The sequence below is a fragment of the Paracoccus denitrificans genome (assembly GCF_900100045.1).
Taxonomy (GTDB): Bacteria; Pseudomonadota; Alphaproteobacteria; order Rhodobacterales; family Rhodobacteraceae; genus Paracoccus; species Paracoccus denitrificans.
Genome location: NZ_FNEA01000013.1, coordinates 114,045 through 157,529, shown reverse-complemented (window position 1 = coordinate 157,529; position 43,485 = coordinate 114,045). Strand labels below are relative to the sequence as shown.

Sequence of the window (43,485 nt, the reverse complement as noted above, 5' to 3'; positions counted from 1 at the left end):
GGATCGCTATCCCGCTGGTGCTGTATTTCGCCATCCAGTTCGTCGTCAGCTTCGCCATGGGCCGCCTGATCGCCCGGGACTATCCGCGCAGCACCGCCATCGCCTTCACCGCCGCCGGCAACAACTTCGAGCTGGCCATCGCCGTCGCCATCGCCGCCTATGGGCTGGCTTCGCCCGTGGCCTTCGCCGCGGTCATCGGCCCGCTGGTCGAGGTGCCGGTTCTGATCCTTCTGGTCAACGCCGCCCTGTGGCTGGGCCGCCGCTGGTTCCCCGCAGCAACCCCGCAAGAGGCCCGCGCATGATCCCCGACTTGCCGAACCTGTCGCCCGGTGCGGTCCACCAGCCGGACCTGCCCCCGGTTCCGCGCGCAACCCATCCGCCGCGCATCCTGCTGCTCTATGGCTCGCTGCGGGAACGCTCCTACAGCCGCTTCGCCACGCTGGAGGCCGAGCGCCTGCTGCGGCATTTCGGCTGCGAGACGCGGGTGTTCCACGCCAATGGCCTGCCGCTGCCCGAGGATGCCGACCCGTCGCATCCCAAGGTGCAGGAGCTGCGCGATCTGTGCCTGTGGTCCGAGGGCCAGGTCTGGACCAGCCCGGAACGCCACGGCGCGATGACCGGGGTGATGAAATCACAGATCGACTGGATCCCCTTGTCGATGGGGGCGATCCGTCCGACGCAGGGCCGCACGCTGGCGGTGATGCAGGTCTCGGGCGGCTCGCAGAGCTTCAATGCGGTGAACCAGATGCGGGTGCTGGGCCGCTGGATGCGGATGCTGACGATCCCCAACCAGTCCTCGGTCGCCAGGGCGTATCAGGAGTTCGACGAGGCCGGCCGCATGCGGCCGTCGAGCTATTACGACCGCATCGTCGACGTGATGGAGGAACTGGTGAAGTTCACCCTGGCGACCCGCGACCTGTCGGCCTTCCTGACCGACCGATACAGCGAGCGCAAGGAAGCCGCGGCAAAGCTCGAGGAACGGGTAAACCTCAAGGCTGCGACATGAGGCTGGAGAGGCGCGATATCGGGCGGGGAGCGATCGCGAGACGCACCCGGATCGCACCGTAAAGGGCGACCGAACCGGGTCTGAACCGGGCAACCGTCTTGACATTCCATCGTCGTCGTCGGAATTTTCCGGCATGGGGTCTTGCGACGCCCCACGAGGCGCCAGCCGAAGTTCGCGTTCCATTCCGACAACTGACTCAATGGAGGGAACGCAGATGCCTGCGCCTGATGCCATAACCTGCGACAAGCTCGCCAAGCTGATCGGCACCGCACGATGCCCCGTCGTCCTCGACCTGCGCCGGGCGGATGCGAGAGACACCGAACCCCGTCTCATCCCCTCCGCCCGATGGCTGGCTGAGGATGAAATCGCTCCTGCGGCGCTTTCGGAGCTGGCCCGCAGCCTGGATCGTCCGGTGGTGGTCCTATGCGCCGAGGGACACGGGCGCAGCCAGGGCGTCGCCGCCTGGCTGCGCCATGAAGGGGTCGCAGCCGAGTATCTGGAGGGAGGCATGGCGGCATGGCTTGCCGCCGGCCTGCCACTCGTCACGACCACAAGGATCACCGGCCATGATCCGCAGGGTCGCAGCCTGTGGGTGACACGGGCGCGGCCCAAGATCGATCGCATCGCCTGCCCCTGGCTGATCCGGCGCTTCATCGATCCACGGGCGGTGTTTCTGTTCGTCGCCCCGGCCGAGGTCCCCGCAGTGGCCGAGCGGTTCGGCGCCATGCCCTTCGATGTCGAAGGCGTGTTCTGGAGCCATCGCGGCGAGGACTGCACCTTCGACACGCTGCTGAAGGAAACCCGGTTGAGCATCCCGGCGCTCGACCGGCTGGCGTTGATCGTGCGCGGGGCGGATACCGCCCGCCTGGACCTCGCCCCCGAAGCGGCGGGCCTGCTTGCGGCGTCCCTGGGCCTGTCGCGGATGTATTCCGACGATCTGGAACAACTCGATGCCGGATTGCAGCTCTATGACGCCTTCTACCGTTGGGCGCGCGATGCCACGGACGAGATCCACAACTGGCCCACCAACGCCAGGGGTACGGGCCGGAGCGCCACATGAAACGGCGTGATGGATTTCCAACGCTGGGCCAGGCCACCGGGGTCTGGGCCAGGATCGCCGCGCTGAGTTTCGGCGGGCCGGCCGGCCAGATCGCGGTGATGCACCGGATACTGGTCGAGGAGCGGAAGTGGCTCGGGGATGCGCGATTCCTCCATGCCCTGAACTTCTGCATGTTGCTGCCCGGCCCCGAGGCGCAGCAGATGGCGACCTATATCGGCTGGCTGATGCACGGCGTGCGCGGCGCGCTGATCGCGGGGATGCTGTTCATCCTGCCGGGTTTCATCGCCATGATGGTGCTGAGCTGGGTCTACGCGCTCTATGGCGATGTGCCGGTTGTGACCGCGCTGTTCTTCGGGCTCAAGGCCGCGGTGCTGGCGATCGTGCTGCAAGCGGTGTTCCGCATCGGCAAACGTGCCCTGAAGAACAAGGTCATGCTCGGCCTGGCCGCCGCGTCCTTCCTGGCCATCTTCCTGTTCGATGCACCCTTCCCGGTGATCGTGGCGCTGGCGGCGGCCATCGGCTGGATCGGGGCAAAGGCCGGGATTGCGGCCTTCCGGGGCGGCGGCGGACATGGCTCGTCAGGTGGCGCACATGTCAGCGACGCCGACACGATCCTTGGCGAAGACCTTGACCTTCCGCCCTCGGCGCGCAGAAACGCCTTTCGCGCGGGATGGGCGGCGGTCGCGCTCTGGCTGTTGCCGGTGCTGCTGCTGCTCGCCCTGGTGCCGGGCAGCGTCTTCACCGACATCGCGCTCTATTTCTCGAAACTCGCGGTGCTGACCTTCGGCGGGGCCTATGCCGTGCTGGCCTGGGTCGCGCAGGAGGCGGTCGGCAGCTATGGCTGGCTGCAGCCGGGTGAGATGCTCGACGGTCTCGGCATGGCCGAAACCATGCCGGGGCCGCTGATCAAGGTGTTGCAGTTCGTCGGCTTCATGGGGGCAATGCGCGAGGCCGGATGGGCCATGCCGCTGCTGGCGGCAACGCTCGGGGGCGTCCTGACGACATGGGTGACCTTCGCGCCCTGCTTCGCCTGGATTCTGCTCGGGGCACCGTTCATGGAAGGGCTGCGGGAAAACCGGGCGCTCGCGGCGGCGCTGGCTTCGGTCACGGCGGCGGTCGTGGGGGTGATCCTCAATCTCGCGATATGGTTCGCGATCCATGTGGTCTGGCGCGAGGTCGAGCCTTTCGACTGGGGCCCGGTCTCGACCAGCGTTCCGGTGCTGGAAACACTGGATGGCTGGGCGATGGCCCTTTCGGCGCTGGCGATCCTCGCGGTGTTCCGTCTGAAGCTCGGCATCGGCCTCGTGCTTGGTGGTGCGGCACTGGCTGGCCTCGGACTGCATATGGCCGGGGCGATCTGACGGCGGATGGCGAGGCCGCTGCCCGAACCCCGAAGAAACCCGGATATCCGCGATGCCAGGGCGGATGCGGGTCGCCCGCGGTCAGTTGATGGTGGTGCCTGCCCTGATTCGCATCACATGGGGATGGTCGGCATGGTAACAAGGCCGACCGGGACGCTCACCTTGCAGCTCGGTGGCGAGTACAGCCGGTTGACCACACCTGGAAACAGTGGACGGAACATCCAGAGCTGATCATTTGCGCCGGATCAGTCTCCAACGGCAGCAATGGACTCGCGAGCAACTCGCTGCGGGACAGCAAGTGGCAGGTTTGGCCGAGCCGGGCGATCTGCCCCCGGACAGGCAAGGTCGGCCCAGAGCAGTCGTTCACCTCGTCCGGATGCTCACACCTGCGTACTCCAAAGCAGCCGGTCGACAGGCGCCGCAGTAAGAAACCACCTGCTGGCGCAGCCGCACGATGGCCGCTACGTCCTGCGAAATTGGCACCCGGTGGGTCTTGCGCTGCTTGGTCGTCGAAGCGAATTTCGACCAGATGGCAAAGTCGAGGTTGAACTGTTCGAACCGCGCGGTCCGGACCTCGCCCACCCGGGCGCCGGTCAGCATGCCCATGCGGATGATCGCCACGGCGCGTTGGTCTTCGGCGGCATCCAGCACGGCCGCAAGCCGGGTCAGTTCTTCGGGTGACAGGAACCGTTCGCGGGCATGTTCGATGCGCCCATGGAACCCCTGCGCGGAGTTGGGCGCGCATGTCATCGGGAAGCGCCTTCACGATCAATATCTAGGAACATCGGCGGCCCCAGTTGAGCCGTGTTGCCGATGCAGCGCTACGAGTGTTAAGTGTATTGCCAGAACAGAAAAATCCTCCGACATACCGGCTTGCATACTTGGAACAAGAGATCATCAGTTTCCTAGCGCTTAGCTCCATCAAGGGGGTGGGATTCGAGACTCTACGGAAGATCTCGGAAAGAGGGATCGCCTACGCGGAAGTTATTGATTTACAAAACAAAAATGACGTTTCGACGATCTTACGCTCTGCCGGGGCTAGGTTGTCAGATGAGACCGCCGCACCGTGGGGTAGCACACGGGAACGTGCCCTAAGCCGAGGTTATGAGCTGCTCGATCGTCTCACAAAGATCGATGGAAAGGTCATTTTTCATTCAGACAAGGAATACCCAAGCCAACTACTCGACCTTCCGGATGCGCCGCGGTGGCTGTTCGTCCAAGGCAATTCAGAGGTGCTGCGTGGTCCATCGATTGCTGTTGTGGGCTCGCGGGAGCCATCCGACGATGGGATCTGGTTGTCACGCTATGTGGGCTTCAATTTATCTGAGTGGTCTTGTCCAACTGTTAGCGGTCTCGCAGTCGGGATCGACCAAGAAATTCATAGTGCGAGCCTTCGCGCGGGTGTCCCAACCATATCATTTCTCGGAACCGGAATCTTCTCGGACTATCCGAGAAACTCAGAAAAGCTTCGTGATGCGATCGCGAAGAGTGGCGGTGCAATTGTCACGGAGTATCTACCTGCTGACACCTACAGCTCAAAGAATTTCGTGAAGCGAAATCGGCTGCAGGCGGCACTTGCGGCCGCTCTGATTCCCGTAGAGTGGGCGGCGAAGAGTGGAACGGCTCATACAGTTCGCTATGCTGCATCTCTTTCAAGGCCAATCGCTTGCCTTCGCCTGCCATTCGGAAAAGTCCCTGACTGGGTTAACACAGAAATCGCCAAGAAAGCATCTGTGTTTACTGTTCCTCAGCAACAGCTCGAGTTCGTGCAGTTTGTCTTAGCAAGCGTTCGCTCGCGCCCTGAGCGCCAGCGCCAGCAGCTATCACTTTTTTAGGTGCCTGATGAAAACACTTAAAGTTGCACTCATTTCTCTCCGCGATGTCCTAGTGAGGAAGAAGCTGGAAAAAGAGCCGTTGGTGGAAGCAATCAAGCTATTGCAGTTCCTGGCAAAGTCTGGTGTTCAGATAGCGATGGTAAGCAACTCTAATTGGGTGATGACCGATACCCAAAAGCCATTCACCGATTTCCTTCAAGAGGCGGCAGGCTTAAAAATACCTCTGCACATCAAAGGTGTCGATTTTCGGGCCAAGCAAGATTCAGGTGCCATGGCTGATGTGCTCAAAAAGTATGGAGCTACGCCTCAAGAGGCAGTTTACATTGGTTCAACCGATGAGGACATGCAGGCCACACGAAATAGCGGTGTGCTTTTCCTGAATGCAAAGTGGTATGCTGACAACTCGCCCTATGGTTTTGAGTTCGCTTCTGCGCTCGATATTGCAAGGTTTATAGATTGTTGCTGTCTGCGACCAAAGGACTGGTTCTGGAAACACGAGTTTGACGGGTTCAGAGTTCTATCCATTGCACCTCTTGCTGAGGTCTCCAAGCGCTATCCTGAGGGCGCAAAGTACTCAACCGATGCCAAAGCCGCTGCAAAGTTCAGTAGAGGGGACCTTCGCTACTGGGGCCTCCTAATGGCCTCGCGGATCCATTTTTCAGGCATTGGGGCGGAGGTTGATTATGTCTGCCCATATCCAGGACATAGGACGGACTCGCCCAAGGGACTTCTTACAAATGCTCTTAAGATCGTCGCAGGCTCGCTGAAGGCTCAGTATCTGGATGACCTGTTGGTGCGACACGCATCAGCGGAAAAATCACAGGCAATCCGAAATAGCGGTCGGCAGCCAACACCAGAGAATCAGTTGAAGACCACCAGGCTTCGGAAGGACCCTGTTAGAACCGGAAAACTAGCGTTACGCTACAAGAGCCCTCCACTACGTGCGGGAAAGAAGGTCCTAATCGTTGACGATATTTGCACTCAAGGTCATTCTTTTGAGGCGGCTCGACTTTTCGTTCAATCCACTGGGGCTGATGCAATCGGGATTTCTTGGCTCAAGACCCCTGGTAACGATTACTCGCGTGTTTCATTCGTTGACCCGGCGATCAAGAGCCCATACCTTCCATATTCCCCGGTGAAGGTCCGTACGATCCCGCATTCCTTTAACGCTGGAATCGTGAACAACCTGGCAGCACAAGAGATTGGTGACGCATTTCAGGCCTATGGGACTTGGGTTTGGCCAACTTGAATGCGCATACGTCTGACACTCGTTCGCGCATCAAGGATATTGGTCTTTGACTGTGCTTATGCTCGGAGGTGCATATGGAAGAAAGCGACGTCCAACGCATCGTCAGGCTCACCAGTCTAGCTTGCGCTTTCATCACCGTCGAGACGCCAGAGGGCGACCAAGGTATCGGCACAGCGTTTCACATCGGCGAAGGCGTTTACCTGACCGCTCGGCATGTCATTGAAGGCAATCGCGTGCTTAGTGTCGTGCCGCATACTCGCGGCATCTTGTTCAAAAAGGACTTAAGGAAGTTCGTCCCAACGAATTCGATGATGAATGGGGAAATTCCGACCTGGAGCTTAAACCACAGCAGTCCCAAGATCGCCGACGGTCCCTACTACCATGAAAATGCCAATATCGATGTGGCGGCTTTCCGGCTAAGAGGGATTGATATCAACACGCCTCATCTTGTTCTGGGTGGGCACTACGATGATTGGATAAACGACGAATACTGGATGTTATCCAAGGCAACGGCCTTCGGCTATCCGCCGATTCCCCTTACAAACGGTCCGGTTCTCGTAGCTGCATCAGTCGAGATCAATGCGGTTATCGATACTCGTCTTGACCGATATGTTCGCTTTGTTGTTTCGGGAGCACCTCGCGGTGGCTTCAGCGGTGGCCCTGTATTTCATGAGTGGGGCTTCGTGCTCGGGATGACTATCGAAAGTCTCGAACGGCAGGGAGCAAAACATGAGGGCGGGTTTTTTACCGTCCTTAGTATTGAGTCTTTGCGTGAATGCCTCGAGAATCACGGACTACTTCCAGAGTATCAGCGTATCGATTCTTAACCTGCCGCATGGCGCCATTTTGGGCAGGCTCTTCGACGGCATGGGAGATCGGGGGCGACGGTGACCGTTCTCTGGGATGTCCGATGCGCTGTGTCTGTTGTGCCAGCGCGCATCGGAGGTGGCGGTCAAACGCCGGGAGAAAGGCCTGATTCAAGGCGCCCCGGTCGTCTTCTCCTTTGGTCGCTTGGTCATTGAGCCCCGCTGCCACGATGCCTTGGGCCATCACGATCGATTATGTTTGAAGTGGAGGCGTGAAGGGAGTGCGCAAGGTCAACAATATGTCTTCGCAAGCCTCGCCGCGAATGCGGGGTCCCACCTTTGGTGTCGCGACCGGGTCTGTGGCATCGTCGATGGTCTTTCGTTGTTATCAGTGACCCTTGTCAACGTCTGGTCAACCCACGAATGCGTCCCTCTGCGTACGCTGATCCGTCCAAATCCGGTGAGAAGCGTTGAGAGTTCCCTGCATAGGCGCCATTTCAAAGGGTTGCCTGTTATCTTGTTGAAATCAAATGGGTCTAAAGGATCAGTGGACTCGGCTCATAACCTGAAGTCCGCAGGTCCATATCTGGTCTGACCGGCTGGTCACGTCTGCCTACTGTCGCCGTGTCGCCAAAATGTCGGCTTAAGCGGTTTGGCACAGATACGACACCGCACTGGCGAAAGTCCGCTTTCCGCCCTGTGTGGCGATCCACCTTCACAACAGCGCAGCACTTACCTTCCTTCGCCTGGGTCCGTATCCTGCACGGGGACGATGAGCCTGGATGGACGACAATGGATGATCACGGATATCGCCCCGGCCTCGCGGGCACTGCGCCCCGCACAGCTGCATCCTGACCTTTGTCCGGAAGCATTCCGATGACTTGGCTTTCCCCTGTCGACGCCTATTGCGAACGGACCGGCCCGGATTACTGGTCCGAGCCGATCAATGCGCTGACCAACATGGCCTTCCTGATCGCCGCCCTGGTCCTGTGGCCGCGGCTGCGCGGGCCGGAAATGGCGATGGGCCGGGCACTGGCGGCGGTCCTGTTCGTGATCGGCCTCGGCTCCTGGCTGTTCCACACCCATGCCAACCGGCTGACCGGGCTGATGGACGTGCTGCCGATCGTCGGCTTCATCCTGCTCTACGTCTTCGCCGCCACACGGGACTATTTCGGGGCGCGTCCCTGGATCGCCGCCCTGGTAACGGCGGGCTTCATTCCCTACGCTGCCGCGACGGTGCCGGTCTTCGCGATGATCCCCGGCCTCGGCTCGTCTGCCAGCTATGCGCCGGTGCCGCTGCTGATTCTGATCTATGCGCTGCTGCTGCGCAGACGCCTGCCGGAAACGGCGCGCGGCCTCGCCGTCGGCGCCGGGATCCTGATCGTCTCGCTGACCTTCCGCACGCTGGATCAGCCCCTCTGCGGCGCCCTGCCCTTCGGCACGCATTTCCTGTGGCATGTCCTCAATGCGGTGATGCTGGGCTGGATGATCGAGGTCTGGCGCCGGCATCGGTCGCGCTGATCCCGGATTCCGGCAAGTCATTGCACGACGCCGGAGCGCGCTGCTCTACGCCACCCTGCCTTGCCGCACCCCGGCCCATGCCATTCACCGCCGATTATTCCACAGCGATTTCCATTGCTTAAGCGGATCTCTGTGCCGATGCTGGCGATTATGACCTTGCCAGCTTCCCGAACCCAGGCCACGATGACGCGGAGCGAACGCGAGGCGCTGCTCGACGCCCTGCTGCTCGGCGAGCCGGAACTCGGCTTCACGCCCCGCGGCAATCCCGACCCGCGCCTCGTCAGGCTGGTGCGCCTGCTGGGTAGGCAGGCCGCCAGAGGCAATTTCGAGGCGCAGGGCAAGACCAGGGAACCCGGCGCCTCCTGATCCGACAGGGAGTGCCGCCATGAAGGTCGCAATCTACGCCCGCTACTCCTCCGACCAGCAGCGCGATGCGTCCATCACCGACCAGTTCCGCATGTGCCGGCTGCGGGCCGAGAAGGAAGGCTGGCGGGTGGTCGAGGAATATTCCGACCATTCCATCTCCGGCGCCAGCATGATCCAGCGTCCCGGCATCCAGGCACTGGTCATGGATTCGACGCGCGGCCGCTTCGACCTAGTGCTGGCCGAGGCGCTGGACCGGATCAGCCGCGACCAGGAGGACATCGCCGGGATCTACAAGCGCATGCGCTATGCCGACGTGAAGATGTTCACGCTCTCCGAGGGCGAGATCAGCGAATTGCATGTCGGGCTGAAGGGCACGATGAACGCGCTGTTCCTGAAGGATCTGGCCGACAAGACCCGGCGCGGCCAGCGCGGCCGGGTCGAGGCCGGCAAGTCCGGCGGCGGCAATTCCTACGGCTACGACGTGGTCAAGAAGTTCGACGGCGATGGCGAGCCGAGCCGCGGCGACCGCACGATCAACGCAGCGCAGGCCGAGGTGGTGCGCCGGATCTTCCGCGACTATGCCGCCGGCAAATCGGCCAAGGCCATCGCCATGGCATTGAACAAGGACGGCATCCCCGCCCCTTCGGGCGGAGATTGGGGCTTCAGCACGATCAACGGCAACCCGAAGCGCGGCAACGGCATCCTCAACAACGAGATGTATGTCGGCAGGATCGTCTGGAACCGGCAGCGCTTCATCAAGGATCCCGATACCGGCAAGCGCCAGGCGCGTCCCAACCCGGAAGAGGACTGGGTGATCCAGGAGGTGCCGGAACTGCGCATCCTCGACGACGATCTCTGGAACGCCGTGAAGGCGCGGCAGAAGACCAATACCGTTGCACGGGACGCGCGCGGCATCGCCGACGTCCGCAAGGTGAACCACCGCCGGCGGCCCAAATACCTGTTTTCGGGGCTGACCAAGTGCGCCTGCTGCGGCGGCGGCTATTCGGCGATCTCGAAGGAGCTGATCGGCTGCTCGACGGCGCGCAACAAGGGCACCTGCGACAACCGGATGAACATCCGCCGCGACGAGCTGGAATCTCGGGTGCTGAACGCCCTGCGCACCCGCCTGGTCGACCCCGACCTCTTCGCCGAGTTCTGCGACGCCTATACGAGGGAGACCAACCGGCTGCGCATGGAAAGCGGCGCCGGCATCGACAAGGCCGAGGCGGAACTGAAGCGGATCGCCCGCGAGGAGGAGAAGCTGATGGATCTCTACATGCGGGACGCCATCTCGATCGAGGCGGTGAAGGAGCGCGGCGACAAGCTGCGCGCCCGCAAGGCGGAGCTGCAGGATTTCCTGGCCAGTACCGACGAGCCCCCGCCCCTGCTGCATCCCTCGATGGCGCTGCAATACCGGGCGCGGGTGCAGCAGCTCTACGAGACGCTGCAGAGCGACGACGAGACGCAGCGCATCGAGGCGGCGGAGATCATCCGCTCGCTGATCGACCGGATCGTGCTGACGCCGGGGGAGGATCGGATCGAGATCGACGTTCAGGGCGATCTTGCCGGAATCCTTACGCTTTCGGCGCAACGCAAAAACCCCGCGGCGGATGCAGCGGGGGCGCAAGTAAAGATGGTTGCGGGGGTAGGATTTGAACCTACGACCTTCAGGTTATGAGTTTTGATCTGGGCGTCTTCGCCACCTTTCGCCATGGTGCGAAGAAAGCGCCAATACTCGCACAACCATCTGTTAATATTGATTTACAGCGCAGACACCCCTACCCTTCTCTTCGCCACAGCAGCACAGTGATTTGCTTCCTGTTGCTTCCGATTTGCTTCCGGAAATTCCGGAACTGGAGGGGTGAAGATGACAAAGATCACGAAACGATCCGTCGACGCGGCGGCGCCGGCCGAGCAGGAGTTCTTCCTCTGGGACGAAGAGTTGAAGGGCTTCGGATTGCGCGTCTATCCATCGGGGCGAAAGATGTATCTGGCCCAGTACCGTGCCGGCGGCCGGTCGCGCCGTGTCAACATCGGGCTGCATGGTGCGATGACACCGGAAATGGCCCGCACCGAGGCGATGAAGTATCTGTCGGATGTGCGGCTCGGGGCCGATCCCGCCGGTGAGCGCGACCGCCGGAAGGCATCCCCGACCATCAAAGAGTTCAGCAAACGCTTCCTTTCGGATCACGTCGCGCTGCATTGTAAAGCCTCGACCTATGGCGAGTACGAGCGATCCATAGATCTGTTCATCAATCCGAGGTTCGGCAGTCATCGCATCATCGACATCACCCGGGCCGACGTCGTCGGACTGCACCAGTCGATGCGACATATCCCCTATCAGGCGAACCGGACCCTCGGCGTCCTCTCGGTGATGTTCACCGTGGCCCATGCCTGGGGCGTGCGCACCGACGGAGTGAACCCCTGCTGGAAGGTGAAGCGATACCGGGAGGAAAAGCGCGAGCGCTATCTCACCCCGGACGAGTTGGCACGGCTTGGCAAGGTGCTGGACTGTGCAACGGAGGAGCCCGAAGCGGCCAATTGTATCCGCTTGCTTCTTCTGACCGGATGCCGCCTCAGCGAGATTCAGACCCTGAAATGGCGCTATGTCGATTACCGCAACGGTCTTCTCCGCCTGCCGGATTCCAAGACCGGCGCCAAGCTGGTCCCGATCGGCAAGGCGGCCATCAAGGTCCTGAAAACCATCCCGAAGATCGACGGAAACCCCTATGTCATCACCGGCCGGATGGAGGGTCAGCACCTGACCGACATGCAGAAGCCGTGGCGGCGGTTGCGCAAGCGCGCCGGGCTGGACGATCTTCGTATCCATGATCTACGCCATTCCTTCGCCTCGGATGCGCTGCAGCTCGGGCAGGACCTGACGATGATCGGACGGCTCCTCGGCCATACGCAGGTTCAGACCACGGCGCGTTATGCGCATCTCAAGACCGATCCGGTCCGCTCGGCGGCGGACGCCGTCTCCGACGCTGTGGCGCAGGCACTGGCGCAACCGGTCACCGAGGACGGTGATGAAATTGCCGCAGCATGATCTGGCACTGTCACGCCCGGGCGATCCAGCCCTTGAAGGTGAGAGCGGCATAGAACAGCTGGACCTCGCGGAAGCCCGCCGCTGCCAGAAGCGCGGCATCCTCCTCGGGCGTCAGCACCGGCAGGCGTTCCTTCATCGTGGCCATGCCGGCCATGGCCTGCGCCTCGGGAACGCCGCCCGAGACCAGCCAGGCCGCATTGCGCCGCAGCCACAGATCCTGCTGGCCGTCCGCCTGCGGAAAGCTGTGATGGGCCATGGCGAAGGGCGCGCCGGGGCGCAGGCGGCGATGCAGCTGGCGCAGGGTGCGCAGGCGTTCCTCGCGCGGCAGGAAATGCAGGGTCAGCAGGCAGGTCGCGCCGTCGAAGGGGCCTTCGGGGGCATCATCGATATAGCCCTGATGGAAGGTGACGCGGCCGCCCTCCGGGCCCAGGATGTCCAGCGCCTGGGCGGTCATCTGAGGCGAAGGATCGACGCCGTCGAAGCGCCAGCCGGGATGGGCCGCGGCGAAGCCGCGCAGCTCCAGCCCGCCGCCGGCGCCGAGGACCAGGACGCGGCCCGTCTCGGGCACGCGCTCGGCCAGCAGCAGCCCGGCCATGCGGTGCAGGTCCTTGAGGCCCGGCACATGGCGCGCGACGCGGCCGGCATAGCTGGCACCGTCGCCCGGATGGGCCGCGCCGCTCATTCCGGCCAGACCAGCGAGCGGTGCAGTTGCGCCCCGGCCCATGCCCCGTCCCCCACCGCCAGTGACACCGAATGCGGTGCCCGCGCGACGTCGCCGCAGGCAAAGATGCCGGGAAGGCTGGTTTCCTTCGTCTCATCCGTCACGATCTGGCGGCCCATCGGCGTCTCGATCAACTCGCAGCCGGCGGCCTCGGCCAGCGGGCTGGCCGGCTCGGTCCCGGTCGCGGTGAACAGACCGGCGAAGGGCAGCACCCGGCCGTCGCGCAGTTCCACCTCGGCCTCGCCCGCGATCCGGGCGACGGGGGTTTCCTCAATGGCAACGCCGCGGCTGCGCAAGTCGTCGCGCTGCTCCGGCTCCAGTGTCAGGGCGCCGTTGGTCAGGAAGGTGACCTCGCCCCATTCCGGCAGCAGCTGCGCCTGATGAAGCGACATCGCGCCGGTGGCGATGACCCCGATCCGGCCCTGGTCCAGCTCGTAACCGTGGCAATAGGGGCAGTGGAACACCGTCCGGCCCCAGCGGTCGGCGAGACCCGGAATGTCGGGAAGCCGGTCGGCGACGCCTGTGGCCAGCAGGATGCGGCGGCCCGCGAATGTGTCGCCGGCTGCCGTGGAAACACGGAATTCGTCCTTGCCGCCGGCGATGGTGCTGGCCGAGCCCTCAACCCAGGTCACCGTCGGATAGGCCAGCAGCTGCCGGCACGCCTCGGCCCAGATGCGGGCCGGGTCCACCCCGTCCTGGCCAAGGAAGCCGTGTGAATAGCTGGCGAAACGGTTGCGCCGCTGCCCGGCATCAATCACCAGCACCTTGCGGCGCGCACGCGCCAGCTGCAGGGCGGCGGCCATCCCGGCATAGCTGCCCCCGATCACGATCACGTCCTGCATGTCCTACTCCTTCGCCGCCCGCCTCTGCGCATGGCGGCGGGCAAAATCCTCGGCCAGATCGGCCAGCGTCACCTCGGCGAAACGTTCCAGCAGCAGCGCCTCGGCCTCGGCAAAGGCACCCTCCAGCGCGGCATTGACCGATTGCTCGACCAGGCATTCCGGCGTCTCGTTGCGGTTGCCGATCGCGAAGATCGCCGGTTCCCCCAAGGCCTCGTGCAGCCGGCGCAGGCTGACCGCCGCCAGGTCGGCCGAGATGCGCCAGCCCCCGGCGTGCCCTCGCTCGGCCGTGACAAGCCCGGCCTCGCGCAAGAGGCCCATGGTGCGGCGCACCACGACCGGATTGGTGCCGAGGCACCGGCCAAGCGCCTCGGAGGTCACAGGTCCGTCCTGTTCCGCCATGTGCAGCAGGGCATGAAGGACCGAGGAAAGGCGACTGTCACGTTTCATGTAACTATATATGTTACGATTCGGAGCGGCGGTCAAGACAGTGATGCGGGACATCGCCACGCATCACCGCTATGATGTCGGTTACAGCATCAGATCAAAGCGGGCACAGGCGATGACGATCACCAATCAGGACGAACTCGACGGGTTGAAGGAGATCGGCCGGATCGTCGCCAACACCATGCAGGCCATGGCGAAGGCGATGGAACCCGGCATGACCACGCGCGAACTGGACGAAATCGGCCGCGCGCTGCTGGAGCGCGAGGGCGCCCTTTCGGCGCCGCAATCCACCTATGATTTCCCCGGCGCGACCTGCATCAGCGTCAACGAGGAAATCGCCCATGGCATCCCCGGCGACAGGGTGATCGCGGCGGACGATCTGGTGAATATCGACGTGTCGGCCTCGAAGAACGGCTATTTCGCCGATACCGGCGCCACATATCGCGTCGCGCCCGTGCGCCCCTCGCTGGATCGGCTGTGCCGCGATGGCAGGCAGGCGATGCAGATCGGTATTGCCCAGGTCGGCAGCGGCCGCCCGCTTGCGGGCATCGGTCGCGCCATCGGCAAGTTTGCAGAGCGGCGCGGCTATACGCTGATCCGCAACCTTGCCAGCCATGGCATCGGCCGGGCGCTGCACGAGGAGCCCGCGGAAATCCCGACCTGGCCCGCGCGCGGCGAAAAACGCCGTATCCACAGGGGGCTTGTACTGACGGTCGAACCGTTCTTGTCCAGAGGCGGCCTCTGGGCGACGGAGGCGGACGACGGCTGGACGCTTTACAGCGAACCGCGCGCCCCGGTGGTGCAATACGAGCATACGGTCGTCGCGACGGATCGCGGTGCCATGGTGGTCACGCTGCCGGGCTGAACCTGGCGGTCCTTCCCCCCGCCGACAATGGGTCAGGCCGCCAGCGCCACCGCATCGGGTCCGGCCGGATAGCGCAGCCGGTCGGAAGTGTCATTCGCCGCCAGGAACACCGCCTCGGCCACGTCGGTTTCCCTGGTGGTCAGGGCCGGGCTGGCGAAGGCGGCAAAGATCGGCGCAGCGAAATCGGCATAGGCTTCGGGGATCATGTCCTCAATGGCAAAGTCGATGTTCTGTGAAAACCGCGTGGTCGGGGCATAGCCCGGTTCGACCAGCTTTGCCCGCACACCGAAGGCCGCAAGCTCATGCGCCAGCGATCCGGTAAAGCCCTCTATCGCCTGCTTGCTGGCGGTATAGGCGGCGGCCAGCGGCATCGGCGCCAGCGTCACGCTGGAGGTCACGTTGACGATCACGCCCGACCGCCGCGCCCGCATCTGCGGGATCACCGCCTGCACCATGGCCATGGTGCCGAAGGTGTTGGTGTCGAACAGCTTGCGGACGTAATCCATCGGCGCGGCCTCGAAGGCGCCGACAAGGCCGATGCCGGCGTTGTTCACCAGCACGTCGATGGGGCCGGCGGCTTCGATGGTGGCGGCGATGCTGGCCGGGTCGGTGACGTCCAGCGGCAGGATGCGCAGGCCTTCGGGCAACAGCCCGTCGCGTGGGGTGCGCATGGTGGCGATGGCCTGCCAGCCCTGCGCGTGGAAATAGCGGGCGGTTTCCAGCCCATAGCCCGACGAGGTGCCGGTGATGAGGACGGTGTTCATGATGATCTCCTGAGTTGACAGCAGGAATGTAGCGTGCATGGTCAGGAGTATCACCAATCAGAAGTCCTGATTGAATTTGCGGAAGTCCTGAATGTCGGATCCACTTGCTCAGGTCATCGAACTTTTGCGCCCGCAGGCGGTGTTCTCGAAGGGGATCACCGCCGCAGGCCACTGGGCGGTTGAATATACCGAATTCGGCCGCCCGGCCTTTGCGGCGATGACGATGGGCCGTTGCCGGTTGTCCGTCGAGGGCGAAGAGCCGGTCACCGTCGAGGCCGGCGATTTTGTGCTGCTGCCCGCCACGCCGCGTTTCGGCATGTCCAGCCTGAACCCCGGCCCGCTGCGCCGGATCGACGCCCGGACCGACCCGGCGAAGCACGAGGTTCGCCACGGCCGGCAGGACGGCCCGCCCGAAATGCGGCAGTTCGGCGGCTGGTTCACCTTTGCGGCGCCGGACGCGGCGCTGCTGGTGACCCTGCTACCCCGGATGATCCATCTGCGCGGCGTGCCCCGCCTGACGCAGTTGGTTCATATGCTGGGCGAGGAGGCTGCGCGCGACGATGCGGGCCGCGACCTGATTCTGGCGCGTCTGGTCGAGATCCTGCTGATCGAGGCGCTGCGCGCCGCGCCGGAAGGAGCCGCGGCACCCGGCCTGCTGCGCGGCCTTTCCGATCCGCGCATCGCCAGCGCCCTGCGCAGCCTGCATGGCGACATCACCCGCACGTGGACGGTTCCCGACCTGGCCGAAACGGCCGGCATGTCGCGCTCGGCCTTCTTCGAGCGGTTCACCCGCCTGGTCGGCCGCCGGCCGATGGAATACCTGACCATCTGGCGCATGGCGGTGGCGCGCGATCTCTTGCGGCGCGGCAGCCTTGCGCTGGAGGAGGTCGCGGCGAGGGTGGGCTATGGTTCCGCCAGCACCTTCAGCACCGCTTTCAGCCGCCACACCGGCCAACCGCCGGGGCGGTATGCAAAAGCCGTGCTGGCGGAGGGATGAAAAGACGGCCTTTTGCGGCCGATCGACCTCCATGGTGGTGCACCGTCGCCTACGCCAAATCAGCCGTTCGACACGGGCTGTCACGATGCCGCGAATCTTGGTGGAAGGCGGGGCGGACTAACTCTGTAACACCATCCCCTGACCAATGATGATCTGCATAGCTCGGGGCAAGATTTGACGCGAGGCAAAGTCGTCACCGGCGCTCGGTGTAGCTTGGGTCGAGGTGTTATGGTCATTTGGAGCGCTGATGTGGCCAGCCCCGGCAATTGGTGGATCGAATTTCGCTACCCATGGGGTGATCGCATGCGCCACTGGAAAAATCAGGATCCAGACGATAAGGTGTAGGTGCGTGGCGAGGCCGCGTCATTGCCGAACGCGGATAATGGAAACCTGTCGGAGGGAGTTCTGGTGATCCACGCATCAGACCACTGCGCCTAATGCCTGAGCCAAGCCGAAGTCCCGCGGGGGACGAAGAGCCTCCTAGTCCAGCGCCTCGATCCTCCGCATCAGAACAGATACCATCGATATCTACGCCCCTGCGCGGATGGCCCGTTCTGCCGGATTGTCGGCAGTGCAGGCGACCGCTGCCCTGCGTTCCTCATGGTTCGCTGCCACGGTGTTTCCCGCCTATCCTCCGATCACCCCGAGGCTTTCCGGGCTCTTGGCGGGATGCCCGCTCGCACGCAACCATGCTCCCCCGACATCTCGTTCACTTGCACTGCACGGGAACCACAGGTCCCTGCGTAGTGCCCCCGACCATGAGACCCCATTCCGCCCATGCTTGAACCGCTCTTACTTCTGCTTGCTGGCCTGCTCGTAATCCTCGTTATCATCGCAGCCGGCGCCTACTTCGTTGCCCAGGAATTTGCCTATATGGCGGTTGACCGCACCCGTCTCGCCGCGCAGGCCGCAAGTGGCGATTTGGCTGCAAAGCGCGCCCTTGCCGTCACGAAGCGCACCAGCTTCATGCTCTCGGGCGCTCAGCTCGGCATCACGGTGACGGGGCTGATGGTCGGCTATGTCGCCGAGCCCTTGGTCGGCAAATCCCTGGGCATGCTGCTGGGCGGTGTTGGCATTCCCGAATCGATAGGGATCAGCGTTGGGACGATCCTTGCGTTGCTCTTCGCCACCATCGTCCAGATGATCTTTGGCGAACTTTACCCCAAGAACCTGGCCATTGCGAATTCAGAACCTATGGCCAAGGCACTGGCGGCCTCGACGACGACCTATCTGTCGCTCTTCGGCTGGCTGATCACCTTCTTCGACAAGGCGGCAAACCTGTTCCTGCGGCTTTTACGGATCGAGCCAGTGCATGACCTCGACGTCAGCGCCTCGGCCAAGGACCTGCCCCATATCATCGCGGACTCCCGCGAAAGCGGCGATCTTCCGGTCGAGCTGTCGCTCATGATGGACCGGATCCTAGACTTCCCCCACCGGGATGCCGAACATGCGATGGTCCCGCGAGCGCAGGCGGACTGGGTCGACCCCGATACCACCATCGCGGAACTGCGCGAGATGATGGCGCATGGCCACACGCGCTATCCGGTCATTGACGATGATGACGTGCCGGTTGGCGTCGTGCATCTGGCCGATATTCTTCCAAAGGTGAATGCCGAGCAACTGGAAGCCACGGCGGCCACGGTGATGCGGCCGGTCGCTATTGTGCCGACGCTGATGCCGCTGCCGGCGGCGCTTGAGACACTGGTCAAATCCGGCAACAAGATGGTTTGCGTCATCGACGAATACGGTGGATTTTCCGGCGTCCTCACCATCGAGGACATCGCCATGGAGGTCGTGGGCGAGATCACCGACGAATTCGACAAAAACGCCATCCAGCCGCTACGCGAAGAGGACGAGGGCGTCTGGGTGATGGAAGGCGATGTTCACCTCGACGAGGTGGAGCGCGCGGTGAACCACGATCTGCCCCGCGGCGATTTCGAGACGATCTCGGGCCTGCTCATCGCGCAGTTGGGGCGCCTGCCCACCAAGGCCGACACGATCCTCGTTGATCTGCCGGCCGACGGTGCCGATGTGGTATCGGATGCCCCCCTGCGTCGCCGCCTTGAGGTGAATGTTCTGCGCATCGCGCGCCATGTGCCAACCCTTGTGCGCGTCAAACTCGTGGATGAGCAGGAGCAAGACCAATGATGACCAATCCGCTTTTCGTCACCTTGGCCACGATTGCCCTGATCATACTCAGCGCCTTTTTCGTGATCATTGAATTTGCCCTGCTTGGTGCGCGCCGCCACCGGCTGGAAGAACGCGCCCCCACCAGCCCTTCGGCCCGTGCTGCGCTACGCGGCATGAATGATCTGACCCTGATGCTGGCGGGCGCTCAACTTGGCATCACGATCACCACCTTTGTCCTTGGCGCGATCACCAAGCCTGCAGTCCACTACGCTCTCGGGCCGCTGCTCCTCGAATGGGGGGCGCCGGGCTGGATCGCCGAGAGCGCCTCGTTCTTTCTGTCGCTCTTGCTGGTCACCTTCCTCCATCTGGTCGTGGGCGAGATGGCACCCAAGTCCTGGGCTATCGCCAATCCCGAAAGGTCGGCGATGGCGGTCGGCGTTCTTGCTCGCGCCTATATCTGGCCACTGCGTCCTGTGCTGCACTGGATCAATGTCATCGCCAACAGGTTGGTGCGGGCGAGCGGCGTAGAGCCGGTCGAGAGCGCAGCGGTGGGCGGTCAGGACGCTGCCACGATCCGGCAGCTTGTCGAGCATTCAGCCGATGTCGGCACGCTGGAGCCGGGCTTGCGACGCCAGCTTTCCGGCTTGATCGATCTGGGCACGATGCCGGTCGAAAGCATCATCTCGGCGGGGCAGACCGTCACCAGGGTCAAACCGGAGGCGACGGTGGCGAAGGTGCGTGACATCGCCTCCCGGACGGCCCACATGCGCCTTCTGACCAATGGCGGTGGCGCGCCGCGGGTGATCCATGTGCGCGATTTGCTGCTCAAACCCGATACGGCCCCGGCTGCAAGCGTGGCACGGCCCGCCTTTACCCTGAAGGCCGGCACACCGATCTACGAGGCACTGGCGAGCATGCGTTCCGCAAGCGTGCAGCTGGCAGTGGTGATGAACGGGGATCAGATCACCGGTGTCGTCACCCTTGCCGACATCCTCCGGCGCGTCCTGCCCGCGTCACCGGCACCCTCCGCGACCACGCGCAGCCCCGCATGATCTGCGGTTGGCGGATGCGCCTCGCCATGGACCGAGGGCGGCAAACCAGTGCGCTCTCGGCAGCATCGTGCCGCAACGTTGTATCCGACGCACCGACCCGGCCCAAAACGGTCATTGGTCACGTTATCGATCGCTGCAATGCAGCTTCCCCAAACCGGCACGGCGGAGGCCGATGTCACGGGGGCATTGAGGAGGAAGCGCGCGGAAATCCATCGGGGCTCGCGGCGACGAAGGATCGGGCCGTTCACAGAAGCCGGATATACGTCCGCAATGGCGAGTTCTGAACCAGAGCCAACCAGACCGTTGCAATCAGGCGAGGTCCATATACATCCATACACGCCCCGACCACCCTCGGCCACTGCAATGACGTGGTTATTCTTCGAAACATTCAATCCGATGGAATGTTCGCTATTCCCCTGCATGGTTAATCCTCCTGGCTTGAGGCGGAGCCTATCGAGTAGCTCTCTTTGAAAGCAGCCAATGCAGGGCGACCACCCGCCACAGTTCAGCCGAAAAAGGACATACGGTTTTACGCCTATGTTGGTGCAGGGTTTTCTCCTCGGTGCAAAAGCGGCCAAATATGACGAAACAGGCTCGCTGCACCCCGTCCGGGCTGCCGAGGTCGCGCAAAGCCGGCAAGGGTCCGTTTCAGCAGATCCGCGGCAGTTGTTCGCCCACGAGGCGGTCGACGATGCGGCGCCCGCCAAAGGAGGTCACCATCTGCACACGGGCCGTATGGGCGCCCCCCTCGGATGCGGCGACGGCGCGGCCGATGATTGCGGCGCCCTGCCCTTCGGGGCGGGAACGCATCGCGCACAGCGCAGCCTCAGCCTCGGCCTCGGGCACGAACAGGACCAAGGTTCCCTCATTGGCAAGATAGAGCGGATCAAGGCCAAGAATTTCGCAGACCCCGCGCACCTCGGGGCGCAGGGGCAGCGCATCTTCCCTGATTTCGATGCCGCATCCTGCCGCCAGCGCCATTTCATTCAGCGCCGCGGCAAGCCCTCCGCGGGTCGCATCGCGGGCGGCTCGGGTGCCGGGGGCGGCGGCCAGCACCGCCTCCATCAGATGCCCAAGCCCCTGACAGTCCGAGACCAGATCCGTCGACAGCGCCAGATCGCCGCGCGCCGCCAGAATGGCCGCGCCATGATCGCCCAGCACGCCATTGACCAGCACGACATCGCCCGGCCTGATCCGCGCCGCAACCAGATCGCGCCCCGCCGGGATCACGCCGACGCCCGAGGTGGTGACGAACACCCCGTCCGCCGATCCGCGCCCGACGACCTTGGTGTCGCCGGTCACGATCCGCACCCCGGCCAGCGCCGCCTCACGCGCCATCGAGGCGACCACGCGCTGCAACAGCGCAATCTCGCAGCCTTCCTCGATAATGAACGCCGCCGACAGCCACAGCGGTCGTGCCCCGCCGACGGCCAGATCGTTCACCGTGCCGCAGACCGCCAGCTTGCCGATATCGCCGCCGGGAAATTCCAGCGGCGTGACCACGAAACTGTCGGTGGTCAAGGCCAGCCGCGCGCCGGGTTCACACAGCGCATCCGCCGTCAGCCGCGCCTGATCCTCGCCCGATCCGGGGCCGAAGGCGGGAAAAAAGACGGTCTCGATCAGATCGGCCATCGCCTTGCCGCCACCGCCATGCGACAGGGTCACATGGCTGTCGCGCAGGGTTCCAAAAGCCATTGCGTTCATGTTCTGCCCGCCCTATTCCGCTGCAACCCGCGCACCGCCATATTGCCAATAGGCCGCACAGGCCCCTTCCGAACTGACCATCAGCGCCCCCAGCGGCATCTCTGGCGTGCAGCCCTTGCCGAAATGCGGGCAGGCCGTAGGTTTGACCCGCCCCGTCATGACGGCGCCACAGGCACAGCCCTCGGGTTCGGGTGCGGGATTGCGCGCCACCGCATAGCCGATGCCGAATTTTTCCTCGGCGTCGAAGGCTGCGTATTTCGGGCGGATGCGCAATCCGCTGGCGTCGATCTCGCCCAGACCGCGCCATTCAAAGCTGGGGCGCCGTTCATAGACATCGGCAATGGCGGCCAGACTAACCGGATTGCCCTCCTCGGGGACCACGCGGGCATATTGGTTTTCGACCTCGGCGCGCCCCTCGGCGATCTGGTCCAGCACAATCAGCACCGATTGCAGAAGATCGGTCGGCTCGAAACCTGCGACGACAAGCGGTTTCTGGAAGTCCCGGGCAATGAAATCATAGGGATGCACGCCGATGACCATCGAGACATGACCCGGCCCGATGAACCCGTCCAGCACCATATGCGGATCCTTCAGCAGGGCGTGGATGGGTTCGGGCACGGTGATATGGTTGCAGAAGACGCTGAAATTGCCCAACCCTTCCCGCGCGGCCTGCTGGATGGCCAGCGCGGTCGAAGGGGTCGTCGTCTCGAAGCCCAGACCAAAGAACACCACGTCGCGTTCGGGGTATTTCCGGGCCAGAGCCAGGGCATCCAGCGGCGAATAGACCATGCGGATATCCGCCCCCGCCGCCCGCGCCTGCAACAGCGATTGCGACCGGCCCGGCACCCTCATCGCATCGCCAAAGGTGGTGAAGATGACGCCCGGACGCCTGGCAATCTGGATGGATTCATCGATCCGCGCACGCGGCAGAACGCAAACCGGACAGCCGGGGCCGTGGATGAATTCCACGCCCTCATGCACCAGTTTGTCCAGACCATAGCGAAAGATCGAATGGGTGTGGCCGCCGCAGATCTCCATGATATGCACCGGCTTTTCGCGGCTGGCGCCGATCTGCTCGGCGCGGCGGGCAATCGCGGCCAGCAGCGCGCGCGCCGCCTTGGGATCGCGGAATTCCGAAGCGAATTTCATCGTGCCATCTCCCGGTCGGCTTCGGCCATCTGTTCAAGCGCCTCTTGCGCCTCGCCCAGTTCATGCAGCGCGGCCAGCGTGCGCGCCGCCTCGTCCTCGTCGATCAGGCTCATGGCGAAACCGACATGGATCAGCACCCAGCGGCCGATCAGCCCCTCGGGCGGCCCCTCGGCCACGCAGGCGATATTGACCTCGCGGCGCACGCCCGAGACCTCGGCCATGGCCATCATCCGCGCGGGATCGGTCATGGCGATGATGCGACCGGGAATTCCCAGACACATGGCTATTCCTCCTCTTCCGGGGTGGCCTGACGCTCGGCCGGGTCCTTGACGCCATAGCGGTCCAGCTTGGCGCGCAGGCCCACCCGCGACACACCCAGCTCGGCCGCCGCGCGGCTTTTGTTCCAGCGATGGCGGGTCAGCGTCTCGCGCAGGATACGCATTTCGATCAGTTCGACCCGCTCTTTCAGGCTGCCGACGCCGGCAAGCACCGCCTGGGTCAGACGGCCGGCGCCATCCTCACCCGGCGGACCCTGCAGGATCGGGCGAGAGATCAGATCGGCGCCCAGAACGCTGTCTTGCGCAAGGATCAGCATCCGGGTGATCTCGTTCGACAATTCGCGCAGATTGCCGGGCCAGTCGTAACTTTCCAGAAATTCCAGCGCGGGCCCGTCAAAACCATGCACCAGCTTGCCATGACGGGCCGCCAGCTCGGCCAGCATGTGCTGGGCCAGCATGGCGATATCGCCGCGCCGAGCGCGCAGGGGCGGCACCGCAATTTCGGCCACCGCCAGAGCGTAATAGAGGTCGGCGCGAAAACGCCCTTCGGTGACCAGAGCCGCCAAATCCGTGCCGGCGCCGGCGATCAGGCGCAGATTGCTGGTCAGCGTCTCTTGCCCGCCGACCGGCGTGAAGCCGCGCCCGGACAGGATGCGCAAAAGCACAAGCTGCAATTCGGGCGTGATGGTCTCGATCCCCGACAGATACAGCGTCCCGCGATCCGCCTTTTGAATCAGGCCGATCCGGCTGGTTCCCCCGGCCACCGCCCCGCGCCGCGCGCCCAGCAGCTCGACCATGACCAGCTCATCGGGCATTCCGGTCAGATCCAGCGCGTAAAAGGGCCGGTCCGCCCTCAGCGAGGCCAGATGCATCGCCTGCGCAAGCTGCTCCTTGCCGGTGCCCTGCTCGCCCGTCAGCAGCACCGGCACATCGAAGGCCGCATAATGCCGCGCCGCATCAACCGTGGCGTTCATGGGCGAGTTGGGCGCACGCAGCACGCTGTCGAAGCCCTGCCCCTGACGCAACGCCCGCCGGCGCTTTTCCAGCCGGGTTTCGGAGGTCGAGGCAAGCCGGCGCATCTCCAGCGCCAGACGTTCATTCTCGCGCGCAAGATGGAAAAGCTGCGCCGCATTGCGCACCGCCATCAGCAACTGGTCGGGATGCCAGGGCTTGGCGATGAACTGATGGATGCCGGCAAGATTGATCGCATCGACGATGGCCGAGGGATCGGTATAGCCGGTTATCAGAAGCCGCACCGTTTCCGGCCAGCGCTCGCGCAGCCCGGTCAGGAACTCCACCCCGGTCTGGCCGGGCATCCGCTGGTCGCAGACCACTACCTGCACCCATTCCTCTTCCATCAGCCGGGCGGCGGCGGCGGCATCCGGGGCGGTCAGGATTTCAAACTCATCCTCAAGCGCCATGCGCATCGCCGAAAGCGAATGCGGCTCGTCATCCACCAGCAGGACAAAGGGGCGCGGCGTGGGCATGGCTCAGGACTTTGTCGCCAGACCGGCACGCAGCCAGTCGATCCAGGCCTGCATCCCCTCGCCGGTGCGGGCCGAAAGGCGCAGGATGTCTATGCCGGGGTTCACCCGCCGCAGGTTGGCCTCATAGACCTCGGGATCGGCATCGCAATGGGGGGCAAGGTCGATCTTGTTCAGGATGGCAAGCCTTGCGGCCGTAAACATATCAGGGTATTTCAAGGGCTTGTCTTCACCCTCGGTCACCGACAGGATCGCGACCTTGGCATCCTCGCCCAGATCAAAAGCCGCGGGGCAGACCAGATTGCCGACATTTTCGATGAACAGCAGCGAGGCCGGTTCCAGCCGCAGCGCATCCATCGCACCGCCCACCATCTGCGCATCCAGATGGCAGCCCTTGCCGGTATTGACCTGCACCGCCCGCGCGCCGGTGGCGCGGATCCGGTCGGCATCGTTCTCGGTCTGCTGGTCGCCCTCGATCACCGCCAGCGGTTGGCCTTCCAGCATCGAGATGGTCCGGCACAGCAACGTGGTCTTGCCAGAACCGGGCGATGAGACAAGGTTGACCGCAAAGGCTCGCAGCGCCGAAAGTACCCGCCGGTTGCCCGCAGCCAACCCGTCATTGCGGGCCAGAAGCGAGGTCTCGACCTCGATCAGCCGCTGCTGCGTCAGGCCCGGCACCGACAGACCCGCCGCGCCCGCGCCGTAGTCGTGATGGTGACCATGGCCCGGCGCATGGTCGTGATGATGGTGGTGGTGATCGCCGGAACCATGGTCATGCGCGTGACCATTCGCGGCATGGCTGTGCCCATGGCCATGGCTGTGATCCTGCGCGTGCTCATGGGCCAGGCCCAGCCGGTGCGCCTCGTCATGGCTGATCTCGCGCCCGTCCACCGTCACCGTGCTGCCGCAACCGCAAATCCCACACATCAGATCACCTCCATATCCCTGATCCGCATTTCGTCCCCCGTCTCGGGCATCAGCCTGCCACCGCCACAAAGGGGACAGGGCGACAGGCGGTCGTCCAATTCCACCTGTTCGGCACAGTCGAAACACATTGCCCGGCCCGGCAGGTCGATCATTTCCAGGACCGCGCCCTCGGCCGGGCTGCCGCGCATGACCACGTCAAAGGCAAAGCTCAGCGCGGCCTTTTCCACCCCGGCAAAGCGCCCGATTTCCAGCCGCATCCGGGTCACGCGGGAAAAACCGTGGCGGCGGGCCTGATCCTCGACAATGCCGCGGATCCCTTCGCAAAGCGACATCTCATGCATGGGGTCCGGCCTCCAGATGCAGAGGGATACAGGGATCAAGGATCATGGCAAGCAAAGGCGCCCGATCAGCCTTGTCTGGCGGAAGTGTCGCAAGGCTGGCCGCCAGCAGCCCGCCCGACATCAGCAGGTGATCGGTGGGCGTACGGCGCGAAAAGCGGGTCACGATGCCGCCGGCCGCGCGCAGTTCAAGCGCGCAGAAGCCACGCGAACAGGGCACCAGCGCCGCCCCTTGTGCCATCCGGCGGGGCGGCGGGAAAGCCCCGCGCGACAGGGCGTCGAGATCGACCAGCCGGGCCAGCAGATGCACCAGAGGCCCGTGACCATATGCGCCCCGCACCGCCATCAGCAGCGGATGTCCGGCATGGCGTGTGGCAAGGCTGTTCTCGACAAGGCCGTCGCCGAACGGATCCGTCATCGCCGGCAGATCGCTGACCGCCTCGCCCGGCGCGAAATGCCCCTGAACCGCCGCGACAAGGCGCGCAAGCGGCGCGGGGCCCGCGCTCCATGCGGCCAGATCACCGGGTCCGGGCAGGCCATCCTGCCCGAAAAGCGCCACCCGCAGCGCGCGCCCCCCCGCCTGCCAGCCCTGCGGCAACGCCAGGGGCGCTAGCCCAAGCTGCGGCGGCAGATGCAGGCACAGCCTGGCCAGATGGTCGCGGATCATGTCGCGGCGCAGATCGTCCAGGGGCGGCAGCGGCAGCCCAAGCGCCAGCGCCATAGCCCATTCCTGCACGGACCGGCACAGGCCGAACAGGGCGGGCAGCATCTGCCTGACCTCATCCACCCTGCGCCCCGTCATCAGCGCATCCACCGCCAGCCCCGCCTGCGCCCCCGGCGCAAGGGCAAGCCCTCCGTCGCGGGGCAAAAGGCGAAAGCTGACGGAGGCAGAGATCATTCCACGCCCCCGGATATCTCCGGATCGTCGCCCTCTGCCGGAGCAGCGGCCAGCCCGCCGGTCAGCAGCGCCCGGCGCGTGGGGCGCGGATTGGGGATCGGTGCATCCGATGCCGGTCCGGCCTCGGACGGCGGTGCAAGCTCGGCCTCGCGGGCGGCGCGAATCTCGGCGGCGCGGTCGGTCCCGTCGCGGTTTTCGGGTTTGAACAGCTCGACCATCACCGCGCGCGCGACCTCGACGGCCTGCAACTGGCTGGTGAAATCCGCCATCGGCGAGAACAGCGAACAGGCCTTGTAAGGGCCGGTCATCTCGCGGCTGTTATGGATGAATTCATATTCGCCCGAGGGAAAGGCGACCACCTCTTTCTCGCCCGCCTTCAGGGCCGACCAGTCCTGATCCTCGCCCGGCAGCCAGATCAGGTTCATGAACCAGGGCGCGATCAGCACCCCCAGAAAGCCGCCCTGCCAGGGACGAAAGGCCATCGCCTCGACATGCAGCGCCTGATTGATGATCGGCACGTCGCGCATCTTTGCGTTGAAGACCTCGCGGAAGTCGGCGACCAGCCGGGCGCAGCGCCGCTCGATCTCGGCCGCGATCCGCATCTCGTCAGAGCCGGGATCCTCGCGCACGATGAACTGTTGCTTCGGCGCGTCGCAGCCGGGACATTTCCAGTCGGCGGGCAAGGCCGCGAACGGCGTGCCGGGCAGAACCTGCCGGTATTCATCCCCCTCGGCCGGGTCATAGCTGGTCCAGCAGATCTTGCATTCCATGATCGCCTGCGGGCTGATCCGGTCATTGGCGCCCAGATAAGACCCCTCGAACCCGCCCCGTGCGGTCTCGACGCTCATCGGATCGCCCCCAGCACTTCACGAATGCGGCCCGCGCTGTCCGCCAGATCCTCGGGCGCGGCCAGCACCACCTCGGGCATGGCGGTCACCTCGAAGGTATCGAGGATCAGCACATCCATCGAGTTGAAGAACTGCACCCGCCACAGACGATCCTGCGCGGTCGCGGTGATGCGGCAATTGCCATAGCCGCGCGACAGGATGGTCACCGACCCCTCGCCCAGAGCCTGATCGAGCCAGAGCAGATCCTCTTCGGTATGCGGAATCAGGGTCAGGTTCACCACATGCAGATCACCGGGGCCACGCCAGGACAGGGATTTGTCCATCAGTTCAGCCAGCAAGGCAGGGGCGTTCACCACCCCCGGCGCGCGCGGGGCCAGGGCCCCGATCGCCGGGCGCTGCGCATGGAACGCCCGCGTCAGGGCAAGCTGCGGCACGGGCGCGACCTCGACCCGGTCGATCCCCTCGGCCTTCAGCACCCAGACCCCGGCAAAGACGCTTTCCTGCACGGCCACCGCCGGCACGCCCCGCGCGCGCAGCGACACCTCGCCCTGACCCAGCGTTTCCGCCATCAGCGCCCGGTTGGCCGCATCCAGCGCGGACAGATCGAACGACACCGGCGCCGCCCCCTGGGCCACACGATCGCAGGCCGCGGCGATCTCGGCCAGCATCGCCAGCGCGGGCGCCAGAGACGCGACATTCCCGACCTCGGGCAGATGCATGTCATAGGTGCGCATCCCGGAGGGCAGCGGCAGCCACTCCAGCCCCTCGCCATCGTCGGGCTGCGATCCGGGGCCGAAACCAACAGGGGGCAGGTGAAAATTCTGGGCCATTGTCTTTGCCTTTCAACCCGGCAGCGAGAGGATGTGGCTGGTGCGGGCGATGTAATCGTCCCAGTCGCGGATCTTCTCGATCGAGCCGAGATAGGAGCCATCGCGGAAGAACAGAAACCCCGGCGTTTTCAGTGCCCTGTGGGTTTCGCGGACCGTTGCTTCGATGGCGTCACCCACCACGGCGCAATCAAAGGCGTTCTGAAAGGCCATGCGCAGTTCCGGCAGGATCACCGCCGCGTCCACCGTCTCCAGATTGCGGGCGGGGTCGCCCGGAACGAACAGGCAATGCAGACCGGGGCTGGCGGTAAACTCTGCGACGTCATGCAGCGAATGCAGGCGTGGCCAGCCGAATTCGGCCTCCAGCCGCGCCAGCAGCGGGTGCAGGGCGCCCCCGCCGGGGCTGTGCAGAATGTCGTGGGAATGGTCATGCATGGGTCAACCCGTTTTGCGGCCTGCGGCCAACGCCGCCTGAAGATGGGACGGAAGCGCCGGGGTGCGACCCTCGAGATCGGCAAAGGCGCCCGAAGCGTCGCCCCCCGCCATGACCGCCCGCAACCCCTGCAATGCCGCCGCGATCCGTGCGGCGCGGTCAGCGTCGATCACCTCATGCGCCGTGCCGAGGAAGGTCAGCACCCAGTCGCCGGCTTGCGCATCGGCGGTCAGGCTGAGGTCGATCAGATCGCCGCCCTCGCTTTGCCCCGCGATGCCGTCGACCTGCGCCAGCCGCATCGGGATGCCCATGCACATCAGCCGGCCCCCGGGAAAAAGCGCGCATCGCCCTCGCGGCAGGCATCAGAGGCGGCGGGGCGGCCCGTCTCATAGGCCTCGCGCCGGATCGCCGGATCCGCAAGCTGACCCGAGGTCGCGCCCTCGCCGGCCTGAACGCACCATTCGGCCAGCTTCGCCAGCGCAATCTCGATGGCAGGCCCGATCTGTGCAGCCACTTCGGGGCGGAGTCCTCCTCCGTAATCCTCCAGTTCGACCGGCTGGCAGCCGATCAGCATCAGCTGCGCCGGACAACGCCCCAGCAGCTGGGCGGTCGCGATCACCTCTTGAAAGCCGGTCTGGTGCAGGCTCATTTTTTTGGCGCCCAGAAAGGCCGGAACCTCGGCCCCTTCGACCAGCTTCAGCGTGCCGGGGGGCAGTCCGTAATCCACCGCGTCAAAGACGATCAGCGCGTCGGCTTCTTCCAGAAAGGGCAGCAGATACAGCCCCTGCGTGCCGCCATCAAGCAGCCTCACCCGTTCGGGCAAGGCATGGCGCGCGGCCATCTCTTCGACGCAGCGCACCCCGAAGCCCTCATCGGCCCAAAGCACATTGCCGATCCCCAGAACAAGGATATTTGCAGGCGCTTCCGCTGGCATCTGCCCCCTCCCCGAACTCCCCGAAGCATTGCTGGCAGGCGGTGCGGTCATGTGCCCCACCCCTATGGGCCGAAAGTATAGCCACCAGTTCCGAAAGCAGAGACAAAAAGTCGCAACCCTCGAAATTCCTTGCAAGATAATGATATAAAAACGAAATCCCGCCAATGCGGGCGGGATTTCGGGATATGGTGCGGCAAGTGACCTGCCGTCTGGCTCTGAAACCGGAAACGATCCTTCCAGTTGCTGCCAGCCGCGTTCAGTCGGGGCGATCATCCTTGAAGGTGCGGTGTCCCGAGATCATCGTCGAGACCATCGACTGGCGCGACATGATGTCTTCGCGGATCGCCACATAGATATGGATGATCATGAAGATCACGATCCACCACATGCCGATATGGTGCAGCGTGTGCAGGCGCTGGGTGTTCTGAACAAGGTCCTGGACCCAGCCGAAGACGGCATAGAACATGCTGTCCTTGCCCGCCCCTTCGGCATACAGCGCAAATCCGGTGACGATCATGAAGGTCAGACCGACCGTCATGAACAGAAACATCGCAAGCTGCGCCAGCGGGTTGTGGCCGACATATTTCTTCGGCTCTTTTTCCAGAAAGAAGTACCAGCGCAGCTCGAACAGTAACTCTCCCCAGAACCGGCGAGAGAAGATCGGCACATAGAAAAGCTGCTTTGCATGGTGGTTGCCGATCAGCGCCCAGTAGATGCGGCCGAAAAAGCCCACCGTCAGGATCATAGCCGCCGCGAAATGGGCAAAGCGGATATAGCCGAAGACGAACTGGTCATAGGCTTCAGCGATCTGCATCGAAGGCGGCGGGCTGCCGATAAGCCAGCCGGTCACGCACAAGACCATGATGCAGGCCGCGTTGATCCAGTGCCAAATGCGAACCGGCGCCTCATAGACATAGACCGAGGTTTGCCGGGTAACCTGATGGGGGGCGCCCAGAGGGCGGCCCTCGAAGATATGGTCATCGCCGGGATGGATGTCGCTCATGGCATCACCCGGCGGCCATCAGGGCAAGGCCCGCCACAGCGATCCCGGTGCCGGTTGCCGCCTGCACCATTCTGGCCGCCGTGGCGTTCGAGATCGTGCGGGCGATGAAAATGCCGACGATATGCAGCGCCGCCGTCGAGATCAGGAAGCCGATCATATAAGCTGCGGCATTGCCGTGGGCCTCGGTCGCGTGGGCATGACCGTGGCATATGGCGAAAAGGGCGATCGCTGCCAGCGAGGCGAAGGTGATCTGGTCAGATTGCCCGCGGCGCGAGAACGCCGTCAGAAGACCGAAGGCCACGACCGACAGCACGATCCAGCTTTCCACCATCGGAATCGGAATACCGGCCCACGAAATCAACGCCCCCACGGCCATCGCGCCCATGAAGGTCGCCGCCCCCAGCCAGAAGCGATGCGGCAGCACGAAGCCCGACCAAAGCCCCACAGCCAGCATCGCCAGCAGGTGGTCCGGCCCAAAGATCGGATGCGAGAGTCCGGCCGTGAAGCCCGAGGTCTCTCCCACCCCGGTATGGGCCAGAACGGGTGAGCCCATGAGTGCGGCCAGCGCGGCCAGCATCAGTTTTTTCATTGGATCGTCCCTTTCTCAGCGAATTTTGACGGCGGCAAGCTCGTCACCATCCGGTGACATGACATGGGTAGAGCAGGCCAGGCAGGGGTCGAAACTGTGCAGCGTGCGCAGGATTTCGACCGGCTCATCCGGGCGCTCCATGGGCGTGTTCATCAGGCTGGCCTCGAAGGCACCGATATTGCCCTGGCTGTCGCGGGGCGAGCCATTCCAGGTGGTCGGCACCACGCATTGGTAATTCTCGATCCGGCCGTCCTTGATGCGGATCCAATGGCCAAGCGCGCCGCGCGGTGCCTCGGTCATGCCGACGCCCTTGGCCTCTTTCGGCCAGGTCGAAGGATCCCATTTCTCGACATTGGCGGTGCTTTGATCGCCATTCTTGATGTTCCGCACCATCTTGTCGAAGAAATGCCGTTGCAGGCGCCCGCAATATTCCGATTCCAGCGCCCGCGCCGCCGTGCGGCCCAGAGTCGAGAACAGCGCCTCGAAGGGCAAATCCATGGTTCTCAACAGGCCATCGACCTGATTTTTGATGTCCTCATGCCCCTTGGCGTAGCCGATGATATAGCGCGCAAGCGGGCCGACCTCCATCGCGTGACCTCGCCAGCGCGGCGCCTTGATCCAGGAATATTTCGCGGATTCATCCAGCTGTTCGATGCGAGTTTTCGTGCCCTTGTGGTTCGGCCCCAGCTCGAATTTCGGATTGGTTTCACCATCCCAGGGATGCAGGCCGCGGCCCGGATCGCCATACGAATACCAGGAATGGTCGACGAATTCCTGCACCTGCTCGGGGTCGCGCGGATCGACGTCATGCACCTCGTTGAGATTGCCGTTGATGATCGCGCCGCGCGGCAAATGCAGTTGCTCGGGCGAAAAGTCATTCGGGTTCTCGGGAATGTCGCCATAGGCCATGACCGCCTGCGACGACAGCCCGCCCCCGTAAAGCCAGCTTTTGTAAAAGCCGCCGATGGCGATCACATCGGGAATATAGACGTTCTTGTTGAACTCGTCGCACAGATCAATGATCGAGGAGACGAGGTTCAGCCGCTCCATATTGATCGCGCCGACAGATCCGGTGCCGTCGATATTGATCGGGCATGGCACCCCGCCCACCAGCCAGTTCGGATGCGGGTTCTTGCCGCCAAAGATCGTATGGACCTTGACGATTTCCTTTTGCAGATCAAGCGCCTCCAGATAGTGAGTCGTCGCCATCAGATCGGCTTCGGGCGGCAGAAGATAGGCCGGATTGTCCCAATAGCCGTTCTTGAACAGCCCCAGTTGCCCGGATTCGACGAATTTCTTCAGCCGGTTCTGCACATCGCGGAAATAGCCCGGCGATGACATCGGATGCGAGGGCGAGACCATCTGCTGCAATTCGCTGGTCGCCTTGGGGTCGGCGCGCAGGGCATTGACCGGATTCACCCAGTCCAGCGCATGCAGGTGATAGAAATGCACGATATGATCGTGGATCTCCAGCGCCAGCTGCATCATGTTGCGGATCGAGTTGGCATTGTCGGGGATCATGATCCCAAGCGCATCCTCGACCGCGCGCACCGAGGTCAGCGCATGCGTGCCAGTGCAGACGCCGCAGATCCGCTCGACAAAGGCCCAGGCGTCGCGCGGGTCGCGCCCTTTCAGGATGACCTCCAGCCCGCGCCACATCGTCCCGGTCGAGACCGCGTTGCGGATGACACCCTGATCATCCACGTTGACCTCGCAGCGCATATGCCCTTCGATCCGGGTGACCGGGTCCACCACGATGCGGCGCCCGGAATTGTCGAGGGTATAGCCATTCGGCGTGTTGATCGTCATGGCCTAGGCCTCCACCTTGTCCTGGGTCTTCTTCTGCGCCCGTTTCAGCGCCGAAATCGCGGCATGGACCGCGACGGCCCCACCGACTGCACCCGCCGCGATGCCGCCCAGCTTGTCGGCATTGGCCTCGACCCCGAAGGCCTTGATATTGGTCAGCCGGTCATAGAACGAACCCTGATCCCAGAACCCGTCTTCGGAACAGCCGATGCAGCCATGGCCCGACTGGATCGGAAACGAAACGCCCTCGTTCCAGCGCACGGTCGAGCAGGCGTTATAGGTGGTCGGGCCCTTGCAGCCCATCTTGTAAAGGCAATAGCCCTTCTTGGCGTTTTCGTCGTCCCAATGCTCGACAAACTGGCCGGCGTCGAAATGCGGGCGGCGATAGCATTTGTCGTGGATGCGCTGGCTGTAGAACATCTTCGGCCGGCCCTGACGATCAAGCTCGGGCATGCGGTCGAAGGTCAGCATATAGGTGATGACGCCGGTCATCACCTCGGCGATGGGCGGGCAGCCCGGCACCTTGATGATCGGCTTGTCGAGGATGACCTTGTGGACCGGCGTCGCCCGCGTCGGGTTCGGCGCGGCCGCCTGGACGCAGCCATAGGACGCGCAAGCCCCCCATGAAATGATCGCCTTGGCGTCCCTGGCCGCATGGCGCAGCTTTTCGACAAATGGCTTGCCGCCGGTGATGCAATACATCCCGTCTTCGTTCAACGGCGGGTTTCCCTCGACGGCAAGGATATACTGGCCCTTGTATTTCTGGATGGTGTCCTTGAAGGCCGCCTCGGCGGCATGGCCGGCAGCGGCCATCAGCGTATCGTCATAGTCAAGGCTGATCATCGACAGCACGACATCCTTGGCCAGCGGATGGGCCGAGCGGATGAAGCTTTCCGAGCAGCAGGTGCATTCCAGACCATGCACCCAGATCACCGGCGTGCGGGGCTTGGTTTCCATCGCATGGGCGATTTTGGGCACGAAAGCCGGGCCAAGGCCAAGCGCCGCTGCTGTCAGCGAGCAGTATTTCATGAAACTGCGGCGGGTGATCCCCTGCCGGCGCATAACATCGTAGAAAGTCTCGATTTGCGACAAGACGTCCTCCTCCTCTCAGCCTGGCGGCCCGGCTGCGCGGACCTTCGCGTGGTCTTTCAAGGCATGCCAAGGCAGGAGGGCCCAGGGCAATGACAGAATGTCGCAGATGGAGAATTACATTTTCTTAAACATTTTCAATGCCATGAGATATTTTCAACATTGGCCGGATGGCCAGCATCCAGCCAGAGGACGCGCCTGACGGTTACAAGCTTTTCGCCGCAGCCATATGCTGCGCCGCAGCAACCAGAGCCTGACCGAAAGCAAGCCCTCCGTCATTGGCCGGTATCTGGCGATGCAGCAAGACCGGCAGACCATCCAGCGCCGCCAGACATTCGCGCAAAAAGAAAGCATTCTGAAGCACACCGCCCGACAGGGCCACCGCCTGCGCTCTGCCGCTCTGGACCAGCGCGCGGGCCGGCGCGCAGAAGGCACGCGCCAGCCCGGCATGAAAGGCCCCCGCCATTTCGCCCGGATCGCGCCCTGCCGCCAGATCGGTGGCGGCGGCGCGAAACATCGGCGCGGGGTCAATCACCCCCCCATCCCGGCAGTCAAACGGATAGGGCGAAGCAGGGCACGCCATGGCCTCCAGCCGCATCGCGGCCTCGCCCTCGTAACTCTGCGCCCCGGCAAAGCCCGCAAGCGCCGCAAAGGCATCGAACAGCCGCCCGGCCGAGGATGATTGTGGCGCATTCACCCCCGCACGGGCCGCCTGCCGCAGAAGAGCGCGGGGCGCGGCCGGGAAAAGCCGATCCGCCACGGCTGAAAGCCCCGCCTGATCCAGACGCGCCAGCGCATTGCGCCAGGGCTCTCGACTGGCGCTGTCGCCGCCCGGCAAGGGGGCGGGGGCCAGATGCGCGACGCGCTCGAACCCGGTATAATCGCCCAGCAACACCTCGCCGCCCCAGATCGCGCCTTCCGGTCCAAGGCCAAGCCCGTCCATCACGATCCCCGCCACCCTGCCGCCGTCCAGTGGCCAGAGATTATCGCCAAGACACGAGGCCAGATGCGCATGATGGTGCCAGACCCGGATCAGCGGCAGGCCCGCGCCTTCGGCCGCTATCGTGGCGCGATAGCCCGGATGCGGGTCACAGGCGGCCAGTTCGGGGGCATGGTCGAACAGGGCCGCCAGATCGCGCAGGGTGCGGTCGTATTCCAGCGCGGTCTCGGCATCGTCCAGATCGCCCAGATGCTGCGACACCATCGCCTGACCGTTCTTGGTCAGGCAGATCGCCGCCTTCATCTGACCACCAAAGGCCAGCACCCGAGGCGCTCCGTCAAACCCCGGCGGCAGGGGCAGCGTGCCCGGCACCCGCCCACGGGCGCGGCGGATCACCATTGGCGGATCGGCGCGCTCGACCCCGTCATCCAGCCGCCGCGCAATCTCGCGGTTGTGCATCAGGAAACCATCGGCAAAGCGCGCCAGCGCCTTGCGCGCCTCGTCATTGCCGGTGACCTGCGGGGCGCCCGAAAGATTGCCCGAGGTCATCACCAGCATCCCCCCGAAAGCGGCAATCAGCAGGTGATGCAGAGGCGTATAGGGCAGCATGACGCCAAGCGCGCGCATCCCCGGCGCCACATCCTCGGGCAATGTGCCCCGGGCGGGCACCAGCACCACCGGCGCCGCCGGGTCGCGCAACAATCGCCAGCAAGCCTCGGACGGCGTCGCATGGGCGCAGATCATCGCCTCGGTCCCCATCAGGGCAAAGGGCTTCGACGGCCGCCTTTTGCGCGCCCGCAACAGCGCCACGGCCCTGGCATCGGCCGCATCGCAGGCAAGGTGAAAGCCGCCCAGCCCCTTGACCGCGACGACCTGCCCCGCCTTCAGCGCCGCCACCGCCAATGCGACCGGATCGCCCGCGACCTCTTTTCCCCCGGCCTCATACCACAGGTTTGGGCCGCAGGCCGGGCAGGCGATGGGTTGCGCGTGAAAGCGACGGTCGGCGGGATCGGCATATTCGGCGGCACAATCGGGGCAAAGATCAAAGCCCGCCATCGTGGTTCGCGCCCGGTCATAGGGCAGTTCGCGCAGGATCGTATAGCGCGGCCCGCAATGGGTGCAGTTGGTAAAGGCATAGCCCTGCCGCCTACCGGGCGCAAAGACCTCAGCCCGGCATTCCGGGCAGGTCGCGGCATCGGGCGTGACCCGCGTTTCGGCGCCTGTGCCCGTGCTGGCCACGATGGAAAACCCCTCGGGCATCGCGGCAAAAACCTGTGGCACGGCCTCGATCGCGTCGATTCTGGCCAGAGGCGGCCTATCCGCGCGCAAGGCCGCGATGAAGTCGCCGCAATCCTGCGCGACCAGACGGATCAGGACCCCTTCGGCATCGTTCAGAACTTCGCCGCGCAACCCTGCCGCCCGCGCCAGCCGCCAGACAAAGGGCCGGAAGCCGACCCCCTGCACCTGCCCGCGCACCCGGATGGCGAAGCCCTGTTCCATGGTCGGCAAAGTCATGTCCGGCGGGCACTCCTTCCTCAATGCACGGTGCACACCATGCACGGATCAAAGCTGCGCACCACATGCTGCACGCTGAGCGGGGTCGTCTCGCCCGGCTGCACCACAAGCCCCTCAAGCGCCGCCTCGACCGGGCCGGGCACGCCGCCGGCGTCGCGCGGGCTGAAGTTCCAGGTGGTCGGAGCGACGATCTGATACGAGGCGATCCGCCCGCCTTCGATCCTCAGCCAATGGCCAAGCGCGCCGCGCGCGGCCTCGACCAGCCCTTCGCCGATCCCGTCGCTGATTTTCAGGGGGCCGGCCATGAAGCGGGCCTCGGGCACGATCCCGCGCGCCAGATCCTCCATCAGAACCTGACTGCGCGCCAGTTCCAGCAAACGCCCCGCCACCCGCGCCAGCACCCCGCCGCCGCCATCGCGGACCAGATCCAGCGCCAGCGGATGGCCGTCGATCACCTGCCGGGCCAGCGCGCCGGTTTCCATGGTGCGCCCGGCCAGTCTGGGGGCCTTGCACCAGCTATAGGCGGTGTCGCGCATATCCTCGTCGGGATCGGTCACGCCCTGGGCCGGATGAGCCGCAGGCCCCAGCATCCAGCTATGCGACAAATCCTCGCTGATCGCCGCGATGTCGAGAGGCTGCGCCCCGCCATCCCAGATGCCGGGGGCAAAGCCGTGGCCACCCTCCAGCGGATAGGCGCCAAAGGACAGATAGCGCCCCGAGCCGCACCCCAGATCCGCCAGATTCAGATCGGCGGCGATGCGCAGGAACAGGCCGGCATCGCCCCCTTGCCATCCCATCAGCGCCGGGACCGAGGAAAGGGCCGCGAAATCCTCGACCGCTGCCCCGAAGACCGTATCTTCCAGATAGCGGCGAAAGGCCGTCAGGCTGGCCAGAATACGCAGCCGGTCGCGTTCGGACGGGGCGCGCGTGACACCACCGGGCTGGATCGCCAGGGTATGCGGCCATTTCCCGGCCATCAGCCCAAGGACATGCATCAACCCCGCCCGCGCCTCGACCGCGCGTTTCAGGGCCGATCCCTCCATCGCCGTGAACCGGGCCACCGCCCGATCATACCAGCCCCGCGCCTGATATTGGGGTCTGGTGAAATCAGGCATGAAGAACAGGTTGAAATGCGTCAGATGGTCCGAGACATTCTCGACCGCGTGGATCAGCGCAGCCATCCGCTCTCCTTGCGGTTCGGGGACCTCGCCCACTGCCATGGCCAGAGCCCGCGCCGCCGCCGCCGACTGGCTGATCGAGCAGATACCGCAAATCCGCGGCACGATGGTCAGCGCGTCGCGCGGATCCTTGCCAGGCAGCATACGCTCGAACCCGCGATAAAGCGGCGAGTTGATCCGCGCCGCGCTGACCCGCCCCTCTGCGATGTCCAGCCGGATCTCCAGATCGCCCTCGACCCGGTTGAACGGACCGACGATCAACTGCCCCTGCCCCATCTCGCCCCCTGCCCCGCTCATCGGGGTTTTCTCAGCGTCGGCGGGGTGACGATACGATCGGCCACGGCATTCTTCGCGATCCGCTCGGGCGTGGCGGCCTTGGACAGCGAGGCCAGCGCCATGAACCAGGCCTTGGGCATATCGGTCGGCAGGCCAACCGGAATGCCGGCGATCTTGGGCGTGGCGGTGAACAGGTGGCGCGGCTCTTCGAATTCCGGCGCGGTGCAGTTGATGCAGGGATATCCGCCGCGCGTGCAACTGCCCTGACCATTCCAGGGCCGGATATTGCAATCGCCCACCGCCTGTGTGCCGATACAGCCCAGATGCTCCATCATGCAGCCCATTTCCGACAATGCGCGCGCACTGGCCTTGTATTCGTAGAACTCGTTCTTCGGGCAGGCATGATGGACCAGATGATCGGCATAGAACCGGGGCCGGCCAAGCGCATCCAGATCCGAGGCCCCCAGCCTGCCCGCCACCAGCATCAAAAGCGTCTCGGTCACCCAATCGGGATGGGTCGGGCAGCCGGCGATATTGATGACCGGCAGGCCGGCACGGGCGCGGAACGTCGCCGGCAGGGCGCCGCCCGGATGGGCGCCGTCATATTGCACCCCCACCGCATCCGAGGGGTTGCCCCCTGCCGTGGTCACGCCGCCATAGGTCGCACAGGTGCCCACCGCCACCACATGGGCCGCCAGCGGCGCCAGATCCCGCAACCAGTCCAGCAACGGACGCCCGGTGCCCGACAGGATCTGATAGCGTCCGGTGCCACGCGGCCCGCGCGCGATCGCGCCCTCGACGCAGAGAATATCCAGCGGCACCTCGCCCGAAACAAGGCCGGCCAGAATCCCGCGCACCTCGGTGCCGCTTTCAAGGCTCAGCGCCGGATGCCACAGGAAGGTCAGCCCCGCCCCGGCAAGCAGGTCAAAGACATTCGGCCCCTCGGCACATAGCAGCGACATGGTACAGCCACCGCAACCGGCGCTTTGCAGCCACAGAATGTTCATGCGCCATCTCCTGCCAGCGGCAGTTCCAGCCGAAACAGCGCGCCACCACCGGAGGCGGGGCTGTAACTCAGCCTGCCGCCATGATCCTCGGCGATCTTGAGGCTGATCGACAGGCCAAGCCCGGTGCCTTTCCCCACGGGTTTCGTGGTGAAGAACGGGTCAAAGATCATCGCGGCCGTCGCCTCGTCGATGCCCGGACCGTTGTCGTGGATGTCCAGCACGCCACGGCCTTCCTCGCGCATGATCCGCAAGGCGATCTGCGGGGCTGCGGTTTCCGAAACCGCATCCAGCGCGTTCTGCACCAGATTCATCACCACCTGCTGAATATGGCCCGTATGCCCCAGAACCATCACCGGCCCTTCGGCATGGATCTCGGGCACGGTGCTGTGGCCGGCCCCGCGCATGATCCAGAAGGCGGCGGTGCGGGCGATCTCGACCAGGTCGAAGGCCGCCATCTCTCCGCCCCCGTCCGAGGACAGGCGGCGCAGATCCTCGACGATATCGCGCACTCTTTCGGCCCCCTCGCGGGCGCCCTGCACCGCCTCGCGCAGGTTGCGCAACTCGCGGTCCAGCCGCAATTCCTCCCGCAGGCGGACCAGTTCATCCCTGTCTGCCCCGGCCTGAACCCGCTCGAAATAGGTCTCAAACTTGGCGGCATAGCGTTCCAGCGCATGGGCATTGGCATAGACAAAGCTGATCGGATTGTTCAGCTCATGCGCCACCCCGGCCAGCAAACGCCCCAATGAGGCCAGCTTCTCGCCATGGACCAGCTGCGCCTGAGCGGCCTTCATCTCGGCATGGCTGCGTTCAAGCTGGGCATAGGCGCGGCGCAATTCCCCCACCGGACGCCCCGTCAGCACCAGCCCCTCGATCCGGCCGCGATCATCGAGGCGCGGCGACAGGACCGCCTCGACCGGGGCCGGCTCACGCGAACTCACAAGCGAAAGCTCCATCCGCCCCGGCGCCCGCGTGCGCGCAATCTCCGCAATCAGGGCCGAAAGACCCGCGCGATCCTCTTCGCGCACCAGATCCGCCACGCTCCGGCCGACCAGGGCCGCGACAGGCAGCCCGGTGCAGACACAGGTCGAGGCATTGACCTCATCCACCCGCCCGTCGCGATCCAGCACGATCAGCACATCGGAAACCGAGGTGATGACCGAGGACAGGAACTGACGCAGCGCCTCAAGCTCGCGGTTCTGGGCCTCAAGCCGCTCCTGATGTTCGATCAGCTCGGCATAGGTGCGATCCACCGCAATCAGCACATCGGACCAGGCCGCATCCGTCAGCGCAGCACCCGCCCTGTCGTCCTTTGCGTCCATTGCCCGTGGCATCTGCAATCCTCTTCCCCTCCTTGCGCATCTTTCCATCCTGCATGTCAAGCCTGGTAGTATCCCAAGCCTATGCTGCACCCGGGCGACGGACTACGACTTATCTGCGCTCGCTGGCCTTCTCGCGGACGCATCAAGCGTCAGGAACCCATCAATTCAATGAAGTGGGGTCATCAATTACCCGTCGACGACTTCCATCACGTCAATGTGACCCCGCCGATCTTGCGACGTGGTTTCCGCGCGACTGCTTCCGATATGCTTCCGGAGCGTTTTGGGCTCAAATGCGAAAGGCCTCCCGAAGGAGGCCTAATGCACTGATATCTATCAGGATTTCTGGTTGCGGGGACAGGATTTGAACCTGTGACCTTCAGGTTATGAGTCGTGTCAAACCAAACACGATCAGGCGCGACGAATCGCGTTTTCTTTCGCATATCCTGCCAGTTGCGAGATAGGGCCACAAGCCCAAACTGCGCGCGGATTGTCAGGATTGCGCAGCGGTTTTTCCCCTCGTGCTTCCACCATGCTTCCATTGGGTGGCGGAATGATTTTCCGGTAGCACGTCCATCATCCGTCCATCCGCGACCAGAAGCCGGTCTTCTTGCCATGCTCGGTCTTCAGGCGCGCGGCATAGGCAGGGTGCGGCTCGACCAGTCCGAAGTCCTCGATCCGTCCGGCCAGGTCGGCACAGGTTGCCAAATGCTGGGCGGCATAGCCATAACGCTTCTGCCTCCCTTGGATCAGCGTGAAATCGATCATCGCCCGAAGCGCCACCGTCGCGGCGAGCGGATGCTTCTCGGCCAATGTCTCTGCCGCCGGGGCGAGGAATTCGTAGTGATCGCCGTCGACCTCGTCCTGCCGGTCGATCAGCATTCGCGCGGCGTGGCCAAGCGATGGCCAATTCAGAAAGAAGGCCAGTGCAGCCAGCAGGTCGGGATGGCCAGCAGCATGCGCCATCGCGCGTTCCTCGGCCTCGATGTCGTCGAAATCCGGCAGACGCTTCAGATAGGCCCGCAGATGCTCGCCCGACAGGTCGCGCTCGAAACACGCCCAGCGGAATGCCTGCGCCTCGTCTTTCCGGTCGAGCGCCTCCAGCACGGCAAGTCGGGCGTCCTGCCACTCGGGCGGGATCCAGCGCGCCTTGTCCACCTCAGCCCGCTCGATGAAACCAAGCGCGTCCCCTGCCCTGCCCGCCGCCAGCAAGCGCTGCGCGATCTCGGCCGCGATCTTTGGCACCTTGCGGGTCTTCGGGTCGTACTGGGCGATGAAGCCATCGACGTCGCCCTGCACGTCGGCGATGTCCTTCAGCGCCATCTCGACCGTACTCTGCCGCGCGCGTTCCTCCATCTCGTGGGCGTAGCGCGTGCCGCCGCTGCCCCAGCCGACAGCCTGCCATTCGCTCTTTGGCGGCACCGGCACCGGCGTGCGGCCGAGTTCCTCGACCAGTGTCTTCAGATGCGCGACGCCCTCGGGGCCCAGCGCCGGGGCAATCATGGCAATCAAACCATCATACTGACCAAAGCCGTTGTCCTGCAGCGCGTCGAGAACCTGCCGCGCCAGCGCCTCCGGCGCCGCACCCGCCGCCTTCGCCACCTCGCCCAGATCGGCGCAGGCCTGATGGAAGATGTCGATGACGGTGCCGCTGCTGTCGTCGCAGCGTTCGAACACCGGCGTGGCCAGTCCCATGAACCGCCACAGAAGCGCCAGCGCCTCACCCGGATCATGCGGGGCGATCTGTTCCATGATGGCGCTACGCTGGGTCTGAAGATCCTTCACCAGCGGCTTGCGGTTCTGCCAGTTCACGAAGGTCCGGGCCTTCGCGATGCTGGTCAGCCGCTTGGTGATCTCCCGCGCCGCTTCCCTCGGCCCTTCCGCCCCGGCGAGAGCCAGCCGCAGCTGGCGCTTGGCTGCGGCATCGCCGGTGCTGATCTCGATCAGCAGCTGCGCCAGACGCTCAGCGCCGAGCGTCTCCAGGTTCTTTGCATTGAGGGTGGATTTCGATGCCATCGGGATTCCGTTTCTTTTCGCGGACCTTAGCAGCGCTGTCGAAAGACCGGAACCTGCGTTCTGATTCGTGCGGACCATCCTTTCCGCCCACGACTGCAATTCAGCCCCTGCGTGGCATTACGTGGATTTTCCTTTTTACACGCAATATCAATGTGTTCGTTGACTAGCCTTCCGCATTGCGCACTGTGGAAGCCAAAGAACCCGGAAGCCGATCTCCCATGCCCAAACTGACAAAGCGCATCGTCGACGCCGCAGAAGCCCAAGCCGCCGAATACTTCGTCTGGGACAACGACATCCCCGGCTTCGGACTTCGGGTGCTGCCAAGCGGGAGAAAAGGCTACGTCGTGCAATACCGCGCGGGCCGCCGGTCGCGGCGGATCAGCCTCGGGCCGGCGACGGTGCTGACCTGCGAGCAGGCGCGTAACCGCGCCATCTCCATCGTCGCCGCAGCGCGCAATGGCGAGGACCCCGCCGCCGAGCGCGATGCAGGGCGCAAGACGATCACCGTGCGCGAACTGGCCGAGCGGTTCGACCGCGAACACATCGCCATCCGCGTGAAGGCCAGCACCGCCGGTGAATATCGCCGCAACCTGCGCCGCTTCATCCTGCCTGCACTTGGACAGCTGACGGTCACGGGGATCACCCGGGCGGATGTGGCGAAGTTCCACCACGACCTGCGCCACATCCCCTATCAGGCGAACCGCTGCCTCGAGGTGGTCTCGAAGATGTTCGGTTACGCCGAGATGTGGGGCCTGCGTCCGGACGGCACCAACCCGCGCAAGCACATCCGCAAGTATCCGGAGGAAAAACGCGAGCGCTTCCTCAGCGCGGCGGAGCTGCGTCGCATCGGCGAGGTGCTGCG

Annotated in this window: 41 protein-coding genes and 1 pseudogene (1 of these 42 cut by a window edge); 16 read left to right on the top strand and 26 right to left on the bottom strand. The window is 64.3% G+C overall.

Annotated elements, in window-relative coordinates; genetic code table 11:
* The 4 genes from BLT64_RS13465 to chrA form a co-directional block, all read left to right on the top strand.
* A partial coding sequence (locus BLT64_RS13465) for an arsenic resistance protein (RefSeq protein WP_139171640.1) occupies nucleotides 1–302 on the top strand: 302 nt, incomplete at its 5' end.
* Nucleotides 299–1,006 (top strand): arsenical resistance protein ArsH, encoded by a 708-nt coding sequence (gene arsH / locus BLT64_RS13460; protein WP_011749401.1) that lies wholly within the window; start codon nucleotides 299–301, stop codon nucleotides 1,004–1,006. The genes BLT64_RS13465 and arsH, both read left to right, overlap by 4 nt.
* A 214-nt stretch (nucleotides 1,007–1,220) precedes the next feature.
* A complete protein-coding gene (locus BLT64_RS13455; protein WP_011749400.1) occupies nucleotides 1,221–2,066 on the top strand; it encodes a chromate resistance protein ChrB domain-containing protein in 846 nt (281 codons plus the stop codon).
* On the top strand, nucleotides 2,063–3,427 hold the full coding sequence (gene chrA, locus BLT64_RS13450) for a chromate efflux transporter (protein ID WP_011749399.1): 1,365 nt from the start codon (nucleotides 2,063–2,065) through the stop codon (nucleotides 3,425–3,427). Before BLT64_RS13455 ends, chrA begins: the two co-directional genes overlap by 4 nt.
* Nucleotides 3,428–3,856: 429 nt before the next feature.
* Here chrA and BLT64_RS13445 read toward each other — a convergent pair.
* Nucleotides 3,857–4,168 (bottom strand): annotated as a pseudogene (locus BLT64_RS13445) (tyrosine-type recombinase/integrase); the annotation flags it as partial.
* A gap of 140 nt (nucleotides 4,169–4,308) precedes the next feature.
* On the opposite strand from BLT64_RS13445, the gene BLT64_RS13440 reads away from it, so the two are divergent.
* The 7 genes from BLT64_RS13440 to BLT64_RS13410 all read left to right on the top strand — a co-directional run bounded on the left by BLT64_RS13440 (nucleotide 4,309) and on the right by BLT64_RS13410 (nucleotide 12,253).
* Nucleotides 4,309–5,262 carry a DNA-processing protein DprA gene (locus BLT64_RS13440; protein ID WP_074810517.1) on the top strand — a complete coding sequence of 318 codons (954 nt, stop codon included), beginning with the start codon at nucleotides 4,309–4,311 and terminating at the stop codon, nucleotides 5,260–5,262.
* A 7-nt stretch (nucleotides 5,263–5,269) separates the two neighbouring features.
* Nucleotides 5,270–6,511, top strand: a complete 1,242-nt coding sequence (locus tag BLT64_RS13435) for an HAD family hydrolase (RefSeq protein WP_011749396.1) — start codon at nucleotides 5,270–5,272, stop codon at nucleotides 6,509–6,511.
* 74 nt (nucleotides 6,512–6,585) lie between these two features.
* Nucleotides 6,586–7,338, top strand: coding sequence for a S1 family peptidase (locus BLT64_RS13430; RefSeq protein WP_011749395.1), 753 nt, complete (start codon nucleotides 6,586–6,588; stop codon nucleotides 7,336–7,338).
* 855 nt (nucleotides 7,339–8,193) lie between these two features.
* The gene (locus tag BLT64_RS13425; RefSeq protein WP_011749393.1) at nucleotides 8,194–8,838 is read left to right on the top strand and encodes a ceramidase domain-containing protein; all 645 of its coding nucleotides are present in this window, start codon (nucleotides 8,194–8,196) and stop codon (nucleotides 8,836–8,838) included.
* A gap of 183 nt (nucleotides 8,839–9,021) precedes the next feature.
* On the top strand, nucleotides 9,022–9,204 hold the full coding sequence (locus BLT64_RS13420) for a hypothetical protein (protein ID WP_081465088.1): 183 nt from the start codon (nucleotides 9,022–9,024) through the stop codon (nucleotides 9,202–9,204).
* 19 nt (nucleotides 9,205–9,223) lie between these two features.
* Nucleotides 9,224–10,882, top strand: a complete 1,659-nt coding sequence (locus tag BLT64_RS13415; protein ID WP_011749391.1) for a recombinase family protein — start codon at nucleotides 9,224–9,226, stop codon at nucleotides 10,880–10,882.
* A 189-nt stretch (nucleotides 10,883–11,071) separates the two neighbouring features.
* Nucleotides 11,072–12,253 carry a tyrosine-type recombinase/integrase gene (locus BLT64_RS13410; protein WP_011749390.1) on the top strand — a complete coding sequence of 394 codons (1,182 nt, stop codon included), beginning with the start codon at nucleotides 11,072–11,074 and terminating at the stop codon, nucleotides 12,251–12,253.
* A 10-nt stretch (nucleotides 12,254–12,263) separates the two neighbouring features.
* Here the strand turns inward: BLT64_RS13410 and BLT64_RS13405 are convergent, their stop codons facing one another.
* Genes BLT64_RS13405 through BLT64_RS13395 form a run of 3 tightly spaced genes read right to left on the bottom strand, consistent with a single transcriptional unit; the run spans nucleotide 12,264 to nucleotide 14,263 of the window.
* On the bottom strand, nucleotides 12,264–12,935 hold the full coding sequence (locus BLT64_RS13405) for a class I SAM-dependent methyltransferase (RefSeq protein ID WP_011749389.1): 672 nt from the start codon (nucleotides 12,933–12,935) through the stop codon (nucleotides 12,264–12,266).
* Entirely contained in the window at nucleotides 12,932–13,816 is an 885-nt protein-coding gene (locus tag BLT64_RS13400) for an NAD(P)/FAD-dependent oxidoreductase (RefSeq protein WP_011749388.1), read from the bottom strand. Before BLT64_RS13400 ends, BLT64_RS13405 begins: the two co-directional genes overlap by 4 nt.
* Before the next feature lie 3 nt (nucleotides 13,817–13,819).
* A complete protein-coding gene (locus BLT64_RS13395; RefSeq protein ID WP_028710141.1) occupies nucleotides 13,820–14,263 on the bottom strand; it encodes an Rrf2 family transcriptional regulator in 444 nt (147 codons plus the stop codon).
* A gap of 112 nt (nucleotides 14,264–14,375) precedes the next feature.
* Here BLT64_RS13395 and map point away from each other — a divergent pair, with 112 nt between their 5' ends.
* Nucleotides 14,376–15,125 (top strand): type I methionyl aminopeptidase, encoded by a 750-nt coding sequence (gene map / locus BLT64_RS13390; protein ID WP_011749386.1) that lies wholly within the window; start codon nucleotides 14,376–14,378, stop codon nucleotides 15,123–15,125.
* Nucleotides 15,126–15,157: 32 nt separating this feature from the next.
* Here the strand turns inward: map and BLT64_RS13385 are convergent, their stop codons facing one another.
* Entirely contained in the window at nucleotides 15,158–15,889 is a 732-nt protein-coding gene (locus BLT64_RS13385; protein WP_028710140.1) for an SDR family oxidoreductase, read from the bottom strand.
* 91 nt (nucleotides 15,890–15,980) lie between these two features.
* On the opposite strand from BLT64_RS13385, the gene BLT64_RS13380 reads away from it, so the two are divergent.
* The 3 genes from BLT64_RS13380 (at nucleotide 15,981) to BLT64_RS13370 (ending at nucleotide 20,068) form a co-directional block, all read left to right on the top strand.
* Nucleotides 15,981–16,886: an AraC family transcriptional regulator gene (locus BLT64_RS13380; protein WP_011749384.1), complete on the top strand. Its 906-nt coding sequence runs from the start codon at nucleotides 15,981–15,983 to the stop codon at nucleotides 16,884–16,886.
* 777 nt (nucleotides 16,887–17,663) lie between these two features.
* Nucleotides 17,664–19,034, top strand: a complete 1,371-nt coding sequence (locus tag BLT64_RS13375; RefSeq protein WP_011749383.1) for a hemolysin family protein — start codon at nucleotides 17,664–17,666, stop codon at nucleotides 19,032–19,034.
* Nucleotides 19,031–20,068, top strand: coding sequence for a CNNM domain-containing protein (locus tag BLT64_RS13370; RefSeq protein ID WP_011749382.1), 1,038 nt, complete (start codon nucleotides 19,031–19,033; stop codon nucleotides 20,066–20,068). Before BLT64_RS13375 ends, BLT64_RS13370 begins: the two co-directional genes overlap by 4 nt.
* 648 nt (nucleotides 20,069–20,716) lie before the next feature.
* Here the strand turns inward: BLT64_RS13370 and hypE are convergent.
* The 21 genes from hypE to BLT64_RS13265 form a co-directional block, all read right to left on the bottom strand.
* Complete coding sequence (gene hypE, locus BLT64_RS13365) at nucleotides 20,717–21,772, bottom strand: hydrogenase expression/formation protein HypE (protein WP_011749380.1); 1,056 nt, start codon at nucleotides 21,770–21,772, stop codon at nucleotides 20,717–20,719.
* Nucleotides 21,773–21,784: 12 nt separating this feature from the next.
* Complete coding sequence (gene hypD / locus BLT64_RS13360; protein ID WP_011749379.1) at nucleotides 21,785–22,921, bottom strand: hydrogenase formation protein HypD; 1,137 nt, start codon at nucleotides 22,919–22,921, stop codon at nucleotides 21,785–21,787.
* Complete coding sequence (gene hypC, locus BLT64_RS13355; protein WP_011749378.1) at nucleotides 22,918–23,202, bottom strand: HypC/HybG/HupF family hydrogenase formation chaperone; 285 nt, start codon at nucleotides 23,200–23,202, stop codon at nucleotides 22,918–22,920. The genes hypD and hypC overlap by 4 nt, the downstream gene beginning before the upstream one ends.
* A gap of 2 nt (nucleotides 23,203–23,204) precedes the next feature.
* Nucleotides 23,205–24,686, bottom strand: a complete 1,482-nt coding sequence (locus BLT64_RS13350; protein WP_011749377.1) for a sigma-54-dependent transcriptional regulator — start codon at nucleotides 24,684–24,686, stop codon at nucleotides 23,205–23,207.
* 3 nt (nucleotides 24,687–24,689) lie between these two features.
* Complete coding sequence (gene hypB, locus BLT64_RS13345; RefSeq protein WP_011749376.1) at nucleotides 24,690–25,610, bottom strand: hydrogenase nickel incorporation protein HypB; 921 nt, start codon at nucleotides 25,608–25,610, stop codon at nucleotides 24,690–24,692.
* On the bottom strand, nucleotides 25,610–25,951 hold the full coding sequence (gene hypA, locus BLT64_RS13340) for a hydrogenase maturation nickel metallochaperone HypA (RefSeq protein WP_011749375.1): 342 nt from the start codon (nucleotides 25,949–25,951) through the stop codon (nucleotides 25,610–25,612). Before hypA ends, hypB begins: the two co-directional genes overlap by 1 nt.
* Nucleotides 25,944–26,846, bottom strand: coding sequence for a hypothetical protein (locus tag BLT64_RS13335; RefSeq protein WP_011749374.1), 903 nt, complete (start codon nucleotides 26,844–26,846; stop codon nucleotides 25,944–25,946). Before BLT64_RS13335 ends, hypA begins: the two co-directional genes overlap by 8 nt.
* The gene (hybE, locus tag BLT64_RS13330) at nucleotides 26,843–27,694 is read right to left on the bottom strand and encodes a [NiFe]-hydrogenase assembly chaperone HybE (protein ID WP_011749373.1); all 852 of its coding nucleotides are present in this window, start codon (nucleotides 27,692–27,694) and stop codon (nucleotides 26,843–26,845) included. Before hybE ends, BLT64_RS13335 begins: the two co-directional genes overlap by 4 nt.
* Entirely contained in the window at nucleotides 27,691–28,524 is an 834-nt protein-coding gene (locus tag BLT64_RS13325) for a hydrogenase expression/formation protein (RefSeq protein ID WP_011749372.1), read from the bottom strand. Before BLT64_RS13325 ends, hybE begins: the two co-directional genes overlap by 4 nt.
* 12 nt (nucleotides 28,525–28,536) lie before the next feature.
* Entirely contained in the window at nucleotides 28,537–28,956 is a 420-nt protein-coding gene (locus tag BLT64_RS13320; protein WP_011749371.1) for a thioredoxin domain-containing protein, read from the bottom strand.
* A 3-nt stretch (nucleotides 28,957–28,959) separates the two neighbouring features.
* Nucleotides 28,960–29,271, bottom strand: a complete 312-nt coding sequence (locus tag BLT64_RS13315) for a HypC/HybG/HupF family hydrogenase formation chaperone (protein ID WP_011749370.1) — start codon at nucleotides 29,269–29,271, stop codon at nucleotides 28,960–28,962.
* On the bottom strand, nucleotides 29,271–29,888 hold the full coding sequence (locus tag BLT64_RS13310; protein ID WP_024844877.1) for a HyaD/HybD family hydrogenase maturation endopeptidase: 618 nt from the start codon (nucleotides 29,886–29,888) through the stop codon (nucleotides 29,271–29,273). Before BLT64_RS13310 ends, BLT64_RS13315 begins: the two co-directional genes overlap by 1 nt.
* Before the next feature lie 256 nt (nucleotides 29,889–30,144).
* Complete coding sequence (cybH, locus tag BLT64_RS13305) at nucleotides 30,145–30,891, bottom strand: Ni/Fe-hydrogenase, b-type cytochrome subunit (RefSeq protein WP_011749368.1); 747 nt, start codon at nucleotides 30,889–30,891, stop codon at nucleotides 30,145–30,147.
* A 4-nt stretch (nucleotides 30,892–30,895) separates the two neighbouring features.
* Entirely contained in the window at nucleotides 30,896–31,480 is a 585-nt protein-coding gene (locus tag BLT64_RS13300) for a HupE/UreJ family protein (protein ID WP_011749367.1), read from the bottom strand.
* Between the two features lie 15 nt (nucleotides 31,481–31,495).
* Nucleotides 31,496–33,289 carry a nickel-dependent hydrogenase large subunit gene (locus tag BLT64_RS13295; RefSeq protein WP_011749366.1) on the bottom strand — a complete coding sequence of 598 codons (1,794 nt, stop codon included), beginning with the start codon at nucleotides 33,287–33,289 and terminating at the stop codon, nucleotides 31,496–31,498.
* 3 nt (nucleotides 33,290–33,292) lie between these two features.
* Nucleotides 33,293–34,378, bottom strand: coding sequence for a hydrogenase small subunit (locus tag BLT64_RS13290; protein ID WP_011749365.1), 1,086 nt, complete (start codon nucleotides 34,376–34,378; stop codon nucleotides 33,293–33,295).
* 202 nt (nucleotides 34,379–34,580) lie between these two features.
* Entirely contained in the window at nucleotides 34,581–36,830 is a 2,250-nt protein-coding gene (gene hypF, locus BLT64_RS13285; RefSeq protein ID WP_011749364.1) for a carbamoyltransferase HypF, read from the bottom strand.
* Between the two features lie 20 nt (nucleotides 36,831–36,850).
* Nucleotides 36,851–38,284 (bottom strand): nickel-dependent hydrogenase large subunit, encoded by a 1,434-nt coding sequence (locus BLT64_RS13280; RefSeq protein WP_011749363.1) that lies wholly within the window; start codon nucleotides 38,282–38,284, stop codon nucleotides 36,851–36,853.
* 17 nt (nucleotides 38,285–38,301) lie between these two features.
* Nucleotides 38,302–39,291, bottom strand: coding sequence for an NADH-quinone oxidoreductase subunit B family protein (locus tag BLT64_RS13275; RefSeq protein WP_011749362.1), 990 nt, complete (start codon nucleotides 39,289–39,291; stop codon nucleotides 38,302–38,304).
* Nucleotides 39,288–40,622 (bottom strand): PAS domain-containing sensor histidine kinase, encoded by a 1,335-nt coding sequence (locus tag BLT64_RS13270; protein WP_011749361.1) that lies wholly within the window; start codon nucleotides 40,620–40,622, stop codon nucleotides 39,288–39,290. The genes BLT64_RS13275 and BLT64_RS13270 overlap by 4 nt, the downstream gene beginning before the upstream one ends.
* 561 nt (nucleotides 40,623–41,183) lie before the next feature.
* On the bottom strand, nucleotides 41,184–42,623 hold the full coding sequence (locus BLT64_RS13265) for a DUF6880 family protein (RefSeq protein WP_024844881.1): 1,440 nt from the start codon (nucleotides 42,621–42,623) through the stop codon (nucleotides 41,184–41,186).
* 218 nt (nucleotides 42,624–42,841) lie between these two features.
* On the opposite strand from BLT64_RS13265, the gene BLT64_RS13260 reads away from it, so the two are divergent.
* On the top strand, nucleotides 42,842–43,485 hold the 5' portion of the coding sequence (locus BLT64_RS13260; RefSeq protein ID WP_011749359.1) for a tyrosine-type recombinase/integrase. 511 nt of this gene lie beyond the right edge of the window; only the first 644 of its 1,155 coding nucleotides appear in the window; its start codon is at nucleotides 42,842–42,844; the stop codon falls past the right edge of the window.

Excerpts from the sequence above, each read along its gene's own strand:
- BLT64_RS13385 (WP_028710140.1), bottom strand. The coding sequence starts at position 15,889 with ATGAACACCGTCCTCATCACCGGCACCTCGTCGGGCTATGGGCTGGAA.
- BLT64_RS13325 (WP_011749372.1), bottom strand. The coding sequence starts at position 28,524 with ATGGCCCAGAATTTTCACCTGCCCCCTGTTGGTTTCGGCCCCGGATCG.
- BLT64_RS13300 (WP_011749367.1), bottom strand. The coding sequence starts at position 31,480 with ATGAAAAAACTGATGCTGGCCGCGCTGGCCGCACTCATGGGCTCACCC.
- BLT64_RS13280 (WP_011749363.1), bottom strand. The coding sequence starts at position 38,284 with ATGGGGCAGGGGCAGTTGATCGTCGGTCCGTTCAACCGGGTCGAGGGC.
- map (WP_011749386.1), top strand. The coding sequence starts at position 14,376 with ATGACGATCACCAATCAGGACGAACTCGACGGGTTGAAGGAGATCGGC.
- arsH (WP_011749401.1), top strand. The coding sequence starts at position 299 with ATGATCCCCGACTTGCCGAACCTGTCGCCCGGTGCGGTCCACCAGCCG.
- BLT64_RS13310 (WP_024844877.1), bottom strand. The coding sequence starts at position 29,888 with ATGCCAGCGGAAGCGCCTGCAAATATCCTTGTTCTGGGGATCGGCAAT.
- BLT64_RS13370 (WP_011749382.1), top strand. The coding sequence starts at position 19,031 with ATGATGACCAATCCGCTTTTCGTCACCTTGGCCACGATTGCCCTGATC.
- BLT64_RS13425 (WP_011749393.1), top strand. The coding sequence starts at position 8,194 with ATGACTTGGCTTTCCCCTGTCGACGCCTATTGCGAACGGACCGGCCCG.
- BLT64_RS13405 (WP_011749389.1), bottom strand. The coding sequence starts at position 12,935 with ATGAGCGGCGCGGCCCATCCGGGCGACGGTGCCAGCTATGCCGGCCGC.
- hypE (WP_011749380.1), bottom strand. The coding sequence starts at position 21,772 with ATGAACGCAATGGCTTTTGGAACCCTGCGCGACAGCCATGTGACCCTG.
- BLT64_RS13265 (WP_024844881.1), bottom strand. The coding sequence starts at position 42,623 with ATGGCATCGAAATCCACCCTCAATGCAAAGAACCTGGAGACGCTCGGC.
- BLT64_RS13395 (WP_028710141.1), bottom strand. The coding sequence starts at position 14,263 with ATGAAACGTGACAGTCGCCTTTCCTCGGTCCTTCATGCCCTGCTGCAC.
- BLT64_RS13455 (WP_011749400.1), top strand. The coding sequence starts at position 1,221 with ATGCCTGCGCCTGATGCCATAACCTGCGACAAGCTCGCCAAGCTGATC.
- hypF (WP_011749364.1), bottom strand. The coding sequence starts at position 36,830 with ATGACTTTGCCGACCATGGAACAGGGCTTCGCCATCCGGGTGCGCGGG.
- BLT64_RS13350 (WP_011749377.1), bottom strand. The coding sequence starts at position 24,686 with ATGCCCACGCCGCGCCCCTTTGTCCTGCTGGTGGATGACGAGCCGCAT.
- hypD (WP_011749379.1), bottom strand. The coding sequence starts at position 22,921 with ATGAAATTCGCTTCGGAATTCCGCGATCCCAAGGCGGCGCGCGCGCTG.
- BLT64_RS13270 (WP_011749361.1), bottom strand. The coding sequence starts at position 40,622 with ATGCCACGGGCAATGGACGCAAAGGACGACAGGGCGGGTGCTGCGCTG.
- BLT64_RS13275 (WP_011749362.1), bottom strand. The coding sequence starts at position 39,291 with ATGAACATTCTGTGGCTGCAAAGCGCCGGTTGCGGTGGCTGTACCATG.
- BLT64_RS13415 (WP_011749391.1), top strand. The coding sequence starts at position 9,224 with ATGAAGGTCGCAATCTACGCCCGCTACTCCTCCGACCAGCAGCGCGAT.
- BLT64_RS13430 (WP_011749395.1), top strand. The coding sequence starts at position 6,586 with ATGGAAGAAAGCGACGTCCAACGCATCGTCAGGCTCACCAGTCTAGCT.
- BLT64_RS13315 (WP_011749370.1), bottom strand. The coding sequence starts at position 29,271 with ATGTGCATGGGCATCCCGATGCGGCTGGCGCAGGTCGACGGCATCGCG.
- hypC (WP_011749378.1), bottom strand. The coding sequence starts at position 23,202 with ATGTGTCTGGGAATTCCCGGTCGCATCATCGCCATGACCGATCCCGCG.
- cybH (WP_011749368.1), bottom strand. The coding sequence starts at position 30,891 with ATGAGCGACATCCATCCCGGCGATGACCATATCTTCGAGGGCCGCCCT.
- BLT64_RS13420 (WP_081465088.1), top strand. The coding sequence starts at position 9,022 with ATGACGCGGAGCGAACGCGAGGCGCTGCTCGACGCCCTGCTGCTCGGC.
- BLT64_RS13320 (WP_011749371.1), bottom strand. The coding sequence starts at position 28,956 with ATGCATGACCATTCCCACGACATTCTGCACAGCCCCGGCGGGGGCGCC.
- BLT64_RS13435 (WP_011749396.1), top strand. The coding sequence starts at position 5,270 with ATGAAAACACTTAAAGTTGCACTCATTTCTCTCCGCGATGTCCTAGTG.
- hypA (WP_011749375.1), bottom strand. The coding sequence starts at position 25,951 with ATGCATGAGATGTCGCTTTGCGAAGGGATCCGCGGCATTGTCGAGGAT.
- BLT64_RS13400 (WP_011749388.1), bottom strand. The coding sequence starts at position 13,816 with ATGCAGGACGTGATCGTGATCGGGGGCAGCTATGCCGGGATGGCCGCC.
- chrA (WP_011749399.1), top strand. The coding sequence starts at position 2,063 with ATGAAACGGCGTGATGGATTTCCAACGCTGGGCCAGGCCACCGGGGTC.
- hypB (WP_011749376.1), bottom strand. The coding sequence starts at position 25,610 with ATGTGTGGGATTTGCGGTTGCGGCAGCACGGTGACGGTGGACGGGCGC.
- BLT64_RS13335 (WP_011749374.1), bottom strand. The coding sequence starts at position 26,846 with ATGATCTCTGCCTCCGTCAGCTTTCGCCTTTTGCCCCGCGACGGAGGG.
- BLT64_RS13295 (WP_011749366.1), bottom strand. The coding sequence starts at position 33,289 with ATGACGATCAACACGCCGAATGGCTATACCCTCGACAATTCCGGGCGC.
- BLT64_RS13410 (WP_011749390.1), top strand. The coding sequence starts at position 11,072 with ATGACAAAGATCACGAAACGATCCGTCGACGCGGCGGCGCCGGCCGAG.
- BLT64_RS13375 (WP_011749383.1), top strand. The coding sequence starts at position 17,664 with ATGCTTGAACCGCTCTTACTTCTGCTTGCTGGCCTGCTCGTAATCCTC.
- BLT64_RS13380 (WP_011749384.1), top strand. The coding sequence starts at position 15,981 with ATGTCGGATCCACTTGCTCAGGTCATCGAACTTTTGCGCCCGCAGGCG.
- hybE (WP_011749373.1), bottom strand. The coding sequence starts at position 27,694 with ATGAGCGTCGAGACCGCACGGGGCGGGTTCGAGGGGTCTTATCTGGGC.